We start from the raw sequence: 56,680 nt of genomic DNA, 5'->3' as shown, positions 1-56,680 counted from the left end.
GCCAGCATCGGCGCGCCCAGCGCCACCGCGCTGCCGAACAGCTCGTCGACATAGCAATCCTCGGAGCGGCGGATGGCGTTCCGGTCGAGCCGCGCCATGGCCAGGAAGCGGTCTGGATAATAGCGGCCGCTATGCGGTGAGTTGAAGACGAAGGGAACGCGCTGCTCGGCGCCCGATCGGATTTCGAAGGGTGGAACGACCGAAAAATCTTCGGCTGCCGTCGTCAATTTGAACGAACCCGGAAACAGCAATGCATCATGATGGGAAACTGCCACCTCATCGGCCGCATGTCCAGCATTTCGGCATGTCAGGAACCCCGTCAAATCAGGATTAATGCCGCCAACGTTCACTTGATGTTTACCGTCAGCTCCTCATATACAGGATGGTTAACGGGCTTGCCGGACGGCAGGCTTGGCTGGGGTGATTCGGACGGGACAAGATGGCACGCATTCTGCTGGCGGAAGACGACGACGACATGCGCCGGTTCCTGGTCAAGGCACTGGAGCGGGCCGGCTACCACGTCAGCGATTTTGACAATGGCGCCAGCGCCTACGAGCGGCTGCGCGAAGAACCTTTCTCCCTGCTGCTGACCGATATCGTCATGCCGGAGATGGACGGCATCGAACTCGCCCGCCGCGCCACCGAGATCGATCCCGACCTGAAGGTGATGTTCATCACCGGTTTCGCGGCCGTCGCGCTCAACCCCGATTCCAAGGCGCCGAAAGACGCCAAGGTGCTGTCCAAGCCCTTCCACCTGCGCGATCTCGTCAACGAGGTCGAAAAAATGCTGCAGGCCGCCTGAAGCACGCACAGTGTGATCTCGCCGCTTCGTCGGCGGCGCGACAAAACGAGCCTTTCTTTCCCTTTCCGGCTATTGACGCGCTGGACCAAAAATGGTGTATGCGCGGCTTCGGATGGGCGTGTAGCTCAGCGGGAGAGCACTGCATTGACATTGCAGGGGTCACAGGTTCAATCCCTGTCACGCCCACCATCCTTTCAATAACTTAGCCAAGCCCGTTTTTGGCGCACCCCTTCGACGACTTAGCCGGTAAGGCGGCCACCGCTTGTGGCAGCCGCCTCGTGTTTGTGGACATTCTAATGCATGGCGCTCAAAAGTGGCCCCGGTTTTGAGACGACGACATGCATAAAAACAAAGACCTAAAGCGCGTCGTCTGAGTCCGTTCAAACGCGACGCGCTTTAGACGTGGTGCGGGCTTAGCGTCCTTGAAGGCGCAGGCTCGATGCCGTCCTCCATAAGAATATCCTTCTTGCGAGCGAACGCGACGAAGACGCCTCGTGCTGTCTCGGGTTCCACATCACCAATCAGAGCGGCTTTGCAAGCGCGAATAGCAGCTCTCTGCTCCGGGCTGTTGCCACACCATTCGGCTGCGAATTGATAGGCATCTGCGACCGTGTTGAGTTGGCGGGGAAAGCCCAATCCCACCCACACCCGGACTGGCTTTTCAAAAGGTTTCGATAGCATCATGACCTCCTTTCCTAATGCATGTCACCCAGAAGTATGCCGCCGTTCTGGGACAACGACATGCATCAAAACAAAGACTTAAAGCGTGTCGCATGAATCCGTTTCGCGACGCGCTTTAGGCAGTCACTCCTCCGCCTTCGCCACCTCTGCCCATCATCCACGGCATTGTCGTGGATACTTCCTCAAGGATTCTGGCTGCTTTCGCAAAACCGCTGAACGCGTCTCTGGCTGCGGAAAGCGGATAATCGCTATCGAAAGCTCGCTGGCAGGCCCGCAATGCGGTTTGGTGAATGGGGCCGCGCCTGTCCTTCGGCCATTCATAGAGGAACTCCAGAGCGTCCTCGAGACACGTGATTTCCTGAACAAGGTTGTCGCCGCTTTTCACGAAAACGGCGCTGTCAAACATCCGATCGTTCATATGATCCTCCAAATTGAACGAACCATTGAGTTTCATGGTTTGCGCGGTCCAGGCCAACTGCAGGCGCGCGACAGAGGCGCGCCAGTAGGTCCTGCAGTGATCATCTTCGTTTCTCCGCAATCACAGCCTCCCGGCCGGAACCGGGAGGCGGACCCGCAGTTCAAAGTGTGACAGATCGACAGGATTACGCGGCTTTACGCGCGCGGTCCGTGTCTTGCGTGATCTGAGTGGCGGCCGTTGGCGTGTCGCCCACGCCGATGCTGATGCGGCGCGGCTTCAGCTCTTCGGGAATCTCGCGGACAATGTCGATCGAGAGGAGGCCATTCTCCAGTTTGGCTGCCTTGATCTTCATGTGGTCGGCAAGCTTGAACGTCTGCCTGAAACTGCGGTAGGCAATGCCCTGGTGCAGCAGCTGGCGTCCGCTCTGATCATCAGCTTTCTGGCCTACCACGACCAGTTCGGGTCCATGCTGGGTCAGCTCAACCTCATCTTGGCTGAAGCCTGCGATGGCCATCGAGATACGGTAATCGTTCTCGTCGACCTTCTCGATGTTATAGGGCGGCCAGTCCGGACGCGTGCCGCTGTCGAGCATGTCGAAAAGCCGGTCGAAACCGACGGTGGTCCGATAGAGGGTATCAAAGGTTCTCATAGCCACATCCTCCTTGAAGCAACATGGGTACAAGGACGCCGCCCCGTGCGGCGCCGCCATTTTTTGCCGAGCCTTATGGCCTTGGCGGAAATCGAATTAGGAGGCGCCCCAAATGAGTTCAAGAGCATCTCGAATTTTTTTTAGTAGCATCCTTCGCATCGACGGAAAGCGAAATCTGAGTTTCTCCGGGACCTTCCCTTCGAACAGTCGAACAGCCCCTTGAAGTACAGATCCGGCGGGAAGTTTTCGCGCGATCTGCGCGACCGCATCGTCTACTGCCCCGCCGTCCCGTTTCGTATTAAAATGCCGGCCAGCAAGGAACCGGGTAGCGGCCTTCCGATCCGTAAATCCACCCTGTCGGGGGACGAAACGTCCCGGCACGTGCCGGGACGTTTCTGGCTCGCGGATCACTGTGGCCGCGGATCGGGCCTGTCGGGCTTGTCATGAGGGGTGTTGTTGCCTTCACGGCACGGTGTGCCGATGCCGCAGCATTTGCCGTTGTAGGTGACACCGGGCTTGGTCTTCTCGCATTCCCTCGGCGGTGCCGTCTGACACCCTGCCAGCACCGAAACTGCGATGGCGGCGAGAAAGACGTTTCTTGAAGTGATAAACATTGACGTTCTCCTTGATGGACCGTGTTTGCTACACACCGCTTGGTCGCCAGCGGCAGCGAAATGGTTCAAGGAAAATTGGAATCAGGCCGCGCCGAGGCGGACACCACCCTTCCCAATATGGTTGAGAAACCACGCATATGTCTGTTCCAATCCGCCGCGAAGCGCGTAGCGCGGGCGCCATCCAGTCGCAAACAGCCGCGAAACATCCATCAACTTGCGCGGCGTGCCATCTGGCTTGGTCGTATCGAAGGCGATATCAGCCTCGACGCCGGCGACCGATGCGACGGTCTGGGCAAGCTCGGCAATGGTGACATCCTCGCCCGAACCGACATTGACGTGGCTGTCGCCGGCATAATTCTTCAACAGCCAGACCAAGGCATCGGCGGCGTCGTCGACATGCAGGAATTCACGCCGTGGCGTGCCCGAGCCCCAGACCTCGAGGCTGTTGCCGCCGCTCAGCGCCAGCGCATGCGCCTTTCGCATCAGGGCCGGCACGACATGGCTGGACTGGAGATCGAAATTGTCGCCAGGACCGTAAAGGTTGGCCGGCATCGCCGAGATGTAGTCGACGCCATGCTGGCGCCGATAGGCCTGGCACAGTTTGAGCCCGGCGATCTTGGCGATCGCATACCATTCATTGGTGGGTTCGAGCGGACCGGTCAGCAGGGCGTCTTCCCTGATCGGCTGCGGCGCGAGCTTTGGATAGATGCAGGACGAGCCGAGAAACAAAAGCTTGCCGACCTCGCTGCGAAAGGCGCCGTCAATGACATTGCCCTGCATAACCAGGTTTTGCTGCAGGAAATCGACAGGGAACCGGTCATTGGCCAGGATACCGCCGACTTTGGCGGCCGCCATCACCACCGCATCCGGCCTGTGCTCGGCCATCCAGCGCCGCACCCCTGCCTGGTCAAGCAGGTCGAGCCCGTCGCGCGATACGGTGAGTATCTCGCAGTCCTCGCTCGCCAGCCGGCGCACGACGGCCGAACCGACCATGCCGCGATGCCCGGCGACGAAGACACGCTTGCCTTTCAGATCAAATGTCGCGTCCATGAACCTGCCTCACGCAGAACGGCTGTTCTGCCGCGTGCCGCCGGCGGTGCGCGCCAGATCGGCCTGCACCATTTCCGCCACCAGATCCCTGAAGCCGGTCGTGTGCGACCACCCCAGCCTGGCTTTGGCCTTGGCGGGGTCGCCGAGCAGCAGGTCGACCTCGGTCGGCCGGAAATAGCGCGGATCGATGCGCACCAGGACAGTGCCCGAACCGGCATCGACACCGACTTCATCGACACCCTCGCCTTGCCAGCGGATGGTGCGTCCGGTCTCGGCAAAAGCCAGTTCGACGAATTCGCGCACCGAATGCGCCTCACCGGTCGCCAGCACGAAATCGTCGGCTTCACTGTGCTGCAGAATGCGCCACATGCCCTCCACATAATCGCGCGCATGGCCCCAGTCACGCTTGGCGTCGAGATTGCCGAGATAGAGCGTGGCCTGAAGGCCGTGATGGATCGAGGCGACGGCCCGCGTGATCTTGCGGGTGACGAAGGTTTCGCCGCGTGTCGGGCTTTCGTGGTTGAACAGGATTCCGTTGGCGGCGAACATGCCGTAAGCCTCGCGGTAGTTGACCGTGATCCAGTAGGCGTAAAGCTTGGCCGCGGCATAGGGCGAGCGCGGATGGAAGGGCGTCGCCTCGCTTTGCGGGACCTCGCGCGCCTTGCCGTAAAGCTCCGACGTCGATGCCTGATAGAAGCGCACCGACTTCTCCAGGCGCAGGATGCGGATCGCCTCGAGCAGCCTGAGTGTTCCCAGCGCATCGGCATTGCCGGTGTATTCCGGCGTCTCGAAACTCACCTGGACATGACTCTGGGCGCCGAGATTGTAGATCTCGCCGGGCTGTGTCTCCTGCACCAGGCGAATAAGGTTGGTCGCGTCGGTCAGGTCGCCATAATGCAGGAAGAAACGCGCACCGCGCTCGTGCGGATCGACATAGATGTCGTCAACGCGCTCGGTGTTGAACGAGGACGAGCGGCGTTTGACGCCATGGACAATATAGCCCTTCTGCAGAAGCAATTCTGCGAGATAGGCCCCGTCCTGCCCGGTAACCCCGGTGATGAGCGCCACTTTTTCCGTCATTGCCGCTCCGTCCGCATCCAATCCCGGCAACCGAATACAGATTTGGCGCGAGAACGCAAATCCCCCATACGGGAGACAGGTTTCAGCCAGCGATTGTGTCGTTCTCAGGCACCTGCAACCGCGCAGAAATGCTTCATCCTGGCCAGCGCAAGCTCGGGATCGGCGAGCAACCCTGCCTGGTCGGCAAGGCGGAAGATGTCGGCATAGTGCAGGATGCCGCGCGCCGACTGCATGCCGCCGACCATGGCGAAATGGTCCTGATGGCCGTTGAGCCAGGCCATGAAGACGATGCCGGCCTTGTAATACTCCGTCGGCGCCTCGAAGATCTTGCGCGACAACGGCACTGTCGGCGCCATCAGCGCGTCATAGCCGGCGCGGTCGCCCTCAGCCAGTTTCGCCAGCGCCGCACTGGCGACCGGCGCGATGGCATCGAATATGCCGAGCAAAGCGTGCGAGTGCCGCTTCCCGTCGCCGGCAATCAGTTCGGGATAGTTGAAATCGTCGCCAGTGAACATGACGACGCCTTCCGGCAGCCGGTTGCGCAAGGCAACTTCCTTGCCGGCATCGAGCAGCGATATCTTTATCCCCTCGACCTTATTAGCATGGCGCTCGATGATGGCGACGACGGTGTCGAGCGCAGCCTCGAAATTCCCACTGCCCCAATATCCCTGCAACGCCGGATCGAACATGTCGCCCAGCCAGTGCAGGATGACCTTGCCGGATGCCTGGCTGAGGATGCGATCGTAGACCCTGATATAGTCGTCCGGATCTTTTGCGACCGTCGCCAGCGACCGGCTGGCCATCATGATCGCCTTGCCGCCCTCGCCTTCGATGAAGGTGAACTGCTCCTCATAGGCGGCGATCACATCGTCGAGCGTTCTGGCAGCGGCCGGCGCCAGATGATCGGTGCCCGCGCCCGAGGCGAGGTCTGCGCCTTCGACGCTGCGCGCCTCGGCGATCGAGCGGCGGATCAATTCCTGCGCATTCGCCCAGTCGAAACCCATGCCGCGCTGGGAGGTGTCCATCGCCTCGGCGATGCGGAAGCCAAGCCGCCACAAATGATGCCGAAACGCCATCGTCTTGTCCCAATCGACCGCAGGCTTCGACCAGGGGTCGGTCATCGCGAAAGGATCGGCGACGACATGGGCCGCGGCATAGGCGATACGCGGGAAAACCGCACCGATTACGGGCTCGACCGGACTGCCCGCCAGCTTGTAGCTGACGCGGCCGCCATTCTGCGTAGGCAGGGTGATATCCATGGCAACCTCCGTTTTCGGCATCCTATAAATGGAACGTTCCAATAAATCAAGAACCTTTATGATTGCGGCGATTGAACCGGTCCAAATGCCGAAGAAGGCTAAGAGTCCTTGCTACGAACCACATTCATCACCTTTTCGATCTCCGCAAGAATCCCGATTGACTCTCGGTTGGCAGAGTGATTAGAACGTTCCAATAGATTTGCCCATTTAAGCGGAGGAAACCACCGACATGGCCAGCCGGGCCAAGGCAACGATCCTGGACATCGCCCGCGAGGCTGGTGTGTCCAAATCGACGGTGTCGCTTGTGCTGCAAGGCTCAGGGCTGATCCGGCCTGAAACCGCGGTCAAGGTTCGCAAGGCGATCGAGGATGTCGGCTATGTCTACAACCGCGGCGCCGCCAATCTGCGCAAAGCCCATTCCAACGTCATCGGCATGGTCATCAACGATCTCACCAACCCCTTTTTCGCCGAGCTGGCGGTCGGCATGGAGCGCGTCTTCCAGTCGGCCGGCATCGTGCCCTTCATCGCCAACACGGCGGAGAACCCGGTGCGCCAGGAAGAAGTGCTGAAATCGCTGATGGAACAGGGCGTCGCAGGCCTGATCGTGTCACCGGCACGCGGCACCACGCCGGGCGCCTTCCGTCGCCTCGAGATGGCGGGCGTGCCGGTCGTCTTCGCCATGCGCCGCCTGCCGGACAGCCGCATCCCGGTGATCGCTCCTGACAACCATCGCGGCGCGTATCTCGCCGCCGCCCATCTGATCGGCAAGGGCCATCGCCGGCTGGCCTTCTTCGGCGGCACCTCCGACCTGGTCGTCTATCAGGAGCGCCTGGGCGGTTTTCGTGAAGCTTGCCAAACATTGGGCATTGCCAGGCGCGACGTGCTTGTCGTCGAAGGCGAGACCAGCCGCAGGGGCGGCATCGCGTGCCTGGAAACCGCCCTTGCCATGGCCGAGCCGCCGACGGCGGCACTGTGCTTCAACGATGCCGTCGCCTTCGGCGTCATGCTGGCGCTGCGCAAGCGCGGGCTGGAGCCCGGCGCGGACTTTGCTGTCGTCGGCTTCGACGACGTGGTCGAAGCCGAGCATTATATGCCGGCGCTGACCAGCGTCTCGGTGGACACACCCGGCCTCGGTGAACGCGCCGCTCACGTCATGCTGAAGATGATCCAGTCGCGCATCACGCATGCCGAGGACCATATCGGCGCCGTCAATCTGGTCGTCAGGGACAGCTGCGGTCCCGATCGCGGCGCCCAGGACACATCAGCAGGAATGGGAGACGCGGCATGAGCGTCAAATGGGGACTGATCGGCGCCAGCACGATCGCCAAACAGTTCATGATCAACGCCATCCGCGCGCAAGAGGGTGGCGAGATCGCGGCGGTGATGAGCTCCAGTCCGCAGCGCGCCAAGACTTATGCCGCGGAACAGAATATTCCGCTTGCCGTCTCGAGGCTGGACGACCTGCTCGGCGCCGAAATCGACGCCGTCTACATCTCGACCACCAATGAACTGCATCTCGAACAGGCATTGGCTGCGATCAAGGCGGGAAAGCATGTTCTGTGCGAAAAGCCGCTGGCGCTGAACAGCGCCGACGCGCGCACAATGGTCGCCGCCGCCAAGGAAGCCGGTGTCGTGCTTGGCACCAATCATCATCTGCGCAATGCCGGCGCCCACCGCGCCATGCGCGACGCCATATCAGCCGGCCATATCGGCAAGCCGATTGCCGCGCGCGTCTTCCATTCCGTCTATTTGCCGGAAAACCTGCAGGGCTGGCGCATTACCAAGCCTGAGGCCGGCGGCGGCGTGGTGCTCGACATCACCGTGCATGATGCCGACACGCTGCGCTTCGTGCTCGGCGACGACCCGGTCGAGATTTCGGCCTTCACCCAGTTGGCCGGCATGGCCAGCAGCGGGCTGGAAGACGGCGCCATGTGCATCTGGCGCTTCGGGTCGGGCATCATCGCCCAGTCGCATGAAGGCTTCACAACCAAGTTCGCCGATACCGGCTTTGAGGTGCATGGTTCCGAAGGTTCGCTGATCGCAAAAAATGTGATGACGCAGAAGCCAGTCGGCTCGGTGCTGCTACGCACCGCCAAAGGCGAGGAGGAACTGAGCTTCGACCGAGAAGACCTCTACGCCAGGTCGCTGCGCCAGTTCCATGCCGCCATGCGTGGAGAAGGCCAGCCCTCCGCCACCGGCGAGGACGGCGTCTGGTCGCTGGCCTCAGCCGAAGCAGCGTTGCAGTCGGCAAAGTCCGGCAAGGCCGTCACTATCGATCCGAAAGGTGTTGTGTGAGCAAGCTCGTCTCCGCCGCTGAAGCAGCAAGCCTCATCAAGGACGGCATGACCGTCTCCGTCTCGTCGTCGAGCGGCCTTGGCTGCCCTGACGCCGTCCTGGCTGCCATCGGCGAGCGCTTCGACGCCGAAGGCCATCCGAAAGACATCACCACGCTGCATCCGATCGCCGCCGGCGACATGTATGGCATCAAGGGCATCGACCATCTGGCCAAGCCCGGCTTGTTGAAGCGCACGCTCTGCGGCTCCTATCCCTCAGGCCCCTCCTCGTCCGAGCCGCCGCAGATATGGAAGATGATCGGCGACAATTCGGTCGCCGCCTACAACGTGCCCTCCGGCATCCTTTTCGACATGCACCGCGAGGCCGCCGCCAAGCGGCCGGGCGTGCTGACCAAGGTCGGCCTCGACACTTTTGCCGACCCGCGCCACCAGGGCTGCGCCATGAATGAGGCTGCAAGCGAGCCGATCGTCTCGGTGCAGCAGTTCGACGGCGAGGAATGGCTCTATTTCCGCTCGATCGTGCCCAACGTTTCGATCATCCGCGCCACCACCGCCGACGAGCGCGGCAACCTCACTTACGAGCATGAAGGCGCCTATTTGGGCGGCCTCGAACAGGCGCTCGCCGCGCGCAACAATGGCGGCATCGTCATTGCGCAGGTCAAGCGCGTCGTCGAGAACGGCACGCTGAAGCCGCATGACGTGCGCGTGCCCGGCGTGCTGGTAGACCACATCGTGGTGGCGCCGGACCAGTTGCAGACGACGTTGACGCCTTACGACCCGGCGATTTCGGGCGAGATCTTCCGGCCGTTGTCCAGCTTCCGCAACGCTGAGATGAACGTCCAGAAAGTAATCGCGCGCCGCGTCGCCATGGAATTGCGCGACGGCATGGCGGTCAATATCGGCTTCGGCATCTCGGCAAACGTGCCGCGTATCCTTCTCGAGGAAGACCAGCACCGCAAAGTCACCTGGGTGATCGAGCAGGGCGCCGTCGGCGGCGTGCCGCTGCTCGACTTCAAGTTCGGCTGCGCTTCCAATGCCGAGGCGATCATGCCCTCGCCGCACCAGTTCATCTATTTCCAGGCCGGCGGCTTCGATGCCTCGCTGCTCTCCTTCTTGCAGATCGACCGCCATGGCTCCGTCAACGTGTCGAAACTCTCGGCCCGGCCACATGTCACCGCCGGGGCCGGCGGCTTTGTCGACATCACGGCACGGGCGAAAAAGATCGTCTTCTCCGGCTTCTTCAATGCCGGCGCAAAACTGTCGCTCGCCGATGGCGGCATTCGCATCGATGCAGAAGGCAAGGTGAAGAAGGTGGTCAACGAGGTCGAGCACATCTCCTTCTCCGGCAAGCGCGCCGTCGCACAAGGCCAGGACATCACCTACGTCACCGAGCGCTGCGTGATGAAGCTGACGCCGGACGGTCTGATGGTGACGGAACTGGCGCCTGGCATCGACCTCGAACGCGATGTGCTGGCGCAGTCCGAAACACCGCTCGGCGTCGCCAACGACCTCAAGGTGACACCGGCGGCGCTGTACCAGGATCGGCCGATCGGCCTATCGCTGAATGGCGGCGCTTCTCTCGGAGGCGCGCATGGCTGAGCGCCTCGTCACCTTCGAGCAGGACGGCGCCATCGGTATCGTCACGCTGCGCCGGCCGGAGAAGTTCAACGCGCTGGACATTCCAATGCTGCGCGCGCTCGAGACAGCGCTCGACGAAGCCGAAATGGCTGAAGGCGTGCGCGTCGCGCTGATCCGCGGCGAAGGCAAGGGCTTTTGCGCCGGCGGCGATGTCGAGGCCTGGGGCGAGATGAGCGCTGCCGACTTTCAGGTGCAATGGGTGCGCTACGGCCACCGCGTCTTCGACCGACTGGCGCGGCTGCGGCAGCCGACCATCGCGGTGCTTTCCGGCCATGCGTTGGGTGGCGGGCTGGAGCTGGCAGTCGCCTGCGACTTCCGTGTCGCCGAAACGCAGGTGAAGCTCGGCTTTCCCGAGACATCGATCGGCGTCGTCCCCGGTTGGTCCGGCACGCAGCGCGCCGTGCGCCGCTTTGGGGCCCAGATCGTGCGCCGCATGGCGCTCGGCGGCGAGCTCTTTGCCGCCTCCGACGCGCTTGCACTCGGCGTCGTTGACCGCGTGGTCGAGACCGGCCAGGCGCTGGCAGAGGCCAGGACTTGGGCCGAAAAAATCGCCGGGCGCGGGCCGCTCGCAACCGAAGCCGCCAAGCTGATGATCGCAGTCGCCGAAGGCGAGGAAAGTGCGGCCGCCACCGAGGCGCTCGCCAGCGGCTTCGTTGCGCTGACCGGCGACCTCAAAGCCGGCGTGAGCGCCTTCAAGGCCAAGCAGAAGCCGGCCTTTTCGAGATCCTAGAGAAAAGCATGATGAACGCACCGCTCAACATTTCGATGCCAGCCGAGGCGTCCAAGGCGCCGAAGGCTTACAAGCTCCTGATCGACGGCAAGCATGTCGATGCCCGTGACGGCCGCACGATTGCGCGCAACAGCCCCGGCCATGGCTTCACCGTTTCGCGCTATGCGCAGGCCGGCGAGGCCGAGGTGGAGGCGGCCATGCAGGCCGCGCACAAGGCATTCGAGACCGGCCCGTGGCCGCGCACGAAGGCGGCCGAGCGCGCCGCGATCCTGCTCAAGACGGCTGACCTGATCGAGGCCCAGCTCGAAGACATCGCCCGCCTCGATGCGCTGGAATCCGGCAAGCCGATCGCCCAGGCGCGCGGCGAGATCGGCGGCGCCGTCGACATCTGGCGCTATGCCGCCTCGCTCGCCCGCACGCTGCACGGCGAGAGTTACGCCAATCTCGGCGACGCCATGCTGGGCGTGGTGCTGCGCGAGCCGATCGGCGTCGTCTCGATCATCACCCCGTGGAATTTCCCGTTCTTGATCGTCAGCCAGAAACTGCCCTTCGCGCTCGCCGCCGGCTGCACCGCGGTGGTCAAGCCGAGCGAAATGACCTCGGCCTCGACCTTCGTGCTCGGCGACATCCTGATGCAGGCCGGCCTGCCCGCCGGCGTCGTCAACATCCTGGCCGGCCTCGGCGCCGATGTCGGGGGGCCGATGGTCAGCCATCCGCTGGTCGAGATGGTGTCGTTCACCGGCTCTACCCGCGTCGGCAAGATGACCATGGCTTCTGCCGCGCAGTCGCTGAAGAAAGTCTCGATGGAGCTCGGCGGCAAGAACGGCCAGATCGTCTTCCCCGATGCCGATCTCGAGGCGGCCGCTGACGCAGCAGTGTTCGGCGGCTTCTTCAACGCCGGCGAATGCTGCAATGCCGGCAGTCGGCTGATCGTGCATGAAGCCATCGCCGACGATTTCCTCGCCACTGTCAAGGCCCTGACCGCCAAGGTAACGGTCGGCGACCCACTCGACGACCGAACCAAGGTTGGCGCGATGATATCAGCCGACCATCTGACCAAGGTCGCAGATTACGTTGCGGCAGCAGCAAAAGACGGCAGCAATGTCTATAGCGGTGGCGGCCAATTGGCGTCCAATGCCGGCCAGTACCTCGATCCGACCATCATTCGCGGCGTTACCGAAGACATGGCTATTGCGCGCGAGGAAGTGTTTGGCCCGGTGCTCTCCGTGCTGACTTTTGGATCGATTGAAAAGGCGTTGCACATCGCCAACAACACGCCCTATGGTCTGTCTGCAGGGGTGTGGAGCGCCAGAATCGACACTTGTATGTCGGTGGCGCGTGGTGTGCGTTCGGGGACCGTTTGGGTGAACACATTCATGGAAGGCTTTCCCGAGTTGCCATTCGGGGGCTACAAGCAGTCCGGCATCGGACGCGAACTCGGCAAACGCGCTGTCGAGGATTATACCGAGGAAAAGACAATCCAGTTTCATCGCGGCCAGCGCACCGGTTGGTGGGTCGGCTGAGTTTGGAAGAACCCGGTGGGCTTCCACCGGTCGTGTAATGCAACAAGGGAGGTAGAACATGTTGCGCAAACTGCTTATCGGAACGGCTCTGGCGACGGCCTTTGCTTTCTCGGCCCATGCCGAAGACGTCAAGGAAGTGCAGATGCTGCATTGGTGGACGTCGGGCGGCGAAGCGGCTGCTCTCAACGTCCTCAAGGGCGACCTTGCCAAGGAAGGCTATGCCTGGAAGGACGTGCCGGTGGCCGGTGGTGGCGGCGACGCCGCCATGACTGCGCTGAAGGCGATGGTCGCGGCCGGCAATTACCCGACCGCGTCGCAGATGCTCGGCTACACCGTGCTCGACTATGCGGCGGCCGGCGTCATGGGCGACCTGACCGAGACGGCGAAGAAGGAAGGCTGGGACAAGTCGGTTCCGGCAGCCCTGCAGAAGTTCTCCGTCTATGATGGCAAGTGGGTCGCTGCTCCAGTCAACGTCCACTCCGTCAACTGGCTGTGGATCAACAAGGCGGTGATGGACAAGATCGGCGGCACCGAGCCAAAGACCTTCGACGACTTCGTCGCCCTGCTCGACAAAGCCAAGGCGGCTGGCGTTATTCCGCTCGCCCTTGGCGGCCAGAACTGGCAGGAAGCCACCATGTTCGACTCGGTTGTGCTGTCGACCGGCGGACCTGAGTTCTACAAGAAGGCCTTCAACGACCTCGACGACGAGTCCCTCAAGTCGGACACGATGAAGAAGTCGTTCGACAACCTCGCCAAGCTCGTCACCTATGTCGACCCGAACTTCTCGGGCCGCGACTGGAACCTTGCCACCGCCATGGTCATCAAGGGCGATGCCCTGGTGCAGGTGATGGGTGACTGGGCCAAGGGCGAGTTCAACGCCGCCAAGAAAACGCCGGGCACCGACTTCCTGTGCTATCGCTTCCCGGGCACGGAAGGCTCGGTGGTCTACAACTCCGACATGTTCGGCATGTTCAACGTTCCGGACGACCGCAAGGCCGCCCAGGTCGCGTTGGCCACCGCCACCCTGTCGAAGAGCTTCCAGTCGGCCTTCAACGTCGTCAAGGGTTCGGTTCCCGCCCGTACCGACGTTCCGGACACCGACTTCGACGCGTGCGGCAAGAAGGGCATCGCCGACCTGAAGGCTGCCAACGAAGGCGGCACACTGTTCGGCTCGCTTGCCCAGGGCTATGGCGCGCCTCCGGCGGTCGCCAATGCCTACAAGGACGTCGTTTCGAAGTTCGTCCACGGTCAGATCAAGACCTCGGACGAAGCCGTGACCGAACTGGTCAAGGCAATCGACGACGCCAAGTAAGCCCTGGCCGGCAAGACACCTTTCCCGCTTCGGCGGGGAAGGTTCGCCTCAGGATTGGCCGGCTGGCGCAATTCCAGGAAAAGTGTGAGCGGTTTTCCGGCCGGAATTGCGTAAAAGAAAGAGTTAGAGAGGTTCGCCGTTTCCGTGAAACGGTGAAACCCTCTTGAACACCATGCCGACCAGAGACCCGTATGCACGGGGCCGCCTTGCCTCCTGACGGCAGAGCACGGACGACCCTAACGGGAGGAGCCTCATGAGCAGTGTAGCGACGACCCAGATCAAGCTGACACCCGAGCGGTCTCGCCCCTCCGTGCGCGCGCGATTGCAGGACGCGCTGCCGAAGATCGTGCTGGCGCCGAGCTTCGCCATCACCATCGTCTTCGTCTATGGCTTTATCCTGTGGACTGTCTATCTGTCCTTCACTAATTCCAAGACCTTCCCGTCCTATGTCATTACCGGACCACGCGCGTATCTACGGCTGTGGGGCTGGACGTTCGACTCCGACCCGCCATCGAGCTGGTACACGTCGATCGTCAATATGGGCATTTTTGGCTTTCTCTACATCGCCATCTGCCTGGCGCTCGGCCTGTTCCTGGCCATCCTGCTCGACCAGAAGATTCGCGGCGAAGGCGTGTTGCGGCCGATCTATCTCTACCCGATGGCGCTGTCCTTCATCGTCACCGGCGTCGCCTGGAAATGGTTCCTCGACCCCGGCCTCGGTCTTGAGCAGACCTTGCATCAGTGGGGCTGGACGAGCTTCCATTTCGACTGGATCAAGAACAAGGATTTCGTCATCTACACGGTGGTCATTGCCGGCGTCTGGCAGGCCTCCGGCTTCATCATGGCGATGTTCCTGGCCGGCCTGCGTGGCATTGACGGCGAGATCATGAAGGCGGCGCAGATCGACGGTGCCACCACCTTTCAGCTCTACCGCCGCATCGTCATTCCGCTGCTGCGGCCAATCTTCCTGTCGGCCTTCATCGTGCTCGCGCACCTTGCCATCAAGTCCTACGATCTCGTCGTGGCGCTGACCAGCGGCGGCCCCGGTGGCTCGGCCTGGCTGCCGTCCAACTTCATGTATGAGTACACCTTCAAGCGCAACGAAATGGCCGTCGGCTCGGCCAGTGCCGTGATCATGCTGATGACCATCGTCGCCATCATCGTGCCCTATCTCTATTCCGAACTGCGGGAGAAGCCGCGATGAGCGCTGTCGCCACCCCTGCCCGCCCCGCTGCTTCCCAAAAGGCCTCCGGCGGCATGAGCACCAAGACCCTCAACCGCATCGTCATTTACGGGCTTCTGGCGCTGTTTGCGCTGTTTTATCTGATGCCGCTGTTCGTCATGCTGGTGACCTCGTTCAAGACCATGGACGAGATCCAGAACGGCAACATGCTGGCGTTGCCCACGGCGCCGACCTTCGACCCGTGGCTGAAGGCCTGGGGCGAGACCTGCGTCGGCCTCACCTGCGCCGGCATCAAGGGCTATTTCTGGAACTCGATCAAGATGGTGGTTCCAGCCGTACTGATCTCGACCATGCTCGGCGCGCTCAACGGCTACGTCTTGACCAAATGGCGTTTTCGCGGCGCCACGCTGGTGTTCGGGCTGATGCTGTTTGCCTGCTTCATTCCGTTCCAGTCGGTGCTGCTGCCGATGGCGACCATTCTCGGCAGCTTGGGACGTTTCGGCGTGAAGCTGCAGAATGCGACGGGTACGAGTTTCGGTCTCGGCAATCCGACGGTCAACCTGGTCTTCGTCCATGTCGTCTACGGCATCGGCTTCACCACGCTGTTTTTCCGCAACTATTACGAGGCGTTCCCGAACGAACTGATCAAGGCGGCGCAGGTCGACGGCGCCTCCTTCTTCCAGATCTTCCGCCGCATCATGCTGCCGAACTCGATGCCGATCTTCGTCGTCACCGTCATCTACCAGTTCACCAACATCTGGAACGACTTCCTGTTCGCTTCGGCTTACGCCGGCACAGGCGACTCCATGCCGATGACGGTGGCGCTCAACAACGTCGTCAACACCTCGACCGGCGTCGTCGAATACAACGTCAACATGGCGGCCGCGATGATCGCGGCTCTGCCCACTCTGATCGTCTATGTCGTCGCCGGCCGCTATTTCGTGCGCGGGCTGATGGCTGGCGCGGTCAAGGGCTGATCAATTCGGAAGGAACGACCATGGCTTTTCTGGAAATTGATGGGCTGAAGAAGCGCTTCGGGAATGTCGAGATCCTGAAGGGCATCGATGTCGAGCTCGAAAAGGGCGGCTTCCTGGTGCTGGTCGGCCCGTCCGGCTGCGGCAAGTCCACCTTGCTCAACACGATTGCCGGCCTGGAGCAGATCACCGAGGGCGAAATCCGCGTCGACGGCCGCGCCATCAACGATCTGCACCCATCCAAGCGCGACATCGCCATGGTGTTCCAGAGCTATGCGCTCTATCCGAACATGACGGTGGCCGGAAACATCTCCTTCGGCATGGAGATGCGCGGCGTGCCGGCCGACGAACGCCAAAAGGCGATCGACAAGGTGGCCAAGGTCCTGCAGATCGGCCACCTCCTGCAGCGCAAGCCGAGCCAGCTTTCCGGCGGCCAGCGCCAGCGCGTCGCCATGGGCCGGGCGCTGGTGCGCGACCCCAAGCTGTTCCTGTTCGACGAGCCTTTGTCCAACCTCGACGCCAAATTGCGCGTCGACATGCGCATCGAGATCAAGCGCCTGCATGCCACCACCGGCACAACCATCGTCTACGTTACCCACGACCAGATCGAGGCGATGACGCTGGCTACCAAGATCGCCGTCATGCGCGACGGCGAGGTGCAGCAGTTCGGCACCCCGGCCGAGATCTACAACAACCCGACCAATTTGTTCGTCGCCGACTTCATGGGTTCGCCAGCGATGAACCTGATCCCGGCGACCATTGCCACGTCGGGCAATGCGCTGTCCGTCGTGTTGGAGCGCGAGGCGCGCGAGCCGATCACGCTGCCGATGGCCAACGCGCCGGCGGGTCTTTCGGCATTCCAGGGCAAGCCGATCATCTTCGGCGTGCGCCCGGAAGCGCTGACCGATCCGGAAGGTGCGGAACGCAACGCCTCCAACATTGCCACTGCCGACCTGCACATCGAAGTGGTCGAGCCGGCAGGGTCCGACACGTTCGCGGTGACCAACCTCGGCGGCAAGGGCGTGGTGGCGCGGTTGCGGGCCGACGCCAACATCCAGCCGGGCACCAGCACGCCGCTCGCCTTCAACCTGACCAAGGCCGTGTTCTTCGATCCGGCGACCGAACACCGCATCCGCTGATCGAGATGGTCAGCCCCGATATCGTCATCATCGGCTCCGGTATCGGCGGCGCTACGATCGCCTCCGGTCTGGCGGGCAGCGGTGCCTCGATCCTGATGCTGGAGCGCGGTGAGCCCTTGACGGCAACGCCGCATGCCCGCGACACGCGCTCCATTTTCGTCGACGGCCACTACCGTCCGAAGGAGATGTGGCGCGAGGCCGGCGGTGCGGCCTTCAACCCCGGCAATTACTACTATGTCGGCGGCAATTCGAAATTCTATGGCGCGGTGCTGATCCGCTACCGCAAAGAGGATTTCGCCGCCATGGAGCACTTCGGTGGCGTCTCGCCGGCATGGCCGTTTTCCTACGATGAATTCGAGCCTTGGTATTCGAAAGCCGAGCAGCTGTTTCGCGTCCGCGGTTCACTCGGCGAGGACCCGACCGAACCGTTCCACTCCATCCCCTATGCCTTCAAGCCGGTGCCCGACGAGGCGCCGATTGCGCGCGCCCGCGCCGAGCTGAAGGGACTGGGCCTGCACCCCGCCTCGCTGCCGCTCGGCGTCGACATCGACACCTGGCTGAAAGGGGGCAAGACCGGCTGGGACGCATTCCCCAACACCGCCCAGGGCAAGGTTGATGCGCAGACCGGACCGCTGACGGCTGCACTCAAGGACAGCAATATCCGACTCGAAACCGGCTGCCATGTCGAATATCTCGAAGCGTCGTCCGACGGCAAAAGCATCGCTGCCGTTCACTACCGTCAGAATGGCGAGATGAAGAAAGTCGCGCCGAAGCTTGTCATCCTGTCCGCCGGCGCGGTCAATTCCGCCGTCATCCTGCTGCGCTCGCCTTCACCAGATGGCAAAGGCCTCGCCAACCGCTCCGACCAGGTCGGCCGCAATTTCATGAACCATAATTCGAGCGCCATGCTGGCGATCGATCCGCGCCGCAGGAACGACAGCGTCTACCAGAAGACGCTGATGCTGAATGACTACTATCTCTCCGACGGCAAAGGCGGCAAGCCGCTCGGCAACGTCCAGCTGCTCGGCAAGATCGACGGCAACATGTTGAAGGCCAACGTCAAACGCGTGCCGAAATTCGCGCTCGATTACATGGCCGGTCACGCCGTCGACTGGTATCTGATGTGCGAGGATCTACCCGATCCGGAAAGCCGCATCATGGTCGACGGCAAGGACATCGTCATGCAATGGCGGCGCTCCAACATGCAGTCGCTGGACGGGCTGACCAGGGTGATGCGTGAGAACTTCCGCGCCTGCGGTTATCCCATCGTGCTGTCGCGTCCCTTCGACAAGCGCACGCCCTCGCACCAGTGCGGCACGGTGAAAATGGGCGACCATCCGGCGACGTCGCCGCTCGACCCTTTCTGCCGCGCCTTCGACCACCCGAACCTGTTCGTTGTCGACGCCAGTTTTTTGCCGAACTCGGCCGCCGTGAATCCGGCGCTGTCGATTGCGGCACAGGCGCTGCGCGTGGCCGAGCATATTCGCCGAACGGACCTCGCGGCATGACCCGCCCCGCAGCAATCGTCACCGGCGGTGCGCGCGGCATTGGGCTCGCCTGCGCCGAGGCGCTGGCCGGGGACGGCTTCGACATTTTGATCGCCGACCTTGCCGAACAAGCGCCGGACGAACTGGCCGCCAACATCACCGCACGGGGTGCGGAGTTCGCCTATGTCCGTTGTGATATCGCCAACCTCGAGGATCACACGGCCCTCGTCGACGCCGCCATACGTGCCTTCAGCCGCATCGACTGCCTCGTCAACAATGCCGGCATCGGCGCCGTGGTGCGCGGCGATCTGCTGGAGCTGAAGCCCGAGAATTTCGACCGTGCGCTGGACGTCAATTTGCGCGGCACAGTCTTCCTTAGCCAGGCCGTCGCCAAGGCGATGCTGGCGGCTCCCAGCAATCATCCGCGCTCGATCATCACCATCACCTCGGTCAGCGCCGATATGGCCTCGCCGGAACGCGCCGACTACTGCATCTCGAAAGCCGGCCTTTCGATGTGGGTGAAGAACCTGGCGCTACGGCTTGCGCCGGAAAACATCGGCGTGTTCGAACTGCGGCCGGGCATCATTCGCACCGACATGACCGCGAGCGTATCAGCCAAATACGACGCGCTTATCGACAGCGGCCTGGTGCCGGCAAAACGCTGGGGCGAAGCATCGGACATCGGCGCCGTGGTGGCGACGCTTGCCGCCGGCAAGCTCGGCTTTTCCACAGGCTCGATTATCAATGTCGACGGCGCGCTCTCCGTGCCTCGACTGTAGGTGGATAGGGTTATGACCGACTACATCATCGTAGGTGCCGGCCCGGCCGGCTGCGTTCTGGCCAACCGGCTGAGCGAGGATCCAGCGAACTCCGTGCTGCTGCTCGAGGCCGGCGGCAAGGACTGGCACCCCTACATCCACATGCCGGCGGGCTTTGCCAAGATGACCAAGGGCATCGCTTCCTGGGGCTGGTCGACCGTGCCGCAGAGGCACATGCAGGACCGCGTCTTCTGGTATACGCAGGCGAAGGTGGTCGGCGGCGGCTCGTCCATCAATGCCCAGATATACACGCGCGGCAACGCTCGCGACTACGACGCATGGGAGAAGGAAGAGGGCCTCGCGGGCTGGGGCTATCGCGACGTGCTGCCTTATTTCAAGCGCGCCGAGAACAACCAGCGCTTCGCCAACGATTTTCACGGCGACCAGGGGCCGCTCGGCGTGTCGAACCCTATTTCGCCGCTGCCGATTTGCGAAGCCTATTTCCGCGCCGGCCAAGAGATGGGCATCCCCTTCAACCCGGATTTCAACGGCGCTAGCCAGGAAGGCGTCGGCTACTACCAGCTGACCCAGAAGGACGCCCGGCGCTCATCCGCTTCGGTCGCCTATTTGAAGCCCATCCGCGCCCGCAAGAACCTGACCGTCCGAACCGATGTGCTGGTCACCCGCATCGTCGTCGAGAAAGGCCGCGCCACCGGCGTCGAGATCGTCGACAAACCCGGCGGCGAGAAGACCATCATGCGCGCCGAGCGCGAAGTGATCGTCTCGTCCGGCGCCATCGGTTCGCCGAAGCTGTTGATGCAGTCGGGCATCGGCCCGGCTGATCACCTGAAATCGGTCGGCGTGACGCCAGTGCATGATCTGCCCGGTGTCGGCTCCAACATGCAGGACCATCTCGATTTGTTCGTCATCGCCGAATGCACCGGCGACCACACCTATGACAACTACGCCAAGCTGCACCGCACCACGTGGGCCGGCTTGCAGTATCTGCTGCTGAAGAAAGGGCCGGTCGCCTCCAGCCTGTTCGAGACCGGCGGCTTCTGGTACGCCGATCCGACCGCCGCCTCGCCCGACATCCAGTTTCATCTGGGACTGGGCTCCGGCATCGAGGCCGGCGTCGAGAGGTTGAAGAACCCCGGCGTGACCTTGAACTCGGCCTTCCTGCGCCCGCGCTCGCGCGGCACGGTGCGGCTGAGCAGCGCCGACCCGGCCGACCACCCGCTGATCCATCCCAACTATTGGTCGGACCCTTATGACCGCGCCATGTCGATCAAGGGCCTCAGGCTTGCGCGCGAGATCATGCGGCAGAAGGCGCTTGCACCTTACGTGTTGCGCGAGGTGCTGCCCGGACCATCGCTCGCCAGCGATGACGAGCTGATCGACTATGCCTGCCGCACCGCCAAGACCGACCATCACCCCGTGGGTACCTGCCGCATGGGCCATGACGATATGGCGGTGGTCACACCGGACCTGCGCCTGCGCGGCATCGAGGGCCTGCGCGTCTGCGATGCCTCGGTGATGCCGCGCGTGCCTTCCTCCAACACCAATGCGCCGACCATCATGGTCGGCGAAAAAGGCGCCGACATCATCCTCGGCCGCGAGCCGCTTCCGCCGGCGGTGTTCTCCGGCAATCGGGCCGCATAGCCACTTAGGAGAACGAACCAATGATCAGACACTGCGTCTTCGTACGCTTCCTCAGCGATGTGCCCGCCACCGAGCGCACGGCAATCCACGCCGATCTCGAAGCACTGCGCTCCGTTGTCGACGGCATGGACACGGTCCATTTCAGCACCAATGTCAGCCCGGAGCCGTTCGCGCGCGGCTTCAGCCATGCCTTCACCATCGACTTCCGCGATGCCGCCGCCCGCGACGCCTATCTCGTGCATGAAGCGCATCAGCGCGCCGGCGCCCGATTGGTCGCAGCGCTCGAAGGCGGCACCGACGGGCTGATGGTGTTCGATCTCGACATTACGAAAAAGTGACCGCGCTTCTTTCGAAAGCCGGCTGACGCCTGTTCTCTTTTGCGCCCCAAGGAACATATCGTTCCCCGGGGGCGTTTAGGAGGAACGTCGTGGCTCTCACCGCGCAGCAGAAGAAAACCGTCCTTGCCTCCTTCCTCGGCTGGACGCTCGACGCTTTTGATTTCTTCCTTCTGACGTTCCTGCTCACCGATATCGCAACCTGATTCAACACTGACGTCCCGGCAGTCTCCAAAGCGTTGTTCCTGACGCTGGCGACACGCTTCATCGGCGCCTTCTTCTTCGGCAGGCTGGCCGACAAATATGGCCGCAAGCCCATTCTGATGCTCAACATCGTCAGCTATTCGGTGATCGGCCCGCTGGCTGCCTTCTCGCCCAATCTCATGGCTACGCGCTGGCGCTGTTTGCCGGCGTGGTCGCCGTCTGCATCATCGTCGTCATCCGCTTCAGTCCGGAACGGCGCGGACAGGTGATGACGGTGCTCGGCTGAAGTATCAGGCTCTCAGCCCAGTCTGAGGGCCACGACACCGGCGACGATGCTGAGCGCGGCGGCGCCGCGCCAGCCTGTCATTTTCTCGCCGAGCGCGAAAACCGAGATCATCATGGCAAACAGGATCGACGTCTCCCGCAACGACGCCACCGAGGCGATCGGCGCCTTGGTCATCGCCCACATGACGATCCAGTAGGCCGCGCCGCTGAGCACGCCGGTGAACAGGCCTGCCTTCCAGTCACGCGCCAGCACGGGCAGCGCCTTGGGCCCGCGAAAGATGAGGCACAGCACCAGCGCCCACGTGGCATCGCAGATGAACAGCCATGCGGCATAGCTCTGCGCCGTCGCCGCCAGCCGCGCGCCGCTGCCGTCGGAGAGCGTGTAGCTGGATATGAAGATCGAAGTGCCGAGCGCAAAGCCGACCGCCCGCACATTGATCCGCTCCAGATGCGCGCCGCCGCGAAACGACATCACCAGCGTGCCGGCCGACAGCAGCAGGATGCCGAGGATGGCGAAAGGCGCCGGCATCTCCTGCACCACGACAACGCCGCCGAGGGCGGTCAAAAGCGGCGCCGTGCCGCGCGCCAGCGGATAGGTCTGGGCGAAATCGCCGGCCTTGTAGGCGCCGATCAGGAAGGTCCGGTAGCCCATGTGAAAGAGCACCGAGGCGATTATAAAGGGCCATACCGCGGCCTTTGGAAACTCGACGAAGGGCAGCACGAACAGTGCGGCAAAACCCATGCCCAGTGTCATCAGCGTGATCGACAGGAAGCGATCGAGATGGACCTTGACCAGCGCGTTCCAGATCGCGTGCATGGCGGCGGCGGCAAGCACCGCGAAGAAGACGAAAAGCGTCATCGAGGGCTCACCGATCTCCTGAGCTCAAAGGCGTTTCGAGATCGATATCGATCCGGACCGGAAAATGGTCTGAAGCGATCTCGCCTATATCGGCACTGACCGAGCGCACACGGTCCGCGAACATACCGCCGACGAAGCAATGGTCGAGCCGGCGTTTTGCCACTTTCCCGTCGATCGTTTTCACATGGGTGTGGAAATCGGCAGCCGGCTCGCTAGCGACGGCAGCGGCATCAACAAAGCCGTCGAGATAAGCTGCCCCGCGATGATAGGGCGTGCTGCCGACGATGCGGCTGTATTCGGCGCTGCCAGGCTCCATGTTGAAATCGCCCATCCAGATCGCAGCTGTCGGGTTCTCCGGCTCGGCCTCGCCGCTGGTCCAGTTGCGCGAAGGCTCATCGTCCGCGCCGCTCCACGGGCCGCCCTCGGACGGCGCGCGGCGATGCTCGGCCAAGAGATAGTCGATCTGCTCCAGCCGCTCCTCCGCCGCGACATGGGCGAGGTGCAGCGACAGGACCCTTACCGGTCCGGCGGGTGTGCGGATCATGCATTCGAGCGCCGCATTGCGGGTGTTGAGCGGCTTGAGCGTGCGGCGCATGGGCAGCGCGTGCAGCCGCGACCAGGCGATCGGCAGCTTCGACAGCAGCATGGTGCCGAACTGGCGGCGGCGGTTGACGACCCGGCCGTCGCGCCGCTCACTGGCGTCCATGTCGAAGGCCGGGCCATAGACCCAGTAATAGCTAGGCAGCAGCTTGGACAGGACCTCCGGCTGGTCGTCCTCATTGGTGCGCTGCCAATGCCGCTCGACCTCCTGCAGCGCGATGATATCGGCGCCGTCGACCAGCTTGGTGCAGCGCGAAAGATCGTAACGGCCATCGCCGCCGAACCCGTACTGGATGTTGTAGCTGACCAGCTTCATTGCTTATCCGGCTCAATTTCGCTTTGGCAGTAGCGGTTCGGCAGATGGGTTGCAATGTACCGGCACGACGGCGGAACTGGGCCAGCGTCTATGATGTGGTCAGCGGCTGGAACCGGCCCGCCGGCGATGCCGCCAGTTCGGCCCAGTCGATCTCTTCCTCCAGCCGGTGGTAGGCTTCGTCGCCGATCGTGCCGTTGCTGCGCAACTCCTCGAGCGTGTCGCGCTGGCGGTTGATGGCATAGAGGCGCAGCCGGTCGTATTCGGTCGCGGCCTGAGCGTCCTCCGGGTTTTCCGCAATCAGGCGCTGCGCTTCATACTGTTCGCGCACGACGGCGGCGGCCGCAGATGTCTTGCGGCTCAGCACGTCCAGTGCTGCCTGCATGATGGCGACGCGCGCTTGCGCCACCTCATTGTCGACGGTTCTATCGGGGTCGAAGTTGATCCAGCGCAGCAGCGGCTTCAGCGTCATGCCTTGCAGCACCAGCGTGCCCAGCACCACCGCGAAGGCGGCAAGCACGATCGGGTCTCGGCCGGGAAAATCGGCCGGCAGCGCAATGGCGACCACCAGCGTCACCAACCCACGCATGCCGCACCAGCCGACAATGACGGCGCCGCCGAATGTCGGCAATTCCCGCCTTGCCTCTTGGCTGCCGAAGCGGGCAAGCCACCGGATGATCGCGACGTAACTCGCCACCCAGACAAGGCGCGCGACGATAACGACGACCAGCACCGTTGCGGCGAAAAGGAATGCTTCGCCTTGCCCGTCGCCGGCCAGCCTGCCAACGATCGTGCGTGCCTGCAGGCCCATCAGCACGAAAGCCAGCACGTTGAGCACGAACACGGCCGACTCCCAGACCGAATAGGTGCTGACGCGGCGTCTCGCCGACGACTGGCGCGGCGCCCTGCGCGCAATGGTCATGGCATAGACGACGATGGTGATGATGGCGGAAAGGCCCAGCCTGTCGGCGATGATCCACACGGCGAAGGTTCCGGCAAACTGCACCACCGTGCTGCTCGCCGCATCCTCGATGCGGCCGAGCGACAGCAGCGAGACGCGGCCAAACAGATAGCCCGCGATCACACTGCCGATCGTTGCCAGCAGGATCACCGGAACGGCGTTGCTGAGCATGATCGTGCCAAGCGCCGCCGAAACCGCCAGCCGGTAGATCAGCAGCGCCGTGGCATCGTTGAGCAGGCTCTCGCCCTGCAGGATGGCGGTAATGCGGTGCGGTACCTTGAACTGGCTGAGCACGGCGGATGCGGCCACCGCATCCGGTGGCGCGACGATGGCGCCGAGCGCGATTGCCGCCGCGATCGGCAGGCCGGCCATCTTCCAGCCGACCAAGGCAACCACCACGGTGGTGAAGACCACGGCGCCTAGCGCCAGCAGCGCGAGCGACAGCCGGTAGCGCTTGAGGTCGCGCAGCGACGTGTCATAGGCGGCGTCGAGAAGCACCGGCGCGATGAACAGGGCAAGCGCCAGCTCCGGATCGATCTCGATCGTCGGCGCACCGGGTACGAAGGCAATCGCGACGCCGGCCAGAGCCAGCAGGGACGGATAGGGAATTTCCAGCCGCCGCGACAGCGCCGTCAGCGCGACGGCAGCCAGAAGCAGGATGAGGGTAAGTTCGAATAGCGCCATGGCCCATCGTAGCGGCGAAGCGGCATCATGGGCAGTGGCTGGATGGCAAGATGCTGTTGATTATCCAGCACTCGGGGTCCGGCAATGATACGGCCGTTCATCGCGCCAGCTTGAATCGACCGCCTCGGTCGCCCCAGGATGCTGCTTTGCTAGTGCAGCACCAGCATATCGCTCGATGAGAACGATATGTCGGCCTTCTCGCCGACAGCCGGCGGTGGCGTTGCCGGGCTGTTGAAGGTGTCGAGCGACACCGTGTTGCCGCCGATGCCGACGCGAACGCGAATGACCGAGCCGAGGAAGTGCACTTCGGAGATTTCGCCCGACAGGCTTGAATCGCGACCGGGCTGGCGTCCGAGCGAGATCGCCTCGGGACGCAGCGCCAGCGACAGCGTGTCGCCCGACTTCGAGCCGTTGAGCTTGCCCTTGAGCGAGACTTCCTGCGTGTTGACTTGCACCGTGCCGGCCGCGGCGTCAGTGACCTTGCCTTCGAGCACGTTCAGCGTGCCGACGAAGTTGGCGACGAACTTGGTCGCCGGCCGGTTGTAGATCTCGAACGGCGTGCCGACCTGCTCGGCCTTGCCGCCATACATCACCGCGATGCGGTCGGAGATCGACAGCGCCTCTTCCTGGTCATGGGTGACGAAGATGGTGGTGATGCCGAGCTTCTTCTGGATCGAGCGGATTTCCTCGCGCAACGACACACGTACCTTGGCGTCGAGCGCCGACAGCGGCTCGTCGAGCAAAAGCAGCTTCGGCTTCGGCGCGATGGCACGCGCCAGCGCGATGCGCTGCTGCTGGCCGCCGGAGAGCTGGTAGGGATAGCGGTCGGCCATCTGCGGCAGCTTGATGATGTCGAGCATCTCGGCCACGCGTCTGTCGATGTCCGCCTTGGGCATGCCGGCGACCTTCAGGCCAAAGCCGATGTTTTGCGCCACCGTCAGGTTGGGGAACAGCGCATAGGCTTGGAACACCATGCCGACATTGCGCTGGTTGGGCTTTAGCCTCGTGATGTCCTTGCCTGCGACGACGATCTTGCCCGCCGACGGCTCTTCGAAACCGGCGACCATGCGCAGCACGGTGGTCTTGCCGCAACCCGATGGCCCAAGGAAGGATACGAACTCGCCCGGCTCGACATCAAGATTGAAATCTTCGACCACGGTGGTGGCGCCGAAGGATTTTCGCACATGCTGGATGGAGAGGAATGGTTCGGCCATGGCTTTTTCTTTCGATCAGTACTTTGTCGATCAGTTCGGGCGGTTCGCCGATCTCGGCGCGAAACGGGACAGGATCTGGATCAGCGACATACAGCCCCAGGTGATGGCGAAGGCGATGATGGCAAGCGCCGCCGGCTCATAGGCGCGGTTGGCGCCAACGTTTTGCAGATAGGGGCCGAAGGCGGGCCGGTTGAGCAAGCTGGCCATGGTGAATTCGCCAATGACGATGGCGAAGGTAAGGAAGGCGCCCGACAGCACGGCGATCAGCACATTGGGCAGGATCACACGACCAATGATCGTGCCCCAACCGGCGCCAAGGATCTGCGCCGCTTCGGTCAGCGTCCTGACGTCGATGGTGCGCAGTCCGGTATCGACCGCGCGATACATGTAGGGCAGCGCCAGCATTGCATAGCCGATGACCAGCAAGGCATTTGTGCCCATGTCGGTCGCCAGGAACGGCAGCGGCGAATTCGAACCGTACATCCTGATATAGCCGAAGACGATGACGATGGCGGGAATGACCAGCGGCAGCAGCGTGATGAACTCTACGATCGGCCGCAGTTGCGGCAGGCGCAGTCGAATCCAGTAGGCGGCGGGCACCACGATCAACACGCCCAGAATGATGGTGAAGATGGCGGCAAGCACTGAGTAGCCAAAGGTCGCCTGAAAACGAGGGTCGCCAAGCACGATCTGATAGGCGTCGAAGGAATAAGCGCCGCGCCGCATGCGCAAGGAAAATTCCACCGTCGCGATCAGCGGAATGAAGAAATAGGCCGCGCCCAGCCCGAAGACGACCCAGGCCCAGAATTTTCCGGACTTCATTTCAGCCACCTCTCCGAGCGCGTCCGGAACCAAATGTAGAAGACATTGGCCAGCCCGGTGATGACGATCATGCCGAAGGCGATCGCATAGCCGAGATGGGCATTGTGCAGCACGTCACCGCGTATCTGCGCATAGAGCAGGATCGGTACGATGTTGAGTGAAGAGCCGGTCAGCGCATAGGCGGTGGCGATGGCGCCGAAGGCATTGGCGAAGAGCAGGATGACCGTGCCGAGGAAACTCGGCCAGATCACCGGGATGACCACCATGCGCCAGTATTGCGTCTGGGTGGCGCCAAGCGTCGCCGCAGCCTCGCCCCACTCCTTCTTCAAGCCGTCGATCGCCGGCGTGATGATGACCACCATTAGGGGAATCTGGAAATAGACATAGGTCAGCGTCAGGCCCCAGAACGATAGGATGTTGAAGCCGTGCGCATAAATGTTGAGGCCGAACACGGTGTTGAGCAGCACCGTGGCGAGACCGAGGCGTCCGAGCGTGGCGATGAAGGCGAAGGCCAGCGGTACGCCGGCGAAATTGGAAGCCACGCCGGAGAATGTCAGCGTCGCCGAACGTATCCACTCCGGCAGGCCGCCGCGCACGATGGCGATGGCGATGCCGAGACCTGCGAAGGCGCCGATCAGCGACGAGGAAAGGCTGACCTTGAGCGAGATCCAGTAGGCGGCGACAATCGATGGCTGCGCCAGTGCTGCTATGTTTTCGAACGTGAATTCGCCGGCATCGTTCTGGAATGCACCCAGCATCAGATAGAGCGTGGGTAGGATCAGGAACATGATGGCGAAGATGAAGAATGGCGCAACGCCGAGCCATTGCGTCGGCAGTCGCATTGCACGCGCCTCGCTGGGGGGCGCGGTCTTCCCGGCAACTGCGTGATCGGAAAGCGAGATATCTGTCATGCGCCGGCTACCGTCTCCGAGGAACACCGGGCGGCCGCGAGGCCGCCCGGTTGGTTTCAAGCCTTACTTGACGTTGGCGCCGACGACGGCATCCCAGTTCTTGGTGACGGCTTCCTTTGCCTTGCCCTGCTCGTCCAGCGTCGGGAACACCGCGGCAGCGTAAGCCTCGGCCGGCGGCAGCTTGGCCATCACGTCCGCCGGGAGCTTGCCGTTCTTGGCAAGATCGTTGAAGCGGATCGGGTGGCAATAGCCCTTCAGCCAGCCGATCTGGCCTTCGTCGGAGTAGAGATACTCCAGCCAGAGCTTGGCAGCGTTCGGATGCGGTGCGAAAGCACTGATCGCCTGCACATAGACGCCGGCAACGACACCGGTCTTGGGCACGACGACGTCGACGGGCGGATTGCCCTTCAGCGTGTCGCGACCGGCAAGTGCATTGTAATCCCAGGTCACCAGGATCGGCGTCTGGCCTTGTGCCAGGGTCGCCGGTTTGCCGATGACCGGCACGAAATTGCCGGCGGCGTTAAGCTTCTTGAAGAAGTCGAGACCAGCAGTGCCAGCAGCTTCGCCGGCAGCCGCACCACCGGAAATGCCGGCCGCGTAGACGGCCTGGATGGCCTGGTTCGAGGCGCGCGGGTCGCCGGCAAGCGCCACGGTGTTGGCGAATTCCGGCTTCAGCAGGTCAGCCCAGTCAGCAGGCGCTTCCTTGACGAGGTCCTTGTTCACCAGGAAGGATAGCACGCCATAGTAGTCGCCGGTCCAGTAACCATCGGCATCCTTGGCGCTGTCGGGGATCGAGTCCCAGGTCGACACTTTGTAGGGCTGGATCAGGCCGTCAGCCTTGGCGGTCGGGCCGAAGGACAGGCCAACGTCGATGACGTCGGGCGCCTGCGGGCCCTTGTTGTCCTTGTTGGCCTTGATCGCCTCGACCTCGTCGCCGGAGCCGGCATCGGGGTTGAGTTCGTTGATGGTGATCTCAGGATACTTTGCCTTGAAGCCGTCGATGACGGCGCCGTAGCCGCACCAGTCATGCGGCAGCGCGATTGTCGTGAGCTGGCCTTCCTTCTTCGCAGCGGCAACCAGTTCATCCATGGACTGGGCCGACGAGATAGCAGAGGTCGCCATGAGGGCGACGGCCGAAAGGGAAAGCACTTTCCCTGTGAACTTGAACATGTGTTCTCTCCGTTGAACTGGCGTCCTGGACGCCTGCGATGCGGTATCGGTTTCATATGACAGCCAGATGAAAGCTTTTTGAAACTGGCCCCCGGCGGTACGAAAAGTTAACTCTTTTTAACCGGCTGTAGCAATTAGCCTCGACTTAATTTCCCGGCTAATGGTTTATTGCCTTGCTTTTTGCCCCCTTGCCCTTCCTTTCCCTTCGTTTTTAGATCACGTCCGGCGCAGAAACCGCCTCAGACAGTGCCGGCGATAGTGTTCTCGAGCAGCGTCAGCGCTGCTTTCTTGGTCAGCTTGACCGGGTTGCCGCCGGCTGTCGGATCGACCACCGCCATGTCGGCGATCAGCCCCTTGCGCTTCTTGTCCATGTCGAGCCCCTTGATCAGATCGGGCAGCGCATGCGGCACCTTCAATTCCTTGCGCAGCTTGATGATCGCTTTGGCAAAGCCGTCGAAGCCACCCTTGATGCCGCAATAGGCAGCGAGCCGGGCAATCCGCTCCTCGATGGAGTCGCGATTGAAGGCCAAGACATAGGGCATGAACACCGCATTCGTCATGCCGTGATGGGTGTCGTAGAGCGCGCCGATCGGATGCGACAGCGAGTGGATGGCGCCAAGACCCTTCTGGAAGGCGGCAGCACCCATGGCGGCCGCACTCATCATGTGGGCGCGCGCGACAAGGTCCTTGCCTTTGGCGTAGGCCCTGGGCAGGTTCTCGAACACCAGGCGCACACCTTCCACCGCAATGCCGTCGGCCATCGGATGGTAGCCCGGCGCGCAATAGGCTTCGAGGCAATGTGCCAGCGCATCCATGCCGGTGCCGGCGGTGATGAAGCCGGGCATGCCGACCGACAGTTCCGGATCGGCAATGACGATTGCCGGCAAAAGCTTCGGATGGAAGATGACCTTCTTGGTGTGCGTCGCCTCATTGGTGATGACGCCGGCACGCCCGACTTCCGAGCCTGTGCCGGCAGTGGTCGGCACGGCGATGATCGGCGCGATGGCATCCGAATTGGCGCGCGTCCACCAGTCGCCGACATCCTCAAAGTCCCAGATCGGCCGCGTCTGGCCGGCCTGGAACGCGATCAGCTTGCCGAGATCGAGCGCTGAACCGCCGCCGAAGGCGATGACGCCGTCATGCTTGCCCTTCTTGAACACGGCGATGCCGGCGGTGAGGTTGGAATCGACCGGGTTCGGCTTCACCTCGGAGAACACGCCATAGGATACCTTGGCGTCGTCGAGGATTTTCAGCGTCGAAGCGACGACCGGCAGTTTCGCCAACCCCGGATCGGTGACGAATAGCGGCCGCTTAATGCCGGTGGCAGCGAGCACGTCAGGCAGTTCCTTGATGCGCCCCGCGCCGAAGCGGACGGTGGTCGGGTAGTTCCATTTGGAGATCAGCTTGGACATGTCTTGTCTTTCAAAAAATCAGATGGCTTCGCGCAGATGGAAGGATTTCGGCCGGGTCAGATTGTCGTAGCCGAGCGCCGAAAGGGCGACGCCTTTGCCGGTGTCCTTGACGCCGGTCCAGACCAGCGCCGGATCGAGGTAGTCGCAGCGGTTCATGAACACGGTGCCGGTCTCGACGCGGTCGCCGATCGCCACCGCATGCTCGATATCGTCGGTCCAGATCGAAGCGGTCAGCCCGTAGGGGCTGTCGTTCATCAGCGCGATCGCCTCCTCGTCGTTGCGCACCTTCATGATGCCGACGATCGGGCCAAAACTTTCCTCGCGCATGACGCTCATCTGGTGGTCGACGCCGGTCAGCACTTCCGGCGCGAGATAGGGCGAGCCGGCCTTGTCGTTAGCCACCTTCATATTGATGTGTGCGATTGCACCCTTGCGCAGCGCCTCGGCCTTCTGCTCGCGGATCAGGTCGGCAAAGCGCGCCTGCGCCATCGGCCCCATTGTCGTCGCCTGTTCTAGCGGATTGCCGACGGCATAATTCTTCGTCTCGGCGATGAAACCTTCGACGAACTGGTCGTAGACCTTCTCATGCACATAGACGCGCTCGATGCCGCAGCAGCACTGGCCGGAATTGTAGAAGGCGCCGTCGACCAGATTGGCCACCGCATGGTCGAGCTTGGCGTCGGGCAGCACATAGGCCGGATCCTTGCCGCCGAGTTCGAGCCCGAGCGTCATGAAGGTGCCGGCCGCCGCCTTCTCGATGGCGCGGCCGCCGCCGACCGAACCGGTGAAATTGACATGGTCGATCTTGCCCGAGCCGAGCAGCTTCTCGGTCTGGGCATGGTTCAGGACGACATTCTGGAACACGCCCTTGGGCAGCCCAACCTTGTCGAACGCCTGCTGGAACCGTTCGCCAACCAGCAGCGTCTGCGCCGCATGTTTGAGGATAACGGTATTGCCGGCCATCAGTGCCGGCACGATGGTGTTGACGGCGGTCAGATAGGGATAGTTCCACGGCGCGATCACCATGACGACGCCGAGCGGATCCTTCTTCACATAGCGTCGGAAGCCGTCCTTCGGGTTGGATGCCGGCACGGATTTCAGCGCGGCTTCAGCGATCTCGACCATGTAATTGGTGCGTTCCCTGACGCCGCCGAACTCGCCGCCATAGCGCACCGGTCGCCCCATCTGCCAGGCGATCTCCGGCACGATCTCGTCGGTCATCGCGACCAGCGCTTCGAGCATCGCCAGCATAAATTTGCCGCGCTCGACGATCGGCGTCAGCGCCCACTTCTCCTGCGCCGCCTTGGCGCGCTCGACCGCGGCATTGATCGCCTGGTCGGTCGCGATCGGCCGCTCGGCGTAAATCGAACCATCGATGGGCGATTTGAGTTTTACGGTTTCCAAAGGATACTCCAAGTTAGCAGGCTAGGGTGCGCAGATGGCCATTGCGGCCATAGCGAAGGATGGGCTCGTCACGCGTCACCAGAACCATGTCCAACGCTCTCGCACTTGCCATCAGTATCCGATCCATGGGATCACCATGAGGCGGACCGGGCAGGTTGGATGACGCAATCAGAATGGCTGGTGAGATAGCGCTGAGCTTCGCCGACATTCGCTCGATGAATCGCTCCACGAAGTCGAGTGGCGCCAATGGCAGATTGAGCCGGCCCTTGGCTACGCCAATTCCGATCTCCCATGCCGACATCGGCGAAAGATACAGACGGCCGTCATAGGCCGCTTCCGAAATCTCCCGGCTTGCGTGCGGATCGATCAGACTATCGTTGGCGACAAAGATCATCGCACATGTATCCAGAAGCAGGTTTGGCTCTTCGCTCATTTACGCACCGCAAGTTTGCCGTCACGCGCGTCAGCCTCACCGCCCAGATAGCCCCGGTCCCATGGCTCGTCATCGAAAGGTTTGGTGATATCAAATCCGGCTTCGATTGTTATCAGGCCCTTCATGAAACCAAAACCGGGGTGGCGATCCGCGCGCGCCTCCTTTGGCGCGGCAGGCACGCTACCACTGGGCGGCGCCGAAATGGGTACTTTGCGAACGCGGCGAAATACCAGTTTCCCACTCCCTATATTGACGGATTCGGTCTCGAACCCAGCCTCAAGCCACTCCCTTGTCATGGGATTGTTGCTCGGATTGTTGCTCCACCATGCAGGGTATTGCTTCGATGCGGGCAGCGGCAGATTGAGCACTCTCTCGATTTCGGCGAATGACATCGGAATGCGATCGACATTTTGGGCAATGAGAAAGTCCTTGAGCGGCGCATATTTGGACATTGCAAACTCCTCAATGTAGCGCACTGCAGTTTACAGGTACCATATGGTACTAACTTCACTACATTGTCAACATTAAAGCTGTATAAAGTTTTAATACCGCTCGAACCCCCTGTGCAGTTCCCAATCCGTAATGCGGCGGTCGTATTCGAACTGCTCCCACTTTGCGGTGTGGACATAATGTTCGAGCACATCGTCGCCGAGCGCCTGCTTCAGCATCTTCGACTTGGCCAGCGTCTCGGTGGCGTCGCGCAGCGTCTTCGGGATCTCCGGCAGGCGCGAGGCCTGGTAGGCATCGCCGACGAACGGCTTCTGCAGTTCGAGCTTCTCGTCGATGCCGGCAAGGCCGGCGGCGATCAGCGCCGCGAAAGCGAGATAGGGGTTCAGGTCGGCGCCGCCGATGCGGCATTCCATGCGGATGCCCTTGGTGCCCTCACCGCACAGGCGGAAGCCGGCGGTGCGGTTGTCCTCGCTCCACATGATCTTGGTCGGTGCGAAGGTGCCGGCCTGGAAGCGCTTGTAGGAGTTGATGTAGGGCGCCAGGAACCAGGTAAACTCCCTGGCATATTTCAGTTGCCCAGCCGCCCATTGCTGGCCAAGCGTGGACAAAGTCCAGTCCGCCTTCTTGTCGAAGAACAATGGCGTCTTGCCATCGGCGCTCCACAGCGAATTGTGGATGTGGCTGGAATTACCGGCGAGCCCGTAATTGTATTTCGACATGAAGGAAATCGACTTGCCTTCGGACTCGGCAATCTCCTTGGCGCCGTTCTTCAGGATGACGTGGCGGTCCGCCATGTCGAGCGCCTCGGCATAGCGCACATTGATCTCTTCCTGCCCCGGGCCCCATTCGCCCTTGGAGTTTTCGATCGGAATGCCCGCCGCTTCCATCTCGTTGCGAAGCCGGCGCATGACGCCTTCTTCCTTGGTGGTGATGCCGATCTGGTAGTCGCCGATATAGGGCGACGCGGTGTCGAGCCCCTGCCAGTGCTTCTTGCGGGCGGAATCGTAGGTCTCGTTGAACAGGTAGAATTCGAGCTCGGAGGCGAAGTAGCCGATATAGCCGCGTTCGGTGAGCCGCTTGACCTGCTTTTTCAGCATCGCGCGCGGCGAATGCGGAAGGTCGTCATGGGTGTGGTGGTCGAGCACGTCGCAGATCACCAGCGCGGTCTTTTCCAGCCACGGAACCCGCCGCAGCGTGGCAAGGTCCGGCTTCATGACGAAGTCGCCATAGCCCTTCGACCAGCTTGCCGCCTTGTAGCCCGGCACCGGCTCCATATCGATGTCGGCGGCGAGCAGATAGTTGCAGCCATGCGTCTCGTCATGAGCAGAATCCACAAAGTACTGCGCCAGGAAACGCTTTCCCGCGAGCCGCCCCTGCATGTCGACGATGCAGGCCAGCACCGTGTCGATCTCGCCACTGGAGACCGCTTTCTTCAACTGATCGAACGAGAAATTTCCGGCCATTCCTTTGGCACTCCAGTGCTTGGTCGTTGAGGACGAAACCATAGCCGGCTGCACGCCGGCCATGGCCATGATGGTGACGTCAGTGGCCGGTTTCGCCGACAGCTTGTTCGGCAGCCTTGATCGCTGCCTGACGCGCCGCGATGATGTCGCCCAGCGGCGGGCCCTGGAAGCGATTGCGCTCGAAGGCGAACCAGACAATCGCCGTCAGGATGAAGAAGCCGACGGTGATGTACAGCGCCCAGTCGTTCGGCGGCTGGATGCCGATGATGAAGATCAGGATCATCGACACTATGGAAAGGACCCCGAACAGCATGAAGATGCCACGGCCCAGGTTCCACGGTCCCATCTTGTCCCACTTCGGCGTGCCCCAGGCCACCATGCCGAGCACGATCGGCACGGTGAAGGACAGGAACAGGAAGATGACGGTGCACGAGACGACGATGGTGTAGGCCGAAGTGCCGGCGACCGAAACCAGCGTCGAACCCCAAACGAACAGCACCGACAGGACCGACGCCGTCCAGATGGCCGCCACTGGCGTGCGATAGGTCGGGCTGACCTTGGCCAGTGCCGACGAGCCCGGCAGGCCGCCGTCACGCGAGAAGGCAAAGATCATGCGCGAAGCCGAGGTGACGGTTGCGAGGCCGCACAACAGCTGGGCGATGAACACGACGAGGTAGACGAACTCCTTGAGGCCGGGACTGACGCGCTGGTCGAAGGCCCAGAAGAACACGTTCCAACCCTGCTTGGCGGCGTCGTCCATGTTGGGGATCATCAGCACGAAGGCGGCCAGGAACAAATAGCCGAAGACCGCCGACCAGATAACCGACATCACCATCGCACGCGGCACCGATGAGGCCGCCTTGATGGTTTCCTCGGAAGTGTGTGCCGAAGCATCGTAGCCGGTGATGGTGTAGATCGGCAGCAAGAGGCCGAGAGCGAACACCCAGGCGTTCGAGACGGACGGCCAGACGCTGGCGCCGGCCTCACCCGAGTAGTTGTGGAAGGTGAAGAGCCGGCTGAAATCCCAGGTCTCGGCGGAGAACAGGCAGACGACCGCAATCAGGATCGAGCCGAAGAAGATCAGGTAGCCCGAAAAATCGGTCAACTTCGCCGTCAGCTTGATGCCGAGATGGTTGATCAGGGCCTGGGCGCCAGTGATGATGACCAGGAAGATCATCTGATTGGTCAGCGTACCCTCGATGCCGAGCGTCGGCCCGAAGGCGCCGATGAAGAACGTCCAGGTGCCGACATTGATGGCGCCAAGCACGGTGATCAGGCCGAGCAGGTTGAGCCAGGCCGTCACCCAGCCGGTGCCGCGATTGCCGAGGATCGAACCCCAGTGATAGAGGCCGCCGGCCGTCGGATAGGCCGAGCTGATCTGCGACATGGCGACCGCGAAGGTGAGCGAAACGAAGCAGCCGACCAGCCAGCCGATGCCGATACCGATACCGCCGGCGCCCGACGTTGCCTGCGCTAGCGAATTGATGCCGCCGGACAGGATGCAGATGATGGAGAAGGAAACGGCGAAGTTGGAGAAGCGGCTTAGCCGCCGCTCAAGTTCCTGGGCGTAGCCCATGGAATGGAGGTGCTTTACGTCTTCCGCCTTGTCTGTGTCTGAATAACCCGGTGCTGCCATTGTAGTCCCCTTTGCGTTCTTAGCTGGCCGGCCCTGCCCCGGTCGGCTTGCGCCGGCCGGAGCATCTCGTCTTTGCTGTTAGCCTGCCGTCTGGCCGACGGCTGCTTCCGCGGCCGCGATCTCCGAAGCGCGGCGAGCAATGTCGGCGCCGATCGGCGGGCCCTTGAAGCGGCGCGATTCGATGCCGAACCACAGCACCACGAGCAGAACGATCAGGCCGATGGCATAGTTGATCAGGATGTCGAAGGGCGGCTGGATGCCGGCATACATCAGCACCAGAACGCCAAGCACCGTGATGACGGCGAACGGCTTGGACCAGATGCCGAGGCGGAACGGGCCGAATTCGGTCCAGCTCTTGCCCTCGGCAAGCAGGCCGGCGGCCACGGGCATGGCGTAGGACACGTAGAGGAACAATGCACAGCCGGCCGCCAGTGCGGCAAAAGCCGGCGAGTACAATGTCGCTGCGACCGCGAGCACCGCTCCGAGCCAGATTGCCGCCACCGGCGTGCGCCATGTCGGGCTGACGGTTTTCCACACCGACGAACCGGGCAGGCCGCCGTCACGCGCGAAGGCAAAGATCATGCGCGAGGTCGACGTCAGTCCGGCGAGAGCGCAGATGAAGTTCGCCAGCACGATTGCGATGGCAATGATGCTCTTCAGCAGGAATGGTGCCGGCAGGTTGTTGAAGAGATTGAACCAGGCATTGGCGCCATCCTTGGCCGTCGCTGCCAGATCGGGGCTGGCCAGTACGAACGAAACGGCCATGACGAAGCCGAACACCAGCGACCACAGGACCGAATGGATCATGCCGCGCGGCACCGCCACGCGGGCATTGTGGGTCTCTTCGGACGTGTGGGCCGAAGCGTCGAAGCCGGTGATGGTGTAGAGTGGGTAGAGCAGGCCGATCAGGAAGGCGACGAGTGCCGTCCGTGCGGTCGGAACGTAGCCTGCGCCTGGATCACCGGTGTTATTGACGAAGGTGGTGAGCCGCGAGAAATCCCAGCTTGCGCCCCAGATCAGGAACATCGCGGTCAACACGACGGCGACGACCAGAATGAGGTAGCCCGAGAAATCCGTCAGCATGGTGGTGAGCCTGATACCGAAATGGTTGATCAGCGCCTGTGCGACCGTGATGATCACAACGCCGATCACCTGCTCCTGATAGCCCCACGCGGAGACGTCGTTGCCGAACACGCCGGACCAGACAAGGTCCTTGAACAGCGCGTAGACGCCGACATTGACCGAGGCGACGACGAAGACCAGGCCGAGCAAGTTGATCCAGGCCGTGGCCCAGCCCCAGCCGCGCCCGCCGAGAATTGACGACCAGTGGTAGAGACCGCCGGCCGTTGGGTAGGCCGAGCCGATCTGGCCAAGGGACGCGGCAACGACAAGTGCAAAGACGCCACCGATGACCCAGCCGACAGTCGCCTCGAAGCCGCTGCCGGTCGCCATGGCCAGCGGGAAGGACGTGATGCCGCCCGCCAGAATACAAATGATCGAAAAGGAAATTGCGAAATTCGAGAAGCCGCTCATGCGGCGAGCCAACTCCTGGGCATAGCCCATGCTATGGAGGGTTTTTACATCCTCCGATCTTTCAGCGTCTGATTTGTCCGGTCCTGCCATTTTCGTCCCCTGTTTTTCTAGCTGGCCGATTGAACTGACTTTCCCATTGCGTGTCGCCGGGAACCCTTGGCCTCCTCGGGTTCCAGGTCAGAAAAAATGCCTGTGAGCAGATCCGCCCATTTCCGCTGCCCGGTCTCGCCGGAGATCTCGTCGTTGCGGATTTCGATCATTGCGCAGGCAAGGCCGCGCGAGCGTGCATGGCGCTCCAAAGTGAAATAGACGCGGTCGGCCGGCGAATAGGGCTCGTTGATGCCGACAGTGACGCCGGAGAGCCGCTGCAGCGCCGCTATCAGCGGCGACGCCAGCCGGCGGTCGTCATCATGGATGATGCCGATATGCCAGGGCCGGTTCTTGCCCTTGTAGACCGGCGTGAAGGAATGCACCGACACCAGCCGGGTGTCCTGCCCACGCGCCTGCCGGTCGTCGATGATCGATGCGATCGTGTCGTGGAACGGCCGCCACGACAAAGCGATGCGCTCGGCGCGCTCACTGTCCGACAGGCCGGCATTGCCCGGAATGGCCGTCGTCTCGCTTACCGGCGGCACCAGGTCCGGTGCCTCGAGCGGACGGTTGCAGTCGATTATCAGGCGCGAGATGCGGGTTTCGATGAGCGTCGCATCGAGGGCGGTCGCGATTCGGCGCGCCACCGGCAGCGCGCCGGGGTCCCAGGCGATGTGGCGGGAGAGGTCCTCGGCCGGCAGGCCAAGCGTGCCGAATTCGGACGGCAGGAAGTTGGAAGCGTGGTCGCAGGTCAGCACGAAAGGGCTGGACCCGCCGGGGTTCGTCACCCCTACGGTATCAGACGATGCAAGGCTGGCGGGCCGTGCTCTCTCCATAGTCTGCCGTCCCCTGGGGAGCGCTGTATCTTATGTTACGTATTTTGCCTCATTGCGTCCCTGTGGATGATTTCATACAGTTTGTCCGGCTTTGTCAAACGCGATTTCGGGGAAGCGGTCTGGACGGGCTCAGGGGTGGGGAAAACGATGATTTCCAGCATTGCCGAACTGATTTCGGACCGCATCGGCACGATGCCGGCCGGCGAGCGCCGCGCCGCGCAGACACTGATTGCGAACTATCCGCTGATCGGGCTGAAGACGGTCGCCGAGTTCTCGACCGCCGCCGGCGTATCGTCGCCGACCATCCTGCGCTTTGTCTCCAGGCTGGGGTTCCAGAACTATCCCGAATTCCAGTCGGCGCTGCAGGACGAACTGGCGGCGCAATTGCAGTCGCCGGCATCGCGCACGCTCAACCCGGCCTCCCCAAGCGGTGCAGTATCGCCAATGCTGGAGGCGACGCTGGACAATATGCGCGAGACCTTCAGGCATCTCTCCGACAGACAGCTTGCCGACATCGCCGCAAGGCTTGCCGACCGGCGCGGCAAGACATTCCTGATCGGCGGCCGCTTCACCGATCCGTTGGCACGCTACATGGCCGCCCACCTCGCCATCATCCAGCCCGATGTGTATCACCTTGCCGGCCAGGAGAGCATCTGGCGCGACCGGCTGATCGACATGGGCAAGCGCGACGTGCTGGTGATCTTCGACATCAGGCGCTACCAGGACAGTCTGGTCCGCTTTGCCCAGACCGCGCATCAGCGCGGCGTTCAGATCGTGCTGTTCACCGACCAGTGGCTATCGCCGATCGCCCGCTTTGCCCGCCATGTCATTGCCGGACGCACCGCCGTGCCTTCGGCGTGGGACTCTTCGGCCGCTCTGTTCGTTGTCGCCGAGACGCTGATCGGCGCCGTCACGAGGCAGCTCGAGGCCGACAGCGCCAGGCGCATCCGCGACCTCGAAAGCCTGCGCTGACACGTTCAATCCCCGCCGCAGGTGCGCAAAATTACGCAGATTTAATGTGCATGGAAGCGGCAGAATTGCCATAAAGCCATGATATTGCGGCGGCTTCGCACATACCGGGTGCGTCGCTGCGCGTTTTTTTGCTTGGCGAAACCGGTAGACGTTTTGCCAACCGGAGTGTCGATGGCCGCCTGGAAACAGATCGTTTTTGCGCTTGTGATCCTGGTCGCGGCTGTCCTCGCCTGGGCGCGATTCTTCCCGGGCGCGCCGGAGGTTCTAGCACGCTGGGGCATCGACTGGACCTATGCTTCGGCGCCCGCCACAACCGGTGCGGTCGACACGACAAAACAGGCAGGCGGCCGCAACGCTGCCGGCCGCCCGGCAAATGTCGTCGCCTTGCCGGCGACCACCGCCACCATCAACGATCGCCTGCAGGCGATCGGCACCGGCCGCGCCAACGCCTCGGTGACGGTCAACCCATACAGCTCTGGGCGCCTCGTTGAATTTCTCGTCCAATCCGGCACCCGCGTCGACAAGGGGCAGATCATCGCTGTTCTCGATTCCGAGACCGAGGTGATCTCGCAAGATCGTGCCAAGCTTGCCTTGCAGGATGCCCAGGACAAGCTCGAGCGGGTGAAATCATTGAGGGCCTCCAACGCCGCGACCCCGGTCGCCGTCGCCGATGCCCAAGTGGTGCTGGCCGGCGCCAAACTGGCGCTGCAGGATGCCGAACTCGCCTTGCAGCGTCGTTCGATCGTCGCCCCTATCGCCGGCACGGTCGGCATCCTGCCGATATCGGCCGGCAATTACGTCACCAGCCAGTCGGCGATCGCCACGCTTGACGACCGCTCCTCCATCCTGGTCGATTTCCTGGTGCCCGAGCGCTTCGCCGCCGCCGTCAAGGTCGGCGCGCAACTGTCGGCGACGCCGATCGCCAATCCGAGCAAGGCCTATACCGGCACTGTGTCGGCCATCGACAACCACATCGACGAAAAGAGCCGCACCCTGCTGGTCAAGGCTGCAATCGCCAATCCGGCGGATTCGCTGCGCGCCGGCATGTCGTTCGGCATCACCATGCGCTTCCCCGGCGACACCTATCCGGCCGTCAGCCCGCTGGCAATCCTGTGGGGTTCCGACGGCGCCTATGTCTGGCAGGTCGAGGACGGCAAGGCCAGGCGCGTTCCCGTGCGCATCATCCAGCGCAACACTGAGACGGTGCTGATCGACGCTGAGATCGAGGATGGCGACATGGTCGTCACCGAAGGCACCCAGAGCGTCAGCGAAGGCGGCGCGGTCCGCATCGCCGGCCAGGATCAGCGCGCCGCGGAAGCTGCCGAAGGCTCATGACTGCACCCGTCAGCACCGCCAGCGAAACCGGCTTCACCGCACTCTTCATCCGCAGGCCGGTTATGGCCTTCGTGCTGAACACGCTGATCGCAGTGGCCGGCCTTGCCGCTTTCTATGGCGTCGAAATCCGCGAACTGCCCGATGTCGACCGCGCCGTGGTCACCGTGTCGACGGCCTTCGAGGGTGCCGCCGCCGAAACCGTCGACCGTGAACTGACCGACACCATCGAGGGCGCGGTCGCCCGCGTCTCCGGCGTCAAGTCGATCTCGTCGACCTCTTCCTTCGGCCAGAGCCGCGTCACCATCGAGTTCAACGACGGCGTCGATTTGAACGTCGCCGCCTCCGACGTGCGCGACGCGGTCGGCCGTGTCGCCAACATGATACCGGAGACCGCCGACCCGCCGCGCATCGTCAAGGCCGATGCCAATTCCGATGCCGTGATGCGACTGGCCGTCACCTCCGACACCATGTCGGTGCAGGACATGACGGTGATCGTCCAGGACCAGATCGAGGACGAACTGGCTGCCGTGCCTGGCGTCGCCGACGTTCAGGTCTATGGCGACCGCGACAAGATCTTCCGCATCGATGTCGACCAGAACAAGCTCGCCAGCCTCGGCTTCACTGTGGCCGATCTGAGGGCAGCGCTTGCCTCGGTCGCTTTCGATTCACCAGCCGGTTCGATCACCACCACCAACCAGGATCTCATCGTCCGCACCACGGCCGATGTGACGACGCCGGAAGAATTCGAAAACATCATCATCGGCGGCACGACGCGCATCCGCGACGTCGCCACCGTCACGCTCGGTCCCGACATCGGCCAGACCTCGTTGCGCTCCGACGGCAAGACCGGCATTGGCCTTGGCATCATCCGCCAGGCGGAATCGAACACGCTGGATATTTCCACCGGAGTGAAGGCAGCCGTCGCCAAGCTGCAGGAAAACCTGCCCAAGGGCATGTCGATCAAGATCACCAGCGACGACGCAGTCTTCGTCAACGGCGCCGTGCACGAGGTCGAGATCGCGCTCGGCCTGTCGATCTCCATGGTGCTGATCGTCATCTACATCTTCCTGCTCGACTGGCGCGCGACGCTGATCCCTGGTCTGTCAATGCCGGTCGCCATGATTGGCACCATCGCCGCCATCTATCTCGCCGGCTTCTCCATCAACATCCTGACGCTTCTGGCGCTGGTGCTGGCGACCGGCCTTGTCGTCGACGACGCCATCGTCGTTCTGGAAAACATCGTGCGACGGCGCAACGAAGGCATGGGGCCTCGCGCCGCCGCCGTGCTCGGCGCCCAGGAAGTGTTCTTCGCCGTCATCGCCACGACGCTGACGCTCGTTGCCGTTTTCGTGCCAATCTCCTTCCTGCCGGGACAGACCGGCGGCCTATTTCGCGAATTCGGCTTCGTCCTCGCCATGTCGGTGCTGCTCTCCTGCGTGGTGGCGCTGACGCTATGCCCGATGCTGGCCTCGCGCATGTTGACCGGCGCATCGCTCCACCATGAAGGCGGTCACGGCATTGGCGCGCGCATGGGCGGTGCGCTGAACGCGGCCTACAAACGCGCCCTGCATGCCTGCCTCGGCGCGCCGTGGATCGTGCTGCTGGTCGCGGTGCTGTTTGCGGGCGTCGCCTTCAGCCTGTTCGGCACCATCCGCCAGGAACTGACGCCGAGCGAGGACCGCGCCGTCGTGCTGTTGCGCATCAACGCGCCGCAAGGCGTCAGCCTCGATTACACCACGCAGCAGATGCAGAAGATCGAGCGGCTGATCCAGCCGCTGCACGATTCCGGCGAGATCGTCTCGACCTTCGAAAACGCCGGCCAGAACGGCGCCTACAATTCCGGCTTCATGGTGATGACGCTGGCGCCGTGGGACGAGCGCACGCGCAGCCAGCAGGAGATCATGGCGCAGATAAGCCAGCTGACCCGGCAGGTGCCATCCGTGCGCATCTTCCCGGTGCAGGCCAATAGCCTCGGCATTCGCGGCGCCGGCAACGGCCTGCAATTCGCGCTGGTCGGCAACGACCGCAAGGCGCTCGGCGACGCGGCGGTGAAGATCATCGCCCGGATGCAGGCCGATCCGCGCTTCCAGACGCCGCGGCTTTCCATCGACCCGACGCAGCCGCAGCTGGCGGTGGCCATCGACCGCGAGCGCGCCTCCGATCTCGGCATCGACATATCGGGTCTCGCCAACACCTTGCAGGCGATGCTCGACGGCAACGATGTCGTCGATGTCTACATCGCCGACCGCAGCTATGGCGTGAAGCTGGTCTCGACCACCAACCCGATCAATGATCCGACCGATCTGGAAAACATCTTCCTGAAGACCGCCGACGGCCGCTTCGTGCCGATGTCGACCATCGCCACGCTGACCGAGCGCGCCGTGCCGCCGTCGCTGACCCGCGAACAGCAGCAGCCTTCGGTGGCGATCACCTCGAACCTGAACGGCAATTTCGCACTGGGTGACGCGCTCGGCGTTGCCGAGCAGATCGCCGCCCCGCTGCTGCCGCCGGGCAGCCGCGTCCTGCCGCTGGCCGAAGCCGCGACGCTCGGCGAGACCAACAGCGCCATGATCACCATTTTCGGCTTCGCGCTGGTCATCATCCTCCTGGTGCTCGCCGCCCAGTTCGAAAGCTTCGTCAGCGCCGTCATCATCATGGCGACGGTCCCCCTCGGCCTTGCCTGCGCAATCTTTGCGCTGCTTTTGTCAGGCACCAGCCTCAATGCCTACAGCCAGATTGGCCTCGTGCTTCTGGTCGGCGTCATGGCCAAGAACGGCATCCTCATCGTCGAATTCGCCAACCAACTGCGCGACCGCGGCCTCGGCGTGCGCCAGGCGATCGAGCAGGCCTCGATCATCCGCCTGCGGCCGGTGATGATGACGATGATCTGCACCATCCTCGGCGGGGTCCCGCTGGTGCTGGCCGCCGGCGCCGGTGCCGAAGCGCGCATCGCGCTCGGCTGGGTCATCGTCGGCGGGCTGGGTCTCGCCACCGTCTCGACGCTGTTCCTGACCCCGGTCGCCTACCTCCTGCTCGGCCGCTTCGTCACGCCGAAGGCGCATGAGGAAGCGAGGCTGAAGCGGGAGCTTGAGGAAGCGGCGTACGCCAATGTCGAGCCGGCGGAGTAGCTGGCTCCAGTGGCTGTAGATATAGGGAGGGGGCGGTCGTCAAGCACTGAAAACCGTTCGTGCGCCTCCACTATTTGCCAGTGAATTCTGGCAGTTGGATGTACGGGTTGGCCGGGTCGTACCGGTACCTCGGCTCACCTTTCCCCGGTGATATCGCACCCGCGATCAGTGCTCCTTTCGGCCCGAATTGATAGTCTATCCCGGCACAGAGGTGAGCGAGATCTTGGTAGTCAAAGCCGCGCAGCGCAACGCGGGTTTCAAACGCCGCTGCCTTGAGGGCGTCAGGCGAAAGCGCGCCGACCGTGCTGTCGCGATATGCTTTGAGCTTGGCTTTATTGAGCTTGGACGACTGACACTCCGAGCCGACTTCTCGCGCCAGCACGATGTTTCTGACTGCGGTCGCAGCAGGATTGTCCAGGGCGGCCGAATACTTCTTGAGGAAGAAGTTTGTGCTGGGGTCATTGGTCATCGACTTGCGCCAGGAAGGCGGGAACTTGTCAGCAGCCTCGGCAGAAATCGAGCCTGCCATCCCCGTGAGGACGACTGCAACGAACCACAGTTGCTTCATGGGAGAACCTCGAACTCTTCTGATCTACGGCCTAATAAACACCTTCCCGTTCGGCTTGGCCAGCTCCGCCGGGGCCTTCGCCATCGCCTCATCCAGCGGTAGCACCGCCGTCACGTCGGTTGACCAGCGCCCATCCGAAAAGCGCTTCTGTGCTTCCATGATCGCCGGGCCGCGCTTGTCGCGGAACTGGCGCATCCATTCGACCAGCCAGAAGCCTTCAATGTGCTTGTGTTGGAAGATCATCTGGCCGGGCTCACGGATGACAGTGGTGTCCAGATCGAGCCGTCCATAGATGATCCAGCGCGAGCGCTTCGGCATGGCGTCGAAGATCGCCGAGGCCAGCGGCCCGGTCACGGCATCGAGGAAGATGCGCGGCTGCTCGGCCTTGACCACATCGCGTAGTGCTGCCTTGAAATCCGGCGCCTTCTCGTTGAGCACATGGGCAGCCCCGATCTCCTTCAACAGCGGAATCTGCTCGTCGCGGCGCACGGTGACGATCGGCCGGAACCCAGCCTCCTTGGCGAGACCCGCGATCAGCTTGCAAAGCTGGCTGGCGCCGGCGGTCATGATGAAGGCTTTTTCGCCCGTCTCCTTGACGATGTCGAACATGGCGAGCGCCGTGAGCGGGTTGACGATCATCGCCGCGCCATCCTCGTCGCGGACCGTGTCGAGCAGCGGAATGCAGCCGGCGGCTTCGGCAACTGCATAGTCCGCCCACGCGCCCCAATTGGTGACGCCTGTGGTGAAGGCGATGCGCTTGCCGATCAGGCTTTTCGCATAGGGCTCGTCGCCGCTGGCAACGACCGTGCCGACACCCTCGAAGCCGGCCGGCTGGCCCTTGGCGCGCGGCTGACCGTACTGGCCCTTGATGAACATGACGTCGGACGGGTTGATCGAGGCGAGGCTGACCTTGATCAGCACCTGGCTCGGTCCGGGCGTCGGCACGCCAATGCTGCCAACCTTGAGATACGGCTCCATCGCCTCCAGCACGCTGCCGGAGGGCGTCCTGGTGTAGCCGTCGCCGATCAGCAGCAGTGCTCTCATGTCTGAAGGTATCGGCATGGCGGGGCTCCTTAACGTTTGAGGATGAGCTTGCCGGATGCGCCACGGCCAAGCACGCGCGTCAGCACGGCGGCGGCATCGGCCAGCGGATAAGTGCCTTCGATGACCGGCCAAACCTTGCCGGCGAGATGCCAGCCGACCAGTTCCTTCAGATTGTCGGCATGGACGAGCTGGCCGAGCGGCGCGAAATCGCGGGCGATAATGGCCTTCATCCGCTCAGACCTTTTCCTGCGTGTATTTCCTGAGCTCCGTACGCGCCACCTGCCGGCGGTGCACCGCGTCCGGCCCGTCGGCAAGGCGCAGGGTTCGCAAATGCGTCCACGAGCGCGCCAGCGGCGTGTCCTGGCTGATGCCTTGCGCCCCGAACATCTGCACCGCCTCGTCGGTGACCTTGAGCGCGACGCGCGGTGCGATGACCTTGATCTGGCTGATCCAGGGCGCGGCTGCGCGCACATCGCCCTGGTCGATCATCCACGCCGCCTTGAGGCAGAGCAGCCGCGCCATCTCGATCTCCATGCGGCACTCGGCGATGATGTCGAAATTGGCGCCGAGCTTGGCCAATGGCTGGCCGAAGGCCTCGCGGCGCACCGAGCGCTGGCACAGCAGCTCCAGCGCCATTTCGGCTTGGCCGATGGCGCGCATGCAATGGTGGATGCGGCCGGGGCCGAGCCGCCCCTGCGCGATCTCGAACCCCCTGCCCTCGCCGAGGATCAGGTTTCCGGCCGGCACCCGCACATTTTCGAAGCGAAGATGCATGTGGCCATGCGGCGCGGCGTCATCGCCATAGACCTGCATCGGCCGCAGCTTGGTCACGCCCTTGGTACCGGACGGCACCAGGATCATCGAATGGCGGCGGTGCTGCGGCTCGGCTTCGCCGCCGGTCCGAACCATGACAATGTAGATGGCGCAGCGCGGGTCCCCGGCCCCCGACGCCCACCATTTCTCGCCGTTGAGTGCATAGTCGTCGCCTCGCCGTTCGCAGCGCATGGCGATGTTGGTGGCGTCGGAGGAAGCTACGTCCGGCTCGGTCATCAGATAGGCCGAGCGCATTTTCCCCTCGAGCAGCGGCGCCAGCCATGCCTGCTTGTGATCCTCCGAGCCATAGCGCTCCAGCACCTCCATATTGCCGGTGTCGGGCGCCGAGCAGTTGAAGGTCTCGGCGCCGAGATGCGCCTTGCCCATCTCCTCGGCGAGATAGGCATATTCAACGGTCGAGAGCCCGTAGCCGCGCTCGGACCCGGTCAGCCAGAAATTCCACAGACCGCGCTCCTTGGCCGTCTTCTTCAACCCTTCGAGGATCTCGGTCTGCCGCGCGGTGTAGACCCAGCGGTCGCCGCCCTTGCCGACCTCGCTCAAAAACTCATGATCGAGCGGCATGATCTCATCGCGCACCATGGTGGCGACGCGGGCGTGGATCGGCTTCAGCCGCTCGGTCATGCCGAGATTCATGTCCGCCATCGGTCTCCAACCCTTTCACGCATCTGGGGCACTTTACCCGTGGCAAGGATGACCGTACTTCGGGTAGCCTTGTCAACGCGAGCCCTTTCGCCCCAGACCGTGAGCAGAGAGGCGCGGAGGAATTGCGATGAGCTATCTGGAAGAACTGTTCTCAGTCGCCGGCAAGACAGCGCTGGTGACGGGAGCCGCGACCGGCATCGGCCGCATGGTGGCGACCGCTTTGGTCCAAGCCGGCGCTACCGTGATGATCGCCTCGCGCAAGGGCGAGGATTGCATCAAGGTCGCCGCTGAGTTGAACGGGCTCGGCGGCTCCGGCAGTGCCGAAGGCTTTGCCGGTGACGTCTCGAGCGAAGCAGGCATTGCCGCGCTGGTCAGCGAGGTCAAGGCGCGCACCGAGAAGCTGCACATTCTCGTCAACAATGCCGGCATATCCTGGGGCGCCTCGCTGGAGGATTTTCCCTATAGCGGCTGGGCCAAGGTGTTCGCCGTCAACGTCACCGCCGTCTTTCATCTGACGCGCGAATTGCTGCCGCTGCTGGAAGCCGCGGCCAGCGATGCCGATCCGGCTCGCGTCATCAATCTGGGCTCGGTGATGGGCACGCAGCCGCTGGCCGACGACGCCTATTCCTATACCGCGTCCAAGGGCGCCGTTCACCACCTGACGCGCACGCTGGCGATCGAACTCGCGGCGCGGCGCATCACCGTCAACGCCTTCGCGCCCGGTCCCTTCCAGAGCCGGATGACCGCCTTTGCCACGGGCACCGACGAAAAGGCCAGACATGTCGGCAGCCATGTCCCCATCGGCCGTATCGGCGTGGCGGATGACATCGGCGGCGCAACGCTCTATTTGTGCAGCCGTGCCGGTTCCTATGTCACCGGCGCCATCCTGCCGATCGACGGCGGGCAGTCGGTGCAGCATGGGCTGACACTGTTCAAGGAATGAGCCGCGGTCGGCGGCGAGGGGAGGACACCGCAGTGGAACCGATCAGTCTCGATGTGCTTCTGGCCAGCGTCGGCAAGGAAGTCGGCGTCTCGCCATGGCGCGAGGTCACACAGACCATGATCGACCAGTTCGCCGACGCCACCGACGACCACCAGTTCATCCATTGCGACCCCGAGCGGGCCAAAAACGAGACGCCGTTCGGCGGCACCATCGCGCATGGCTTCCTGTCGTTGTCGCTGCTCTCGGCGATGACCTTCGAGACCATGCCGCCGCTGGAAAAGGGCAAGATGGGAGTCAATCACGGTTTCGATTCGCTGCGCTTCCTGGCGCCGGTGAAGACCGGCGCGCGCATCCGCACCCGCTTCGTGCTGGCCGACGTCAAGGTCAGGCCGTCGGGCTGGGTGCAGACGGCGCATGACGTGACCATCGAGATCGAAGGCTCGAAGAAGCCGGCGCTGACGGCGCGCTGGCTGACGCTGACGCTGATCGAGCGTGAGCCGGAGACCGCATGAGCGGCGACGCCAACGCGCTGGACCAGACGGCACTAGCGCCCTATCTCGAGGCGCACATCCCGGGTTTTGCCGGGCTTCATTCCATCGAAAAATTCAAATCCGGCCAGTCGAACCCGACCTATCTGCTGACCGCGGCCAGCGGCCGCTATGTCCTGCGCGCCAAGCCGCCGGGCCAGTTGCTGAAATCGGCGCATCAGGTCGACCGCGAATTCACGGTCATGAAGGCGCTGGCCGGCACCGCCGTGCCGGTGCCGGCGATGCTGCATCTGTCGGCGGAGGCGACGCCGATCGGCCGCATGTTCTACGTCATGGGTTTTCTCGACGGCCGCATTTTCTGGGATCCGGCAGTGCCGGAGGCCGCTGGCAACGATGAGCGCGCCGCCCTCTACGATGCCATGAACGCCACGCTGGCGGCCCTGCACGATGTCGATGTCGAGGCGGTCGGGCTCGGCGATTTCGGCAAACCCGGCAATTACTTCGAACGCCAGCTGGCACGCTGGACCAGCCAGTACCGCGCCTCGGAGACCGGCACGGTCGCCGACATGGACCTGCTGATCGCGTGGCTGGAGACGCATATGCCGGCCGATGACGGCCGAAAATCTCTCGTGCATGGCGACTACCGGCTGGACAACATGATCTTCGCGCACAATGAGCCGAAAGTGCTGGCCGTGCTCGACTGGGAACTGTCGACGCTTGGCCACCCCTTTGCCGACATCGCCTACCAGTGCATGCAATGGCGCTTGCCGCACGCCTCGGGCTTTCGCGGTCTTGGCGGCGTCGACCGCGCCGCCCTCGGCCTTCCCTTGGAGGAAGCCTATGTCGCGGCGTATTGCCGTCGGCGCGGGCTGGCCGGCATCGACAATTGGAGCTTCTTCCTCGCCTTCTCCTTCTTCCGTTTGGCTGCCATCTGCCAGGGCGTCTACAAGCGGGCGCTGGACGGCAACGCCTCCAACCCCGAAAAGGCCAAGACCTATGGTCAAGCGGTGAAGCTGCTGTCGCACCTTGCCGCCAAGCTGATCGACCGAACCTGACTCGACAATGAGATATTGTGGTCGGCGCGATTTGATGACAGATCGGATCAGTTCCGTTCCCCGACCAGGGAGCAAGCCCATACGGAGGTGGTGGCAACCGGCCTGGAAACAGGACGCAAACCGATCACCGTCTGTAGAAAAAAGCATGATGCCGAAAGTGTGAAGCGGTTTTCGGACGACATCATGCTCTATCAATTTGATTAGACCCGGATTCAGATTTCAGGTCAATTCGACCTGAAATCATCCTGCTCTAGCGCGCATCGCTGGAAATGAACTTCATGTGCCGGCTGACTTGCAGGGCGATGTAGACGACCAGCGAGCATCCGATCGGAAACACGATCTCAATGAGGCCGGTGGCGACAGCCTGCGGCAATGCCAGCGCAATGTCCTTGGCTGCGGCGGTCTCGATCGTCAGCGCCGTGATCCCGCCGCCGAACACCGCGCCGGCCAAGGCACCCGCCAGCATGAAATGCAGCGAGCGAGGTTCTTCCTTGGATGCCAGCGAAGCCAGCATCCAGCCCAGCAAACCATACTCGATCGCCCGCAACATACCGAGCGTGGTGAGCGACAGGATCACGGGCTTTGCCGATACATCAAGCGCGCTCACCATCACCTTTTGCGTACCTTTGGCGATGCCCATGGCCAGCGGCCCCGAGATCATGGCGATCAGGCCGCCAAGCGAGGCTCGCACCTTGGTGATCGCCGTGCCGAGGCTGACGCCGGCGCAGACGAAGAATGACCAGGTCACGCCTTGCGCCAAGTCGATCAGAACCTGGGTCGGGGCCGGGTGCGAACCTGCCGCAAATCCGGCAGTCAGAATAAGCGCTTCCATGGCGAAGCCGATTGCGATCGCCAGCCATGCGACTATCACGACTCGCCTGAGCGCCAGCCTGGCGCCATGAGAAAGTGGATGTGCGCCCGGCAGCCCGGACGAAAGCTCTATCGCAGCCATAGAGGCCCCCCAAAACCGAAATTTCTTGCAGAGCCGCCAGATAGGCTTTGTTTGTAACGGTCCGATGTTGCCTGCGAGCGCCCATGTTACACATGCTGTGACATAGATGCTGGCGAAATAGACCAGAACGGACACGACTATTCGAGAGATAGCTTGAGGGTCGCTTTTTGATGTCCCTGGCAGCGCCCTTGCCCGTTTCCGTACAGCGTATATATTTAGCCATGCACAACCAACCAAAGGCACCGGGTCTTGCCACTGAGCGTCCAGAAACGCCGCGAAAAACAAAAAGCCGAACTGCGTTCCGAATTGCTCGACGCAGCCCACAAGCTCGTCAAGGAAGAGGGCTATGAAGGCCTGACCATCCGCAAGTTGGCCAAGCGGGTCGGCTATGCTCCGATGTCGGTCTATTCCTACTTCGCCGACAAGCAAGACATCCTGTTTGCGCTGGCCGAGGATGCCTTCGAAACACTTGCCCGCCGCATCGAGGAGCATCCTTCCGACGATCCGATCGAGGCCTTGCGTGCGGTGATGACCGAATATGCTGCCTTCGGGCTCGGCAATCCCAACGAATACCGCACCGTGTTCATGACCGAAAAGACCAAGCTGCCGGAAGGCAGAAGCTATGAGGACATGGAAGAGGCCAACCCGGCGATGAAAGCGCTGATATCCAGGGTCGAGGCCTGCGTTGCTGCAGGCAAGCTGCAGGGCGATCCGCGCGCCATCGCCACCATGCTTTGGGCAGTCGGCCACGGCACCATCTCGCTTTTGATCACGTTCCCGTTCTACCCCTTCGGCGATCCACAGGCTTTCGTGACGCGGATGTGCGATTTCACACTCGCCACGCTCAGCACCCAGAATGTGCCGCCGCTGACCGAGACCCCGGTCGACTGCTGAGCATCCCCGCCCCTCCAATTCAACGTCCGGCCTGACAGCTTCGGCTGTGTCAGTGCGCCGCAATTTTCGGCATTCAAAAAAATTTGTCGTACGCGTACGTTTTTCGACTTGAAAACCCATCTCGGTGGACGTATGTGTACGTTGTATCGTACATGTACGAAAAAAGTTTAACCGATGGAGACTGACATGAACAAGACCCTTCTCGCCCTCGCCACCGTGCTGGCTCTCTCCGGCTCGGCTTTCGCCGCCAACAACACACACTCGACCAAGCAGGCCCCCGCCGCCACCTGCGTCGACACCACGACCAATGCCAAGCTCGATTGCGCCGTGACCGGCTCGGTCGAAAAGTCCGACGTCAAGGCCAAGAGCCCGCGTCTCGGCATCGAGATCAACCCATGGATCGTGCCGAGCACGTTCTAAGTTGATCGGGCTCGACCACAGCACAACGACTAATTTAAGGGCGGCAGGATAATCCCGGCCGCCCGTTTTTTCCTCAGCGCAAGTCGGCTTTTCCTGAGTTCAAACCTGGCGTAGCCGAACGGGTTATTTCTTGCGCGGTTTGCGACCCGGCACCGTCTTGGCCTTGCCGGGTCTTGCCGGCGCGCCTGGGATGGCGGTCGAGGTGATCGACACCGGATCGCTGGCCGGAAACGTGTCCTCGAGGCCTTCCTCGAGTTCCTCTTCGGCAGTCAGCTCGTGATGCTGCTCATGTTCGAGTGAGCGCACGGCGGACGTCTTGCCAGCTGACTTCGGCGGCGCTTTCGACGGCATCGTATGTTCTCCCTGATGGGGGAAGCAGAACGGCTTGACCCGTCAAACGTTCCTACGCCGCCGCGTCGCTGGCTGCTTCCGACAGGAAAGTAAAGACATAGTCCGAGAAGGAACGCCAGCACTCGACCCGGAAAGCGTCGGCTGCCGTGCGCAACAGCAGGATTTCGCACTTGCCGAGAATGGTGCGCGACGCCGCGCCCACCGGAAAAGCCTCGAGCGACAAATCCTGCGGGCAGCCTGCATTGATCGCGGCGGCAGCCGCCGGGCCGGTGACGGCGAAGGCGACGTTGCGGTGCGAGATGCCGACCGCCGAATGCAATGCGGCAACCCCAGCACGATCGGCCAGCGGATCCTTGCCAGCCTCATCGATGACCAGCCACTCGTCAGGGCCAAGCCATAGCGCCGTGCGCCCTGTCTTCGACGCCGAAGTTTTCGGCTGCTTCGGCAAGGTCAGGCCGAGCGCCTTCGACAGCGCCGCGACGGAAGCCTCCGGCGCGCGCAGCGACATGCGCTCCGCCGGCGGCAGCACCTCAACCTTGACATCCGTTGCGGAAACGACGCGTCCAGCCAGGGCCGGGCGGCGCTCGATGGACGGCGCTGCAGCTGGGGCCGTCTTCTTTGCAGCAGCCTTAGCCATTGAGGCGCCCTCCCGTCTCGTCGAAGAACACCGTGCCGGTAACCTCCACTTCGATCACCCCGTTCGGCATCGGCACATAGAGCGTGTCGCCCATCCGGTCGCGGCCGCCGGCAACCAGCGCCAGCGCGATCGAGCGACCGCAATTTTCCGACCAGTAGCTGGATGTGACGTGACCGATCATCTTCATCGGGATCGCCTGCTTCGGATCAGCGACGATCTGCGCGCCTTCCTCAAGCACCACTTTCGGGTCCTTGGTCTTCAAGCCGACCAGCTGCTTGCGGCCCTTGGCGACCAGATCGGGCCGCGTCAGGCCGCGGATGCCGACGAAATCGGTCTTCTTCTTGCCGACCGCCCAGTCGAGCCCGGCATCGTTCGGCGTCACCGTACCATCCGTGTCCTGGCCGACGATGATGTAGCCCTTTTCGGCGCGCAGCACGTGCATGGCCTCGGTGCCGTAGGCAGTAGCGCCATGCTTCTGGCCTTCGGCCCACAGCGCTTCCCAGACCGCCTGGCCGTGATCAGCCGGCACGTTGACTTCAAAACCGCGCTCGCCGGTGAACGACATGCGAAACAGCCTGGTCGGCACGCCGCAGATCTTGCCTTCGCGCACCGACATATGCGGCAGCGCCTCGTCCGACATGTCGATGCCTTCGACCAGCGGTGCAATGATGTCTCGCGACTTCGGCCCCTGCACGGCGATGACCGCCCATTGCTCGGTTATCGAGGTCAGCCAGACATTCAGATGCGGGAACTCGGTCTGGAGATAGTCCTCCATATGGTTCATGACGCGCGGCGCGCCACCCGTCGTGGTCGTCACATGAAAACGGTCCGGCGCCAGCCTGCCGACGACGCCGTCATCATAGATGAAACCATCCTCGCGCAGCATGATGCCATAGCGGCAGCGGCCGGGCTCAAGCTTCTCCCACGGATTGGTGTAGAGCAGTTCCATGAACCTGGCCGCATCCGGCCCGACCACTTCGATCTTGCCCAGCGTCGAGGCGTCGAACAGGCCGGCATTGCTGCGCACCACGACGCATTCGCGGTCGACCGCCTTGTGCATGTCCTCGCCGGGTTTGGGGAAATACCAGGCGCGCTTCCACTGCCCGACATCCTCGAACACCGCGCCTTGAGCTTCCGCCCAGGGATGGATCGCGGTCTTGCGTGTCGGGTCGAACAGCGGACCGCGCGAATGGCTGACGATCGCGCCGAAAGTAACAGGCGTATAGGGTGCGCGGAAAGTGGTCAGCCCGACCTCGGGGATCGGCTTGCCAAGCGTCTCGGCGGCAATCGCCAGGCCGTGCATGTTGGAGGTCTTGCCCTGGTCGGTCGCCATGCCGTTGGTGGTGAAGCGCTTGACGTGCTCGATCGAGCGCATGCCTTCATGCACCGCCTGGCGGATGTCCTTGGCGGTGACGTCGTTCTGGAAATCGACGAAGGCCTTGACCGTCTTGTCCGGCCCGGCGCCGGGCGCCGCGCCCAGCATGCCGCGCGACCAGCTTTCCGACGCGTCGACCTTCGGCTTTACGCCCTTGGCCACTTTGCCGCCCGCATCCTTCGCCGCCTTTGCGCCGGCCGCATAGGCCTCATCGATCGACGCCGAGAGCCCATCCGTACCGTTGCAGGCGCCGACCGAAACGCAGTCCTGCGCATAGATGCCCGGCACGAAGCGCTTGGTCTCGTCATTGAAGGCGACCTTGCCGCGCGACTGTGAGAACAGATGCACCGACGGCGTCCAGCCGGCCGACATCAGGATGGCGTCGACCGGAATGGTGCGCTCGCCGCCCCCATTCTTCGGCTGCACCGTCATCGAGGTCACGCGCAACTTGCCGCCGGCGCGGATCACCGCGCGGCCGAAATTGACCTCGATCCCGAGCGCCCTCGCCTCGTCGATCACAGGTCCGGTCGGATGGTCGCGCAGGTCGACGATCGCCGCCACGTTGACGCCGGCCTTCTTCAGGTCGATCGCGGCGGAGTAGGCCGAGTCATTTGCGGTGTAGACGCTGACATTTTTGCCGACCGCGACACCGTACTGGTTGAGATAAGTCCGCGCCGCCGAGGCCAGCATGATGCCGGGCCGGTCATTGTCGGCAAACACCATATGGCGTTCGATGGCGCCGGTCGCCAGCACCACGCGCTTGGCGCGTACCTGCCATAGGCGCTCGCGCGGCAAATCGTGGCCGGGGTTTTGCAGATGGTCGCTGACCCGCTCGACCAGGCCGACGAAGTTCTGCGCGTAGTAGCCGAACGCCGTCGTGCGCGACAAAACGCGGACATTGTCCAGGGCGGTGAGCTTGGCCACCGCGCCTTGCGCCCAGGCATAACCGTCCTGGCCGTCGATCTTCGCCCCGCTCTCGAAGCGCAGGCTGCCGCCGAAGCTGGCCTGTTCATCGGCGAGGATGACACGCGCGCCGGTTTCGGCAGCGGCGAGCGCTGCCGCAATGCCGGCCGCACCGCCGCCTAGCACCAGTACGTCGCAATGCGCATAGCGCGACGAATAATGGTCGGGATCTGGCTTGTCAGGCGAAACGCCGAGGCCGGCCGCGGCGCGGATCTTCGGCTCGTAGAGGCTCTTCCAGGCTGCCTTCGGCCACATGAAGGTCTTGTAGTAAAAGCCGGCCGAAAACAGCGGCGATGCAATGTCGTTGACCGCGCCGACATCGAAGGCCAGCGAAGGCCAGCGGTTCTGCGACTGCGCGACCAGCCCGTCATAGAGCTCCTGCACCGTGGCGCGGATGTTGGGCGCCTTGCGTGCCGCGTCGCGCTTGACCTCGACCAGCGCGTTGGGCTCTTCCGCTCCGGCCGACAGGAAGCCGCGCGGACGGTGATACTTGAACGAACGTCCCACCAGATGCACGCCATTGGCAAGCAGCGCCGAGGCCAGCGTGTCGCCTTCGATGCCGGTGTAAGACTGGCCGTCGAAAGAGAACCGCGCGGTCTTGGCCTGGCTGAGACGGCCGGCGCTTTGAATGCGGAACGCGCCGCTCATTTGGATGCCACTTCGTTGGAGTTTTTGGGCAGCTTGGACGGCTTCGGCTCGCCGGCTTTGTAAGTCATGACGAACTTGTCGGTGACGGTGTCGCGCACCGCATTGAAGAAGCGTGCGCAGCCATGGATGTGGCGCCAGCGCTCATAGATGATGCCCTTGGGGTTCGAGCGGATGAAGAAGAACTTTTCAAAATCGTCGTCGCTCTCGCCCGCCATGTTGGCCGAGCGCGCAATATGCGCCTCGCCGGCGCTACGGAACTCGAGCTCCGGGCGCTCTTCCTCGCAATAGGGGCAGCGGATGAGAAGCATTATCGTTCGTTCCTACAATTCGCCGTGGCCGACATGCGCGCCGGCCGGTTGGTTGCAAAGCCTCTGGCCCATCGCCGCAAAAGGCGCGACGAGCCGAATGCGCTCCTCCACGCTTGCGGCGGGGCGAAACAGCTCGCGATACGCCATGTTGCCGATCGTGAGCTGAAACGGATCGGTCGTCACGATGACGCTGCGCGGCTCGAATGTGTCGTCGTCGCCGAGATCGGAGGGCCTGTTCTCCATGAAGATGACCAC

The 56,680-nt window shown here is 62.9% G+C and carries 56 protein-coding genes and 1 tRNA gene (2 of these 57 running past the window's edge); 24 read left to right on the top strand and 33 right to left on the bottom strand.

All coding sequences use genetic code 11. From position 1 onward, the window contains the following. Positions 1–275, bottom strand: partial view of an N-formylglutamate amidohydrolase gene (locus NKH54_RS01935; RefSeq protein ID WP_023683232.1) — the 5' portion only. Its footprint begins 667 nt before the window's first position; 275 of the gene's 942 nt are visible here — the first part of the coding sequence; it begins with the start codon at positions 273–275; the stop codon falls past the left edge of the window. A 164-nt stretch (positions 276–439) separates the two neighbouring features. Here NKH54_RS01935 and cpdR point away from each other — a divergent pair, with 164 nt between their 5' ends. Beyond that, complete coding sequence (gene cpdR / locus NKH54_RS01930; protein ID WP_023671195.1) at positions 440–802, top strand: cell cycle two-component system response regulator CpdR; 363 nt, start codon at positions 440–442, stop codon at positions 800–802. A 114-nt stretch (positions 803–916) separates the two neighbouring features. Next, positions 917–991, top strand: a tRNA-Val gene (locus NKH54_RS01925). A 207-nt stretch (positions 992–1,198) separates the two neighbouring features. Here NKH54_RS01925 and NKH54_RS01920 read toward each other — a convergent pair. The 7 genes from NKH54_RS01920 to NKH54_RS01890 form a co-directional block, all read right to left on the bottom strand. Further along, positions 1,199–1,486: a DUF982 domain-containing protein gene (locus NKH54_RS01920; protein ID WP_245260022.1), complete on the bottom strand. Its 288-nt coding sequence runs from the start codon at positions 1,484–1,486 to the stop codon at positions 1,199–1,201. Positions 1,487–1,598: 112 nt separating this feature from the next. After that, entirely contained in the window at positions 1,599–2,021 is a 423-nt protein-coding gene (locus NKH54_RS01915) for a DUF982 domain-containing protein (RefSeq protein WP_306413578.1), read from the bottom strand. Positions 2,022–2,085: 64 nt separating this feature from the next. Next, positions 2,086–2,550 (bottom strand): Hsp20 family protein, encoded by a 465-nt coding sequence (locus NKH54_RS01910; RefSeq protein ID WP_023671192.1) that lies wholly within the window; start codon positions 2,548–2,550, stop codon positions 2,086–2,088. Positions 2,551–2,957: 407 nt separating this feature from the next. After that, positions 2,958–3,164 carry a hypothetical protein gene (locus NKH54_RS01905; RefSeq protein WP_023686425.1) on the bottom strand — a complete coding sequence of 69 codons (207 nt, stop codon included), beginning with the start codon at positions 3,162–3,164 and terminating at the stop codon, positions 2,958–2,960. Positions 3,165–3,245: 81 nt separating this feature from the next. After that, positions 3,246–4,214 (bottom strand): GDP-L-fucose synthase, encoded by a 969-nt coding sequence (gene fcl, locus NKH54_RS01900; protein ID WP_023686426.1) that lies wholly within the window; start codon positions 4,212–4,214, stop codon positions 3,246–3,248. A 9-nt stretch (positions 4,215–4,223) separates the two neighbouring features. After that, entirely contained in the window at positions 4,224–5,294 is a 1,071-nt protein-coding gene (gene gmd / locus NKH54_RS01895; RefSeq protein WP_023686427.1) for a GDP-mannose 4,6-dehydratase, read from the bottom strand. Between the two features lie 104 nt (positions 5,295–5,398). Continuing rightward, complete coding sequence (locus tag NKH54_RS01890; RefSeq protein ID WP_023686428.1) at positions 5,399–6,553, bottom strand: dihydrodipicolinate synthase family protein; 1,155 nt, start codon at positions 6,551–6,553, stop codon at positions 5,399–5,401. A 229-nt stretch (positions 6,554–6,782) separates the two neighbouring features. On the opposite strand from NKH54_RS01890, the gene NKH54_RS01885 reads away from it, so the two are divergent. The 14 genes from NKH54_RS01885 (at position 6,783) to NKH54_RS01820 (ending at position 22,061) form a co-directional block, all read left to right on the top strand. Beyond that, a complete protein-coding gene (locus tag NKH54_RS01885; RefSeq protein ID WP_023686429.1) occupies positions 6,783–7,841 on the top strand; it encodes a LacI family DNA-binding transcriptional regulator in 1,059 nt (352 codons plus the stop codon). Further along, positions 7,838–8,848, top strand: coding sequence for a Gfo/Idh/MocA family protein (locus NKH54_RS01880; RefSeq protein WP_023686430.1), 1,011 nt, complete (start codon positions 7,838–7,840; stop codon positions 8,846–8,848). The genes NKH54_RS01885 and NKH54_RS01880 overlap by 4 nt, the downstream gene beginning before the upstream one ends. Continuing rightward, entirely contained in the window at positions 8,845–10,446 is a 1,602-nt protein-coding gene (locus tag NKH54_RS01875; RefSeq protein ID WP_352788521.1) for an acyl CoA:acetate/3-ketoacid CoA transferase, read from the top strand. The genes NKH54_RS01880 and NKH54_RS01875 overlap by 4 nt, the downstream gene beginning before the upstream one ends. Further along, positions 10,439–11,215, top strand: a complete 777-nt coding sequence (locus tag NKH54_RS01870; protein WP_023828237.1) for an enoyl-CoA hydratase/isomerase family protein — start codon at positions 10,439–10,441, stop codon at positions 11,213–11,215. Before NKH54_RS01875 ends, NKH54_RS01870 begins: the two co-directional genes overlap by 8 nt. Positions 11,216–11,226: 11 nt before the next feature. After that, complete coding sequence (locus NKH54_RS01865; RefSeq protein ID WP_023740947.1) at positions 11,227–12,738, top strand: aldehyde dehydrogenase family protein; 1,512 nt, start codon at positions 11,227–11,229, stop codon at positions 12,736–12,738. Positions 12,739–12,796: 58 nt separating this feature from the next. Next, positions 12,797–14,050: an ABC transporter substrate-binding protein gene (locus tag NKH54_RS01860; RefSeq protein WP_027049809.1), complete on the top strand. Its 1,254-nt coding sequence runs from the start codon at positions 12,797–12,799 to the stop codon at positions 14,048–14,050. Between the two features lie 253 nt (positions 14,051–14,303). After that, the gene (locus NKH54_RS01855; RefSeq protein ID WP_023671182.1) at positions 14,304–15,254 is read left to right on the top strand and encodes a carbohydrate ABC transporter permease; all 951 of its coding nucleotides are present in this window, start codon (positions 14,304–14,306) and stop codon (positions 15,252–15,254) included. Further along, positions 15,251–16,210, top strand: coding sequence for a carbohydrate ABC transporter permease (locus NKH54_RS01850; RefSeq protein WP_023671181.1), 960 nt, complete (start codon positions 15,251–15,253; stop codon positions 16,208–16,210). The genes NKH54_RS01855 and NKH54_RS01850 overlap by 4 nt, the downstream gene beginning before the upstream one ends. Positions 16,211–16,230: 20 nt before the next feature. After that, complete coding sequence (locus NKH54_RS01845; protein ID WP_023671180.1) at positions 16,231–17,346, top strand: ABC transporter ATP-binding protein; 1,116 nt, start codon at positions 16,231–16,233, stop codon at positions 17,344–17,346. Between the two features lie 5 nt (positions 17,347–17,351). After that, the gene (locus NKH54_RS01840; protein WP_023686433.1) at positions 17,352–18,854 is read left to right on the top strand and encodes a GMC oxidoreductase; all 1,503 of its coding nucleotides are present in this window, start codon (positions 17,352–17,354) and stop codon (positions 18,852–18,854) included. After that, a complete protein-coding gene (locus NKH54_RS01835) occupies positions 18,851–19,612 on the top strand; it encodes a 3-ketoacyl-ACP reductase (protein ID WP_023671178.1) in 762 nt (253 codons plus the stop codon). The genes NKH54_RS01840 and NKH54_RS01835 overlap by 4 nt, the downstream gene beginning before the upstream one ends. 12 nt (positions 19,613–19,624) lie before the next feature. Continuing rightward, entirely contained in the window at positions 19,625–21,253 is a 1,629-nt protein-coding gene (locus tag NKH54_RS01830) for a GMC family oxidoreductase (RefSeq protein ID WP_027049807.1), read from the top strand. 20 nt (positions 21,254–21,273) lie between these two features. Beyond that, positions 21,274–21,591, top strand: a complete 318-nt coding sequence (locus NKH54_RS01825; protein WP_023825463.1) for a Dabb family protein — start codon at positions 21,274–21,276, stop codon at positions 21,589–21,591. A gap of 236 nt (positions 21,592–21,827) precedes the next feature. Beyond that, positions 21,828–22,061: an MFS transporter gene (locus tag NKH54_RS01820; protein WP_027049806.1), complete on the top strand. Its 234-nt coding sequence runs from the start codon at positions 21,828–21,830 to the stop codon at positions 22,059–22,061. Positions 22,062–22,090: 29 nt separating this feature from the next. Here NKH54_RS01820 and NKH54_RS01815 read toward each other — a convergent pair whose 3' ends face one another. From NKH54_RS01815 to NKH54_RS01745, 15 genes are all read right to left on the bottom strand, one after another. Then, positions 22,091–22,936 carry an EamA family transporter gene (locus NKH54_RS01815; protein WP_023710923.1) on the bottom strand — a complete coding sequence of 282 codons (846 nt, stop codon included), beginning with the start codon at positions 22,934–22,936 and terminating at the stop codon, positions 22,091–22,093. Between the two features lie 7 nt (positions 22,937–22,943). Continuing rightward, positions 22,944–23,852 (bottom strand): endonuclease/exonuclease/phosphatase family protein, encoded by a 909-nt coding sequence (locus NKH54_RS01810; protein WP_023710922.1) that lies wholly within the window; start codon positions 23,850–23,852, stop codon positions 22,944–22,946. Between the two features lie 88 nt (positions 23,853–23,940). Further along, the gene (locus tag NKH54_RS01805) at positions 23,941–25,494 is read right to left on the bottom strand and encodes a cation:proton antiporter (protein ID WP_023695635.1); all 1,554 of its coding nucleotides are present in this window, start codon (positions 25,492–25,494) and stop codon (positions 23,941–23,943) included. A 149-nt stretch (positions 25,495–25,643) separates the two neighbouring features. Then, positions 25,644–26,708 (bottom strand): ABC transporter ATP-binding protein, encoded by a 1,065-nt coding sequence (locus NKH54_RS01800; RefSeq protein WP_023686439.1) that lies wholly within the window; start codon positions 26,706–26,708, stop codon positions 25,644–25,646. A gap of 30 nt (positions 26,709–26,738) precedes the next feature. Next, entirely contained in the window at positions 26,739–27,530 is a 792-nt protein-coding gene (locus NKH54_RS01795) for an ABC transporter permease (protein ID WP_023671171.1), read from the bottom strand. Further along, positions 27,527–28,441 carry an ABC transporter permease gene (locus NKH54_RS01790; RefSeq protein WP_023671170.1) on the bottom strand — a complete coding sequence of 305 codons (915 nt, stop codon included), beginning with the start codon at positions 28,439–28,441 and terminating at the stop codon, positions 27,527–27,529. The genes NKH54_RS01795 and NKH54_RS01790 overlap by 4 nt, the downstream gene beginning before the upstream one ends. Positions 28,442–28,504: 63 nt before the next feature. Then, the gene (locus NKH54_RS01785) at positions 28,505–29,611 is read right to left on the bottom strand and encodes an ABC transporter substrate-binding protein (RefSeq protein ID WP_023671169.1); all 1,107 of its coding nucleotides are present in this window, start codon (positions 29,609–29,611) and stop codon (positions 28,505–28,507) included. A gap of 239 nt (positions 29,612–29,850) precedes the next feature. Beyond that, positions 29,851–31,023 (bottom strand): iron-containing alcohol dehydrogenase, encoded by a 1,173-nt coding sequence (locus tag NKH54_RS01780; RefSeq protein WP_023695633.1) that lies wholly within the window; start codon positions 31,021–31,023, stop codon positions 29,851–29,853. 18 nt (positions 31,024–31,041) lie between these two features. Continuing rightward, a complete protein-coding gene (locus NKH54_RS01775) occupies positions 31,042–32,427 on the bottom strand; it encodes an aldehyde dehydrogenase family protein (RefSeq protein WP_023691838.1) in 1,386 nt (461 codons plus the stop codon). Between the two features lie 13 nt (positions 32,428–32,440). Next, on the bottom strand, positions 32,441–32,860 hold the full coding sequence (locus tag NKH54_RS01770; protein WP_031196520.1) for a type II toxin-antitoxin system VapC family toxin: 420 nt from the start codon (positions 32,858–32,860) through the stop codon (positions 32,441–32,443). Then, positions 32,857–33,312: a DUF7662 domain-containing protein gene (locus NKH54_RS01765; RefSeq protein ID WP_023691839.1), complete on the bottom strand. Its 456-nt coding sequence runs from the start codon at positions 33,310–33,312 to the stop codon at positions 32,857–32,859. Before NKH54_RS01765 ends, NKH54_RS01770 begins: the two co-directional genes overlap by 4 nt. A gap of 90 nt (positions 33,313–33,402) precedes the next feature. Next, positions 33,403–34,773 carry a glutamine synthetase family protein gene (locus NKH54_RS01760; protein WP_023691840.1) on the bottom strand — a complete coding sequence of 457 codons (1,371 nt, stop codon included), beginning with the start codon at positions 34,771–34,773 and terminating at the stop codon, positions 33,403–33,405. Positions 34,774–34,852: 79 nt separating this feature from the next. After that, positions 34,853–36,409 (bottom strand): amino acid permease, encoded by a 1,557-nt coding sequence (locus NKH54_RS01755; RefSeq protein WP_023691841.1) that lies wholly within the window; start codon positions 36,407–36,409, stop codon positions 34,853–34,855. Between the two features lie 78 nt (positions 36,410–36,487). Further along, positions 36,488–38,032, bottom strand: coding sequence for an amino acid permease (locus tag NKH54_RS01750; protein ID WP_023691842.1), 1,545 nt, complete (start codon positions 38,030–38,032; stop codon positions 36,488–36,490). A 17-nt stretch (positions 38,033–38,049) separates the two neighbouring features. After that, positions 38,050–38,868 (bottom strand): N-formylglutamate amidohydrolase, encoded by an 819-nt coding sequence (locus NKH54_RS01745; RefSeq protein WP_023691843.1) that lies wholly within the window; start codon positions 38,866–38,868, stop codon positions 38,050–38,052. Positions 38,869–39,015: 147 nt separating this feature from the next. On the opposite strand from NKH54_RS01745, the gene NKH54_RS01740 reads away from it, so the two are divergent. From NKH54_RS01740 to NKH54_RS01730, 3 genes are all read left to right on the top strand, one after another. Next, positions 39,016–39,840 (top strand): MurR/RpiR family transcriptional regulator, encoded by an 825-nt coding sequence (locus tag NKH54_RS01740; RefSeq protein WP_023671160.1) that lies wholly within the window; start codon positions 39,016–39,018, stop codon positions 39,838–39,840. A gap of 171 nt (positions 39,841–40,011) precedes the next feature. Continuing rightward, positions 40,012–41,175, top strand: a complete 1,164-nt coding sequence (locus NKH54_RS01735) for an efflux RND transporter periplasmic adaptor subunit (RefSeq protein ID WP_023691844.1) — start codon at positions 40,012–40,014, stop codon at positions 41,173–41,175. Next, positions 41,172–44,303, top strand: a complete 3,132-nt coding sequence (locus NKH54_RS01730; protein ID WP_353027635.1) for an efflux RND transporter permease subunit — start codon at positions 41,172–41,174, stop codon at positions 44,301–44,303. Before NKH54_RS01735 ends, NKH54_RS01730 begins: the two co-directional genes overlap by 4 nt. Before the next feature lie 70 nt (positions 44,304–44,373). On the opposite strand, the gene NKH54_RS01725 is transcribed toward NKH54_RS01730, so the two are convergent. From NKH54_RS01725 to NKH54_RS01710, 4 genes are read right to left on the bottom strand one after another with little or no spacing between them, the layout of a single operon-like run. Continuing rightward, positions 44,374–44,871 carry a hypothetical protein gene (locus NKH54_RS01725; RefSeq protein WP_353027634.1) on the bottom strand — a complete coding sequence of 166 codons (498 nt, stop codon included), beginning with the start codon at positions 44,869–44,871 and terminating at the stop codon, positions 44,374–44,376. 24 nt (positions 44,872–44,895) lie between these two features. Then, on the bottom strand, positions 44,896–45,933 hold the full coding sequence (locus NKH54_RS01720) for a zinc-binding dehydrogenase (RefSeq protein WP_353027633.1): 1,038 nt from the start codon (positions 45,931–45,933) through the stop codon (positions 44,896–44,898). A gap of 11 nt (positions 45,934–45,944) precedes the next feature. After that, a complete protein-coding gene (locus tag NKH54_RS01715; RefSeq protein WP_196815079.1) occupies positions 45,945–46,229 on the bottom strand; it encodes a zinc-binding dehydrogenase in 285 nt (94 codons plus the stop codon). Then, a complete protein-coding gene (locus tag NKH54_RS01710; protein ID WP_353027632.1) occupies positions 46,150–47,391 on the bottom strand; it encodes an acyl-CoA dehydrogenase family protein in 1,242 nt (413 codons plus the stop codon). Before NKH54_RS01710 ends, NKH54_RS01715 begins: the two co-directional genes overlap by 80 nt. Before the next feature lie 127 nt (positions 47,392–47,518). Between NKH54_RS01710 and NKH54_RS01705 the strand changes: the two genes are divergently transcribed. Genes NKH54_RS01705 through NKH54_RS01695 form a run of 3 tightly spaced genes read left to right on the top strand, consistent with a single transcriptional unit; the run spans position 47,519 to position 49,877 of the window. Further along, positions 47,519–48,334, top strand: coding sequence for an SDR family oxidoreductase (locus NKH54_RS01705; RefSeq protein WP_023710918.1), 816 nt, complete (start codon positions 47,519–47,521; stop codon positions 48,332–48,334). Then, on the top strand, positions 48,331–48,846 hold the full coding sequence (locus NKH54_RS01700) for a MaoC family dehydratase (protein WP_280791431.1): 516 nt from the start codon (positions 48,331–48,333) through the stop codon (positions 48,844–48,846). Before NKH54_RS01705 ends, NKH54_RS01700 begins: the two co-directional genes overlap by 4 nt. Beyond that, the gene (locus NKH54_RS01695; RefSeq protein ID WP_353027631.1) at positions 48,843–49,877 is read left to right on the top strand and encodes a phosphotransferase family protein; all 1,035 of its coding nucleotides are present in this window, start codon (positions 48,843–48,845) and stop codon (positions 49,875–49,877) included. The genes NKH54_RS01700 and NKH54_RS01695 overlap by 4 nt, the downstream gene beginning before the upstream one ends. A 250-nt stretch (positions 49,878–50,127) precedes the next feature. On the opposite strand, the gene NKH54_RS01690 is transcribed toward NKH54_RS01695, so the two are convergent. Further along, on the bottom strand, positions 50,128–50,829 hold the full coding sequence (locus NKH54_RS01690) for a hypothetical protein (protein ID WP_023700998.1): 702 nt from the start codon (positions 50,827–50,829) through the stop codon (positions 50,128–50,130). Between the two features lie 249 nt (positions 50,830–51,078). Here NKH54_RS01690 and NKH54_RS01685 point away from each other — a divergent pair, with 249 nt between their 5' ends. Continuing rightward, the gene (locus tag NKH54_RS01685) at positions 51,079–51,723 is read left to right on the top strand and encodes a TetR/AcrR family transcriptional regulator (RefSeq protein WP_023671149.1); all 645 of its coding nucleotides are present in this window, start codon (positions 51,079–51,081) and stop codon (positions 51,721–51,723) included. A gap of 186 nt (positions 51,724–51,909) precedes the next feature. Continuing rightward, complete coding sequence (locus tag NKH54_RS01680; RefSeq protein ID WP_023671148.1) at positions 51,910–52,143, top strand: DUF680 domain-containing protein; 234 nt, start codon at positions 51,910–51,912, stop codon at positions 52,141–52,143. A 123-nt stretch (positions 52,144–52,266) separates the two neighbouring features. Here the strand turns inward: NKH54_RS01680 and NKH54_RS01675 are convergent, their stop codons facing one another. The 5 genes in view from NKH54_RS01675 to NKH54_RS01655 are tightly spaced (at most 52 nt apart) and all read right to left on the bottom strand, a layout consistent with a single transcriptional unit that may run on beyond the window. Beyond that, a complete protein-coding gene (locus NKH54_RS01675) occupies positions 52,267–52,494 on the bottom strand; it encodes a hypothetical protein (RefSeq protein ID WP_353027630.1) in 228 nt (75 codons plus the stop codon). A gap of 52 nt (positions 52,495–52,546) precedes the next feature. Further along, positions 52,547–53,131, bottom strand: coding sequence for a sarcosine oxidase subunit gamma (locus tag NKH54_RS01670; protein ID WP_023820628.1), 585 nt, complete (start codon positions 53,129–53,131; stop codon positions 52,547–52,549). Continuing rightward, entirely contained in the window at positions 53,124–56,117 is a 2,994-nt protein-coding gene (locus tag NKH54_RS01665) for a sarcosine oxidase subunit alpha (protein ID WP_353027629.1), read from the bottom strand. Before NKH54_RS01665 ends, NKH54_RS01670 begins: the two co-directional genes overlap by 8 nt. Continuing rightward, positions 56,114–56,425: a sarcosine oxidase subunit delta gene (locus NKH54_RS01660; protein WP_353027628.1), complete on the bottom strand. Its 312-nt coding sequence runs from the start codon at positions 56,423–56,425 to the stop codon at positions 56,114–56,116. Before NKH54_RS01660 ends, NKH54_RS01665 begins: the two co-directional genes overlap by 4 nt. 12 nt (positions 56,426–56,437) lie before the next feature. Continuing rightward, on the bottom strand, positions 56,438–56,680 hold the 3' portion of the coding sequence (locus NKH54_RS01655; protein WP_023820626.1) for a hypothetical protein. It continues 180 nt past the right edge of the window; 243 of the gene's 423 nt are visible here — the last part of the coding sequence; its start codon lies off the right edge, out of view — the gene reads right to left on this strand; the stop codon is at positions 56,438–56,440.

Source organism: Mesorhizobium sp. M1004, from assembly GCF_040318795.1.
GTDB lineage: Bacteria > Pseudomonadota > Alphaproteobacteria > Rhizobiales > Rhizobiaceae > Mesorhizobium.
This window is presented reverse-complemented; position numbering and strand designations above follow the sequence as displayed.

Coding starts and splice junctions, on each gene's coding strand:
- NKH54_RS01700 (WP_280791431.1), top strand. CDS start 48,331: ATGAGCCGCGGTCGGCGGCGAGGGGAGGACACCGCAGTGGAACCGATC.
- NKH54_RS01745 (WP_023691843.1), bottom strand. CDS start 38,868: ATGGAGAGAGCACGGCCCGCCAGCCTTGCATCGTCTGATACCGTAGGG.
- NKH54_RS01825 (WP_023825463.1), top strand. CDS start 21,274: ATGATCAGACACTGCGTCTTCGTACGCTTCCTCAGCGATGTGCCCGCC.
- NKH54_RS01670 (WP_023820628.1), bottom strand. CDS start 53,131: ATGGCTAAGGCTGCTGCAAAGAAGACGGCCCCAGCTGCAGCGCCGTCC.
- fcl (WP_023686426.1), bottom strand. CDS start 4,214: ATGGACGCGACATTTGATCTGAAAGGCAAGCGTGTCTTCGTCGCCGGG.
- NKH54_RS01890 (WP_023686428.1), bottom strand. CDS start 6,553: ATGGATATCACCCTGCCTACGCAGAATGGCGGCCGCGTCAGCTACAAG.
- NKH54_RS01665 (WP_353027629.1), bottom strand. CDS start 56,117: ATGAGCGGCGCGTTCCGCATTCAAAGCGCCGGCCGTCTCAGCCAGGCC.
- NKH54_RS01780 (WP_023695633.1), bottom strand. CDS start 31,023: ATGTCCAAGCTGATCTCCAAATGGAACTACCCGACCACCGTCCGCTTC.
- NKH54_RS01690 (WP_023700998.1), bottom strand. CDS start 50,829: ATGGCTGCGATAGAGCTTTCGTCCGGGCTGCCGGGCGCACATCCACTT.
- NKH54_RS01910 (WP_023671192.1), bottom strand. CDS start 2,550: ATGAGAACCTTTGATACCCTCTATCGGACCACCGTCGGTTTCGACCGG.
- NKH54_RS01835 (WP_023671178.1), top strand. CDS start 18,851: ATGACCCGCCCCGCAGCAATCGTCACCGGCGGTGCGCGCGGCATTGGG.
- NKH54_RS01660 (WP_353027628.1), bottom strand. CDS start 56,425: ATGCTTCTCATCCGCTGCCCCTATTGCGAGGAAGAGCGCCCGGAGCTC.
- gmd (WP_023686427.1), bottom strand. CDS start 5,294: ATGACGGAAAAAGTGGCGCTCATCACCGGGGTTACCGGGCAGGACGGG.
- NKH54_RS01760 (WP_023691840.1), bottom strand. CDS start 34,773: ATGGCCGGAAATTTCTCGTTCGATCAGTTGAAGAAAGCGGTCTCCAGT.
- NKH54_RS01695 (WP_353027631.1), top strand. CDS start 48,843: ATGAGCGGCGACGCCAACGCGCTGGACCAGACGGCACTAGCGCCCTAT.
- NKH54_RS01905 (WP_023686425.1), bottom strand. CDS start 3,164: ATGTTTATCACTTCAAGAAACGTCTTTCTCGCCGCCATCGCAGTTTCG.
- NKH54_RS01725 (WP_353027634.1), bottom strand. CDS start 44,871: ATGAAGCAACTGTGGTTCGTTGCAGTCGTCCTCACGGGGATGGCAGGC.
- NKH54_RS01855 (WP_023671182.1), top strand. CDS start 14,304: ATGAGCAGTGTAGCGACGACCCAGATCAAGCTGACACCCGAGCGGTCT.
- NKH54_RS01795 (WP_023671171.1), bottom strand. CDS start 27,530: ATGAAGTCCGGAAAATTCTGGGCCTGGGTCGTCTTCGGGCTGGGCGCG.
- NKH54_RS01675 (WP_353027630.1), bottom strand. CDS start 52,494: ATGCCGTCGAAAGCGCCGCCGAAGTCAGCTGGCAAGACGTCCGCCGTG.
- NKH54_RS01865 (WP_023740947.1), top strand. CDS start 11,227: ATGAACGCACCGCTCAACATTTCGATGCCAGCCGAGGCGTCCAAGGCG.
- NKH54_RS01750 (WP_023691842.1), bottom strand. CDS start 38,032: ATGGCAGGACCGGACAAATCAGACGCTGAAAGATCGGAGGATGTAAAA.
- NKH54_RS01850 (WP_023671181.1), top strand. CDS start 15,251: ATGAGCGCTGTCGCCACCCCTGCCCGCCCCGCTGCTTCCCAAAAGGCC.
- NKH54_RS01730 (WP_353027635.1), top strand. CDS start 41,172: ATGACTGCACCCGTCAGCACCGCCAGCGAAACCGGCTTCACCGCACTC.
- NKH54_RS01920 (WP_245260022.1), bottom strand. CDS start 1,486: ATGATGCTATCGAAACCTTTTGAAAAGCCAGTCCGGGTGTGGGTGGGA.
- NKH54_RS01885 (WP_023686429.1), top strand. CDS start 6,783: ATGGCCAGCCGGGCCAAGGCAACGATCCTGGACATCGCCCGCGAGGCT.
- NKH54_RS01805 (WP_023695635.1), bottom strand. CDS start 25,494: ATGGCGCTATTCGAACTTACCCTCATCCTGCTTCTGGCTGCCGTCGCG.
- NKH54_RS01810 (WP_023710922.1), bottom strand. CDS start 23,852: ATGAAGCTGGTCAGCTACAACATCCAGTACGGGTTCGGCGGCGATGGC.
- NKH54_RS01815 (WP_023710923.1), bottom strand. CDS start 22,936: ATGACGCTTTTCGTCTTCTTCGCGGTGCTTGCCGCCGCCGCCATGCAC.
- NKH54_RS01860 (WP_027049809.1), top strand. CDS start 12,797: ATGTTGCGCAAACTGCTTATCGGAACGGCTCTGGCGACGGCCTTTGCT.
- NKH54_RS01880 (WP_023686430.1), top strand. CDS start 7,838: ATGAGCGTCAAATGGGGACTGATCGGCGCCAGCACGATCGCCAAACAG.
- NKH54_RS01870 (WP_023828237.1), top strand. CDS start 10,439: ATGGCTGAGCGCCTCGTCACCTTCGAGCAGGACGGCGCCATCGGTATC.
- NKH54_RS01705 (WP_023710918.1), top strand. CDS start 47,519: ATGAGCTATCTGGAAGAACTGTTCTCAGTCGCCGGCAAGACAGCGCTG.
- NKH54_RS01840 (WP_023686433.1), top strand. CDS start 17,352: ATGGTCAGCCCCGATATCGTCATCATCGGCTCCGGTATCGGCGGCGCT.
- NKH54_RS01735 (WP_023691844.1), top strand. CDS start 40,012: ATGGCCGCCTGGAAACAGATCGTTTTTGCGCTTGTGATCCTGGTCGCG.
- NKH54_RS01710 (WP_353027632.1), bottom strand. CDS start 47,391: ATGGCGGACATGAATCTCGGCATGACCGAGCGGCTGAAGCCGATCCAC.
- NKH54_RS01785 (WP_023671169.1), bottom strand. CDS start 29,611: ATGTTCAAGTTCACAGGGAAAGTGCTTTCCCTTTCGGCCGTCGCCCTC.
- NKH54_RS01830 (WP_027049807.1), top strand. CDS start 19,625: ATGACCGACTACATCATCGTAGGTGCCGGCCCGGCCGGCTGCGTTCTG.
- NKH54_RS01765 (WP_023691839.1), bottom strand. CDS start 33,312: ATGTCCAAATATGCGCCGCTCAAGGACTTTCTCATTGCCCAAAATGTC.
- cpdR (WP_023671195.1), top strand. CDS start 440: ATGGCACGCATTCTGCTGGCGGAAGACGACGACGACATGCGCCGGTTC.
- NKH54_RS01740 (WP_023671160.1), top strand. CDS start 39,016: ATGATTTCCAGCATTGCCGAACTGATTTCGGACCGCATCGGCACGATG.
- NKH54_RS01680 (WP_023671148.1), top strand. CDS start 51,910: ATGAACAAGACCCTTCTCGCCCTCGCCACCGTGCTGGCTCTCTCCGGC.
- NKH54_RS01845 (WP_023671180.1), top strand. CDS start 16,231: ATGGCTTTTCTGGAAATTGATGGGCTGAAGAAGCGCTTCGGGAATGTC.
- NKH54_RS01720 (WP_353027633.1), bottom strand. CDS start 45,933: ATGCCGATACCTTCAGACATGAGAGCACTGCTGCTGATCGGCGACGGC.
- NKH54_RS01790 (WP_023671170.1), bottom strand. CDS start 28,441: ATGACAGATATCTCGCTTTCCGATCACGCAGTTGCCGGGAAGACCGCG.
- NKH54_RS01800 (WP_023686439.1), bottom strand. CDS start 26,708: ATGGCCGAACCATTCCTCTCCATCCAGCATGTGCGAAAATCCTTCGGC.
- NKH54_RS01770 (WP_031196520.1), bottom strand. CDS start 32,860: ATGAGCGAAGAGCCAAACCTGCTTCTGGATACATGTGCGATGATCTTT.
- NKH54_RS01755 (WP_023691841.1), bottom strand. CDS start 36,409: ATGGCAGCACCGGGTTATTCAGACACAGACAAGGCGGAAGACGTAAAG.